Here is a 53,598-nt window from a genome sequence, read left to right on the forward strand (position 1 = left end):
TGCAGCTGTTAAAGTTGTTTTACCATGGTCAACGTGACCGATTGTGCCCACGTTAACGTGTGGCTTATTACGTTCAAACTTAGCCTTAGCCATGAGATCTTCCTTTTTAAACTACTCATGCAGGATCACTGCATGAGCACTTGGTTTTTAACTATGAATTAGTTTGGGCTTATAGTAATCGAAAGATTACTCGTCGTCACCTTTTTTACCGCCAGACTGGAATTTAGAAATGATGCCTTCAGCCACGTTACGTGGAGTTTCAGCATATTTAGCAAATTCCATAGAGTATGTTGCACGGCCTTGAGACATAGAACGCATTTGAGTCGCGTAACCAAACATCTCTGCAAGTGGAACTTCAGCTTTAATTGCTTTAGTACCGCCAGGCAAGTCATCCATACCTTGAACCATACCACGACGACGGTTTAAGTCACCCATGATATCGCCCATGTAGTCTTCTGGAGTTTCTACTTCAACTTTCATGATCGGTTCAAGCAAGATAGGATCTGCTTTCATGAAACCGTCACGGAATGCGTAAGAACCTGCCATCTTGAACGATAATTCGTCCGAATCGACATCGTGGTAAGAACCGTCAAACAATGTAGCTTTAATGCCAACAACTGGGTAACCAGCAAGGACACCATTCTTCATACGCTCTTGGATACCTTTATCCACAGCACCGAAGAATTCTTTAGGAACTACACCACCAACAACTTCTTCAGCGAACTCGTAGTCTTTACCAGCATCAGCATCCATTGGCTCTAAACGTACGTATACGTGACCAAATTTACCTTTACCACCAGTTTGACGAACGAATTTACCTTCTTGTTCAACTGACTTTTTGATCGTTTCACGGTAAGAAACCATTGGTTTACCAATGTTTGCTTCAACACCGAATTCACGCTTCATACGGTCAACAATAATGTCAAGGTGAAGTTCACCCATACCAGCGATGATTGTTTGACCTGACTCTTCATCAGTACGAACGCGGAATGATGGATCTTCCTTAGCCAAACGACCTAAAGCAATTGACATTTTTTCTTGGTCAGCTTTAGTTTTTGGTTCAACAGCCAATGCAATTACTGGCTCTGGGAATTCCATACGCTCAAGTGTGATGACATTTTTCTCATCACAAAGTGTATCACCCGTAGTAACGTCTTTAAGACCTACACACGCAGCGATATCACCCGCACGAATTTCTTCAACGTCTTGACGATCGTTCGCGTGCATTTGCACGATACGGCCGATACGTTCACGTTTAGATTTAACTGGGTTATAAACAGAATCACCTTGTTTAAGTACACCAGAGTAAACACGTACGAAAGTTAAGTTACCTACGAATTTGTCGTTCATGATTTTGAACGCAAGCGCAGAGAACGGAGCTTCGTCAGATGCTTCACGAATCGCTTTAGTTTCAGCTTTGTCGTCAAGAACACCTTCAATCGCTTTAACTTCTGTAGGCGACGGTAAGAATTCAATTACTGCGTCCAACATACGTTGAACACCTTTGTTTTTGAACGCTGTACCACAAAGCATTGGTTGAATTTGACAAGCCAAAGTTTGAACACGTAGACCAGCAACGATATCTTCTTTAGATAGTTCGCCTTCTTCTAGGTATTTGTCCATTAGCTCTTCAGAAGCTTCAGCAGCAGCTTCAACCATGTTTACACGCCATTCTTCAGCAGTAGCTTGAAGTTCAGCCGGGATTTCACCGTATTCGAACTGCATACCTTGTGAAGCTTCATCCCAAATGATCGCTTTCATTTCGATCAAGTCGATTACGCCTTGGAAGTTTTCTTCAGCGCCAACAGGGATTACTACAGGTACAGGAGCTGCACCTAAACGTGTCTTCATTTGTTCAACAACACGGAAGAAGTTTGCACCAGTACGGTCCATCTTGTTCACGAATGCTAAACGAGGCACTTGGTATTTGTTCGCTTGACGCCATACAGTTTCAGACTGAGGTTGTACACCACCTACAGCACAGTAAACCATACACGCACCATCAAGAACACGCATAGAACGTTCAACTTCAATTGTGAAGTCAACGTGTCCCGGTGTATCAATTACGTTGATACGGTGTTCAGGGAACTGTTTAGACATACCTGACCAGAATGTAGTCGTAGCAGCAGAAGTAATGGTAATACCACGTTCTTGCTCTTGCTCCATCCAGTCCATTGTTGCTGCACCGTCGTGTACTTCACCAATTTTGTGAGATACACCTGTGTAGAACAAAATACGTTCTGTAGTTGTGGTTTTACCCGCATCAATGTGCGCAGAAATACCAATGTTACGATAACGAGAAATTGGGGTTTGACGAGCCATGATTTCTTGCATTCCTAAATTTTGTTGTTTAAAACAGGCGCTTTAAGCTGACGAACAGCTTAAAGCGATTCGATGACAGTTTGGCGTAAACCAAGCTGTCACCCTCCTGAATAGGGGCTGTTTTAGTCGCTTAGAAGCGGTAGTGAGAGAATGCTTTGTTGGCTTCAGCCATACGATGCACGTCATCACGTTTTTTAACCGCTGCGCCTTTACCTTCAGCTGCATCAAGCAACTCACCAGCAAGACGTAAAGCCATAGTTTTTTCAGAACGCTTAGCAGCAGCATCTACTAACCAACGCATAGCTAGAGCAGTACGACGGGATGGGCGTACTTCCATAGGTACTTGATAAGTAGCACCACCAACACGGCGTGCTTTTACTTCAACCATAGGACGAACTTTTTCAAGAGTAGTCTCGAAAAATTCAACTGGGTCTACTTTGTTTTTTTCTTGAACGCGGTCTAAAGCACCGTAAACGATACTTTCAGCAATAGATTTTTTACCATCTTGCATTACGTGGTTCATGAATTTAGCGATTGTTTGGCTGCTGAACTTAGGATCCGGAAGGATTTCACGAGCAGCAACTACGCGACGTCTTGGCATTTTAAACTACCTATATATATGACACTTCAGGTTAATCCAGCCGTAGCACAAAGTGTCATGTGCTTTCGCTGGCCTTACTACACGTCGCTTGAATTTCACAAAATTAATGCAGAAATCAGACAAGCGAGACGATAAAGGATTGCAGTTCTAGCGAACTAAGAGGTTAATCTCGAAAGATTATTTCTTAGGACGTTTAGTACCGTATTTAGAACGAGACTGGTTACGATCTTTCACACCAGCACAGTCTAAAGAACCACGAACGGTATGGTAACGTACACCTGGTAAGTCTTTAACACGACCACCACGGATAAGAACAACACTGTGCTCTTGTAGGTTGTGGCCTTCACCACCGATGTAGCTAGAAACTTCAAAGCCAGAAGTTAAACGCACACGGCAAACTTTACGCATTGCTGAGTTAGGTTTTTTAGGTGTAGTTGTGTAAACACGTGTACAAACACCACGACGTTGTGGACAAGCCTTCAACGCAGGAACTTTAGATTTTTCAACTAAAGTCGTACGACCCTTACGGATCAACTGATTTGTTGTTGCCATTTGGCAATTCTCCCGTTAATAAAAAACCCAAAAAAAGACGACTTTTTGAGGGCATGCAATTGTAAGCTAAGACGTAAAAATGGTCAACATTTCAAACTACATGTAATGTTGACCAAATCAGGGCTTTTACAAATTTCTATCTATTTTAAATGGTTTATTTTTTACTTGAAGCATTTCGTCTTTTTGTAACCTTTTTTTCCGTCGGCTCTACCGCAGGTTTTGCTGTGACTTTTGAAGCCGTATTAGGTTCATTTGGTGCTAAAAACTCATTATTGTTCTGTGTGGTCTCTTCAACCTCATCCATTGGATATAAATCTGCAAGATCTTCTTCTATTTGTAGGGCTGGTTGCTGCGGTGCGACAGCATCATGAGGTTCAACCATTTGATCTGCGAGCTGTTCTAACCCTTGTTGAACACGCTCTTCGGTTGCGACAGGCGCTGTGACTTTGTCGGACTTTTTCTGAATTTTAACCTTGGCAATACTTTGATGACCATTTAACTCTACTTCAGCCCCAAGCTTCAAATCTGAGCTATCGGTATCTGATGTACTGCGCTGTGACAACAGTCTTGGCGAGGCTTTCACCAAAAGCTCAAGTGAGCGTTCATATGCAGTTAAAGCACTCAGACTGGTATCTTTTTGTTGAATGATATACTGGCGGGCTTGTGAAAAAACCAGTTGTGCTTTTTGGTGTACATCATCAACAAGGCGCCAACTATAGGCTGCACTCACCCCTGCACTGGCAATGGGTGTGAGTTTTGCTAGCTTATTCAGTAGCGAGAGGTTGGCAATCGACTGTCCCCATTTCAGCTGACCATCGGCATTGGTCAACCATTTCTTTAAGGCTTCAATATCATTGCTTGAACCTAAAAGCTGTTGTAACTGAGAGACATCATGGGTTTGCAAAGTACTTGAAATGGCTTTTATCGCCATCAACAAAGTTTGTTTTTCCGCAATCAGCCCAAGATCAATCTGTTTAAAAATAAACTGGACGATGTCTTGATCGGACTCTTTAGTTAAATCAAAACCATAAGAACGCCCCACTTGGTAGATCATACGTAACGACATCACCAAGGAAGCAGGGACATCTACCGTTGAGCCCACAAAGCCCGTTGCTCCAGTCAGTGCGCCCTGAAGAATAGCAATGATCTTATTTTGTTCGGACAATGCCTGACTAATCCGTTTTGAACGGTCTACATCTTGGGTCAGCATTTCTAAATCACGCACGCCCGCTTCATCTAAAACGGCATCGACCGAGCTCATACTCGAGCTAAATTGATTGAGCTGGCTAAAAAAATAATCTGCGGCTTTATCGGAAAGTTGTGGCGACACAAAATGCGCGACTCGATTTGCGTTGACATAATGACGTCCCAATAAATGACGTGATACTGTCGGCAGATGGTCTCTTAAGACTTGCTGCGGGTGTTCATAACGCTTATTTTTCGATTTTGTTTTTGTACTCGCACTATCACTAGTTGTAGCATTGGTCAGTGCTGAGGCCGTATCTGGGCTCACTTGGTTTAATATGTTTAAACCTGTATGGCTGAGCTTTTTAGCCACTCCGAAGGCATTTGAAAAGAAACCACTGCGCTGTTTATTGTTTGAATCCGCCATTCCGTACCCCGTACTTTATAATCTTACATTTCTAGCTAAATACTAGGTGTAGTACGCATTTATCTCAATAAGAATATGTGTCTTTTAGTAAAGTTGAAATGCCCTGCTCCCGATTTTAAGACAAGTCAAATTGGCATAGGATTTGCCATAAGAATTAAAAATTCTTTCTGCTATTATGATCTGCATTGAAAACATAAGAGTTGCAATTGGCTTAGAAATAAATTGTTGATTCATCTTTAAGCGCAACTCTGCAAAACCACCATATAAGGGATCTTTAAATGAAACGTGTAGTAATCACTGGCATGGGTATCAACTCATGTATCGGTAATACTTTGGAAGAAGTTACTCATGCATTACAAAACGGGATTTCTGGGACACGTTTTAACCCAACCTATGCTGAACTCAATTTTAAAAGCCATATCAGCGCTGCTGCTGAACAAGACTTTGATGGCATCGACCGTAAGCTAAAACGCTTTATGGGTGTTTGTGCCATGTATGCATACAATGCTGCGGTTGCTGCGGTTGAAAATGCAGGCTTAACAGCAGAGCAAATTGGTGGCAACCCACGCTATGGTATCGCGGGCGGTTCAGGTGGTGGTTCAACTGCGTCTGTAGTTGAAATGAAAGAATTGTTAGACACCAAAGGCGCACGTAAAGTTGGTCCGTTCTTCGTACCACGTAATATGTCGAACACAATTACAGCAAACGTTGGCGTTGCTTTTAAAATGCAAGGTGTTGCACACACCATTACCAGCGCATGCGCAACGTCTGCTGATGCAATTGGTTATGCCTATAACCTGATTCAACTCGGCAAACAAGACTTAATGCTTGCAGGTGGCGGTGAAGAAGATCATTGGTCTCAAAGCTTGTTATTTGATGCGATGGGTGCACTGTGCTCAAAATACAATGACACACCAGAAACAGCGTCTCGCCCATATTCAGCAGACCGTGATGGTTTCGTGATTGCTGGCGGTGGCGGTTTTGTAGTACTTGAGTCTTTAGAACATGCGCAAGCACGTGGTGCCAACATTTTGGCTGAAGTTGTAGGCTATGCGGCAAACTCTGACGGTGCAGACATGGTTGCGCCATCGGGTGAAGGTGCGACACGTTGTGTACTGATGGCACTTGAAGAAGCAAAACAACACGGCGTAAACAAAATTGACTATGTGAATACGCATGGTACGTCGACACCTGCTGGTGACATCACTGAATTAAAAGCAATGGAACGTGCATTTGGCGAAGGTCAAGTTCCTCCACTCAGCTCGACCAAGTCAATGACGGGTCATAGCTTAGGTGCTGCTGGCGTACAAGAAGCAATCTACTCTGTTCTAATGATGCAAAATGACTTTATTGCACCAAACATCAACGTGACTGAACTGGATGAAGGTGCAAAACCATTTGATATCGTGCTTGAAAAACGTGACGCAAAATTGAATACTGTGATGAGTAACAGTTTCGGTTTTGGCGGCGTAAATGCATGTCTCATTTTCAAAAAGTGGGAAGGCTAGGCCGCCCATTTTAGGGTGACTTGATGGATGCTCCTTCTGATGCTTTTTTGTGGGTAAAAGCATTACATATTATTGCCGTGGTGTGTTGGTTCGCTGCATTGTTCTACTTACCACGGCTCTATGTTTACCATGCCATGAGTGATGATGCCGTCAGTCATCAACGTTTCGAGGTCATGGAACGCAAGTTGTACCGTGGCATTATGTGGCCGTCGATGATTGCAACACTGATCACGGCACATTTCTTGGTGGATTGGGGTGATGCAACGCGCCACTACCACGAAGCCTTGTGGTTCTATCTCAAAGTCGGCTTGGTTGGACTGTTGGTGATTTACCATTTTGTTTGCGGTTATTACCGTAAGAAATTGATTGGGCATGCGCACTACAAGTCACACAAGTTCTGGCGCTTCTTTAATGAAATGCCGACCCTCATTTTATTTGCTGTGGTGATTTTAGTCGTGGTTAAACCGACATTTTAAAATCCCACACTTAAAAAGCCCCGATTGATTCGGGGCTTTTTAATGTCTGTAAAAAATCAACAGTACAACTCAAGATCCACGCTACGAGCGTATCCAAGATTGACGAATTTTTAAATTGAGCGGGGTCGAATAATATTTCTCAATCGCCCAACTCAAAATAAACACCGCGATAAAATAAACAGGCAACAACATCAACTTTTCAGCGGCTACAGTTTCTTTAGGGAAATACACCACTTTCATTAAGCCGAGAACAATCAAATGAAACAGATACATTTCATAGCTACGCTGTCCAATCCAGACCAAACTGCGGGCCGTGGATGAGGTAGGTTTAACTTTCGGGTCGTGGATAAAGCAAAATATGAGTAACGCCGTAAGTAAAGCAAATACGCTGATGCCCCAAGTACTCACCTCTTTGATGGGTGCATAAAAATATAAAGCGGTCATTAGAAACGATATCACAGCAACAATTACTTTTGGATTGTAAATAGAAGCTTTAAAATGTTGCACATACATTGCGGTGAGACAGCCAATGGCAATTCCATCAAAGCTAGAGAAATAATGATACAGATAAGCGCCGCTTTCCTCGCCAAAATGTAAGGCACGAAAATACGGTGCATACGCGATGACAGCGAGCAGAAAAACAATAAAACCTTTGCCACGACCAAGCCCTAAACACAGGACAGGAAATGCTAAATAGAAAACTTCTTCAACCGATAAAGACCACAATACGCCCAAGGCATAGTTCACCCAGCCGTATTCAATAATCAATAGATTCATCCAGAAGCTCAAAGCTGAAAGAACAGTCACAGCATAGGACACCTCTACGCCATTGGGCGACTGATTGATAAAGGGTTGCAATCCTAAACTTCCGAACACACTGACCATCGCAACCAATAACACCAGACACGGCATGATTCGGGCAATACGACGGATATAAAAATCTTTCAGCTTAATCTGCGCCAAAGATCCACTACGCTGTAAAGTATGCTGGGTAATCAAAAAACCTGAAATGACAAAAAACATGGTCACACCATAATTGCCGTTTCGGGCAATCAAGGTACTTAAGCTCTCACCCCCAATGGGGATACCGAGAAAGGTATCGTGTAATTTATACGGAATATTGAAATGGTGAATCAGCACCAACAGGATGGACATGCCACGCAGGATGTCAATTTTATAATTACGCATAAATCATTATTAAAATTTTAAAGTGCCTCATTAAAAGTGAAATCGCCTAATTTAGACAGCTTTTATATATAAAATCATACAATGATCTAACACTTAGTTAGAATCCATTGATTCAGCTCAAGTAAAAAAGAAAGCCCTACTTATGCAGGGCTTTCTTTCAAATATCAAAAGTACAGAATAAATGTTACTTAGTTATCCAGTTGCTGCCCTAACAGACGCTTTTTCATACGTGGTTTGTACAGCAGTTGATACGTCACGGCTAAAATAATCACCCAGAGTGGACTGATCATGAGTGCACGAAGGGTATCCGCCTCTAAACTCAAAATAATCAACGTAAAGAACAAGAAGATTAAGACCACATAAGACATCCAAACACCGCCCGGCATTTTAAAGGTCGATTTTGCATGGAGCTCAGGACGCAATTTACGGTAGCGGATATAGCACACCATAATAATGCTCCAAATACTGATGAACAGAATCACACACAATGAGCTGGCTAATGTAAAGGCTTCAACCGTGTTCGGTACAAAGTACTGTAGCGCAGCACCTGCCATGATAAAAGCACATGAGAAGAATAAGCCTTTTGCTGGCACCGCACGTTTTGATAGACGCGCTAGGCTCTGTGGAGCTTGCCCTTCTCTTGCCAAACCAAACAGCATACGTGATGTAGAGAACACGCCACTATTCATTGAAGACATCACTGAAGACAGCACCACCAAGTTCATAATGATGGCTGAAGTCGGGATACCTGCATGTAAAAATAGTGAAACGAACGGACTTTGATCCGCAGGAATTTGATTCCACGGCGTCACAGACATCACCACAAATAGCGACAAGACATAGAACAAAATGATACGGGTTGGAATCGCATTCACTGCTTTCGGTAAGTTCTTTTCAGGGTCTTTGGTTTCAGCAGCCATGGTTCCAATCAGCTCTACACCGACAAAGGCAAAGAGTGCAATTTGGAAGCCTGCTAGAAAGCCACTACCACCTTGAGGGAACATACCACCATGCGACCAAACATGACTGAAGCTTGCAACTGAACCGCCCGGTGCTTGGAAATGGCTAAACACCATAAAGCCACCAATCACGATCAGCCCTAAAATGGCTAAAATTTTGATTAAAGCAAACCAAAATTCAATTTCACCAAAGAGTTTCACGGTCAGCAAATTTAACCCAAGGACAAACAGCACACAGCCGACACTGATTAAAGCCTGCCCCATGGGAGTAAAGGCCATGTCTGGCGGGAGCCAAAAGCCGAGATAGTTAATAATGGCTGCCAAGTCCGCAATACCGACTAAGACCCAACCGAGCCAATAGGACCAACCGATATAGTAACCCGCACCCGGCCCAATCAGATCATGAGCCATGTCGATAAACGACTTATAGTGCAAATTTGACAATAAAATTTCGCCCAATGCACGCATTAGGAAGAAGAACATGGTCCCGATAATCATATAAATGATCAGAATCGAAGGACCAGCAAGAGAGATGGTTTTGCCCGAACCCATGAACAGGCCCGTACCAATCGCGCCACCAATGGCAATCAATTGCAGGTGGCGGTTGGATAATTTCCGTTGTAATTCATGCGATGGTGCATTTGCACCGTCAGCTTGTGGGGTAGTCGTCATAATTTAACATCCTGTTAAAGTCCTTTTTTGCGTATAAACCATGTTCATACAGTGCTCGTTATCCTAACGGGCGGCATTTATACGCTCATCAGCACTTCGGTTGAAACCCAAGCGCTGATATACACGGGGAGATTTTAAAAAATTAGTTTTGTGCAGCCGTCACTGCAATTTCGATCAACCAGTTTGGATTAACCAAATCAGCCTGAATCGTGGCACGCGAAGGCGCTACACAACCGTTCATCCAATCAATCCAAATCGCATTGACTGTTGAAAAATCAGAGAGATTTTTGATGTAAAGCTGAGCAGATAACAAACGTGATTTATCTGTATTTGCCAAAGCTAAAAGCTCATCAATTGTTGCTAAAATTTCACGGGTCTGACCTGCGACATCATTGTCGGTATTTTTTGGCACTTGCCCTGACAAATACACCACTTGATTAAACACAGTGACTGCACTCATGACTTCGTTGGTGTTGAATTTTTGAATGTCTGAATGTGACATAGGTCTTTCCTTGTATGAAACTGTATAAAAATAAAATTTAATCTTGGATAAAATTGACACGTGCAGTGACAGCACACATCAGCTCATAGCCAATCGTGCCTGAACCTGCTGCGACTTCATCAATGCTGAGTACAGCACCCTGTTTCGATGTACCCCACAGCACCACTTCGCTGCCAACTTGGGCTTTTGGAAGGTGAGATAAATCGACCGCCAACATATCCATGCTGACACGCCCGACCAAGCTGCTGCGTTGTCCATCGACTAAAATAGGCGTACCTGTTGCGGTAATCCGTTGATAACCATCGGCATAACCACAAGCTACAATCCCCACACGCATGTCGCTTTCAGCAATGAACTTTGAGCCATAACCGACGCTATCGCCTGCTTTTAACTGCTGAATAGCAATCAGCTCACTGCGCAAACTCATGGCTGGTTGCAAGTCCCAGTCTTGAATGGAGTGGCTTGGATAATCTGGAGAACTACCATAGAGCATGATGCCGCTGCGGATCACATCCGACTGCAACTGTTCATGGCGTAAGATGGCTGCACTATTACTGACTGAACGTGCACCCGGTAGATCATGGGTGATGGCATCAAATAACTGACATTGATGCGCAATGCCTTCACGTCCGAAACGCTCACCATCGGCATCCGAAAAATGCATCATATGGGTCAAACGTTGAACTTGAGGCAAGCTGGAAAGCTGCTGCCACACTTGACGGTATTGTTCAGGACGGAAACCTAAACGGTTCATGCCGCTGTTCATTTTTAAATAAACATCGAACTGCGCCTCTAAAGGAAAACGCGCTAACCATTCGAGTTGATATTCACTATGAATACTGAAGCTTAGACCCAACTCATGGCAGTCAAATAGGTCTTGCTCTGAGAAAATACCTTCGAGTAACAGAACTGGACCGGTCCAGCCCAAAGCACGGATACGTTTCGCCTCTGCCAAATCGAGCAACGCAAAACCATCAGCAGATTTGAACGCTTGATAGACACGTTCAATGCCATGACCATAGGCATTGGCTTTGACCACCGCATAGACTTGGCTATTCGGCATTTTAGTGCGAGCAACATTTAAATTATGCTGCAGTGATTGGCTATGAATCACTGCAGTAATTGGACGTGGCATTTTCTTCTTCCTTGAATCAATATGACCTAAAACGAATTAGGCTGCTGAAGGATAACGTTGAATCGATAGACCTTCAGTACTGATGTCTGGTTGATGATTCATCACCAAGTCACTAATGAGTTTGCCTGAACCACATGCCATGGTCCAACCCAAGGTGCCGTGTCCTGTATTCAAGAATAAGTTTTTAAAACGAGTCGCACCAATGATTGGCGTAGAGTCTGGTGTCATTGGACGTAAACCCGTCCAGAAACTTGCTTCAGCTAAGTTTCCACCTGGGAATAAGTCTTGAGTCACCATTTCCAAGGTTGCACGGCGGTCTTGGTTTAAACCGTGGTTGAAACCACTGAGTTCCGCCATTCCACCGACACGAATCCGTTGGTCAAAACGCGTAATCGCAATTTTATAGGTTTCATCTAGCACCGTAGACTGCGGGGCAAATGCAGGATCGACAATTGGAATCGTCAGTGAGTAGCCTTTGACAGGATACACAGGCAAGTTCAGGTTCAATGGTTTTAAGAAATCACGAGAATAGCTACCAAAAGCAAGCACATAGCGGTCTGCCGTCAACACTTGACCATCCACCACTACACCTTTGATCTCATCGCCTTCAACCACGAGTTTTTCAACATTTTGGTTAAATTTAAATTCTACGCCCATGTCTTTCGCAAGATTTGCCAAAGCATTGGTAAATAGGTAACAGTCACCTGTTTCATCATTCGGTAAATGTAAACCACCAACCAGTTTATCTTTGGCATAGGCTAAAGCTGGCTCAACTTTGGCTAAGTCATCTTTTAATAATAATTCGTAGTCGACACCACATTCTTTTAACACTTGAATGTCACGTTGTACTGCATCAAGCTGTGCTTCATTACGGAAAACCTGCAAAGTTCCTTTCGCACGGTTTTCATAGTGAATGCCTGTTTCTTTACGCAGTTCACGTAAGCAGTCACGGCTGTATTCAGCAACACGCGTCATACGCTCTTTGTTAATGGCATAGCTCTGTGGATTGCAGTTTTTCAACATTTGCGCCATCCAGTTCAACTGCCACATGCTACCATCAATGTTAATCGCTAAAGGTGCATGGTGTTGGAACATCCACTTTACGGCTTTAAACGGAATACCGGGTGCAGCCCACGGTGTAGAATAACCTGGAGAGATTTGCCCTGCGTTACCAAAGCTAGTTTCTTCAGCAGGACCAGCTTGACGGTCTAAAACCGTAACGCTTGCGCCTTGTTGTGCAAGGTAATACGCACTTGCAACACCGATGACACCACTACCTAAGACAATTACACGCATGACTGATCCCTTACACACACTAGTTTATTTCACTAGTATATTTTTAGGTTAATAGTTTTTTTCACTGTTTTTAACATTATAATCTAGGTAAATTGCCATTTTTGTCGCGCTAAAATTCTAAACATAGGAAATTTATAATGCGTAAATTAGATCGGATTGATCAGCAGATTTTAGACATTTTGCAGCGTGATGGACGAATTGCGATTAGTGAATTGGCCTCTCGCGTTAACCTTTCGACCACGCCGTGTTCGGAACGCGTCAAACGCTTAGAGCGCGATGGTATTATCATGGGTTACTACGCACGACTCAATCCACAACTGGTCGATCGAAACTTATTAGTGTTTTTAGAGATTAAGCTATCAGCCAAGTCTGGCGATGTGTTTGATCAAGTGGCACGTGACTTGGTCGAAATTCCTGAGGTTTTAGAATGCCATCTGATTTCAGGTGAATTCGATTATTTGGTCAAAGCCCGTTTAAAAGAAATGAGTGCTTACCGACGCTTATTGGGTGATTTACTGAAAAAACTGCCCTCTTCAGCATCATCGCACAGTTATATTGTGATGGAAGAAGTCAAAGAAAGTTTTTATTTGGACATTCGCTAACAGCTTATTAAAAATATGCATCTTAAAAATGCATTCACTTTAAATGTTTAAAACCTATCGATTCCCTATTGGAAGTTCTGCACCATGTTTAACAAACTTATGTCTAGTCTTGGCTTACAAGGCATTCAAGTCGATACTCGTTTACACTCCATCGCGCCACAAGCGGGTCAAACCATTCAGGGTGAGGTTATTTTTAAAGGTGCCGCGTCTAATAAAATTATCAACGGTATTTATTTAAAGCTCATGACCACAGCTGAAGTTGAGTCAGACGATGCTGAATACAATAGTGCGTTAAGTATTGCCGAATGGCACATTAGCGGGGCTTTTGAGTTACAAGCCCATCAGTCACATGCATTTCCTTTTTCGATTCAACTGCCCTTTGAAACACCAGTTACAGATGTGCCTTGCCGCATCAATAAAACCCGAGTGTGGTTACATACGCATTTAGATGTGGACTGGGGGCTCGATGCCACTGACAAAGACTATTTACAGATTTTACCGACACCGGCTATGCAGGCGTTTATTCAAGCCATGCAGCAATGCGGTTTTCAGTTGATGAGCGTCGATGTTGAAAAAGGTCAACTACGAGGCGATGGCTTCCACTCAAGCATTGGTTGTTATCAAGAACTTGAATTTAAACCTACGCAATTGTTCAACAGTATCAATGAAGTTGAAGTGTCCTTTGTGGCAGAGCAACATCAAACCCATGTACTTTTAGAAGTGGATCGTAAATTTCGTGGTGATGGCTTCAACAGCCTTACCATTCCCCATCAACAGGCCAATCCTGCACTGTTAGCGAATGAAATTAGACGCATGTTAGGACTTTAATTTTTAATTACTGCGCACGACTGTTTCAATATAGAAAAGTCGTGCGCAGTCGAAAAAGACGTTCTTTAAATCCTGTCCGAATTAAATACTGTCTGCGTTAAATCAAGTCCAAGATATCGGCAAAGGTTTTAATTCGTGCTTTAGGTGCGGCTTCCGTCAACTCTTGATCAGAACCATAACCGTATTCCACCGCAATGGTTTCAATGCCGTTACGACGTGCACCCAAAATGTCATGCTCACGATCGCCAACCATCAGACATTCTTCTGCTTTTAACTGCTCTTTTTCTAAAATATAAGCAATCAACTCTCCCTTATTGGTGCGCTCACCGTTCAGCTCACTGCCATAAGGATGCACGAAGTATTGCAGTAAATTGAAATGCTCTAAGATTTGACGGGCATAGACTTCTGGTTTTGCTGTCGCCAAATACAAGTGATAGCTCTGCTCGGTCAGTTTTTTTAAGGTCGGTTCAACATCGGCAAATAAATGGTTTTCATATAAACCTTTCACCGCAAAACGCTCACGATAGCCCAATAAAGCTTGCTCTGCCAAAACATCGTCCACTGCAACATTTAAAAGTTTTGCCAAAGATGCTTTTAGTGGTGGCCCAATAATCCAGTCAATGTTTAGATCTTCAGCAATGGGGTGTCCGACTTTGTTTAAGCCATAACGCGCACTGGTGGTAATGCCAACTTTCGGATCTGTTAAGGTTCCATCTAAATCTAGCAAAATATGTTTAATCACAGCTGATCCTTCTTGGGCTTTAAATAAAATACTATCGAGAGTTCTGCTAAAGTTGCCTATACTATCGCAAATTTTCGCAACAAGGATATTTCTGTGCGCGCAACCGTACTGTGCTTTTCTGGTTTAGACCCTTCAGGTGGTGCTGGTTTACAGGCCGATATCGAAGCGATTGGTCAAAGTGGTGCGCATGCAGCCATTGCGTGTACAGCACTCACTGTTCAAAACTCGCAACAAGTGTTTGGCTTTGAAGCGACGTCAAAAGAATTGCTGTTAGCTCAGGCGCACGCTGTTGTCGGTGATTTACCGATTAAAGCCGTAAAATCTGGCATGTTAGGCACCACAGATAATATTGCAGCACTGGCTGAGTTTCTACGTGAACATCCTGAGTACAATTATGTGCTCGACCCTGTTTTGGTGGCCAACAGTGGAGGTTCACTGGGTGATCAAGCCACCTTGGTCAAAGCTTTTGTTGAACTGATCCCATTGGCGGACATTATTACCCCAAATACAGTTGAATTACGGGCGTTAACGGGTCTCGATGACTTAGACGCCGCGACACAAAAACTGTTTGAAATGGGTGCCAAAGCGGTACTGGTCAAAGGTGGTCATGAAGACACACCTGACTATATTCGTAATGCCCTGTTTGTGAATGGCGAGCTCATTTCTGAAACTCGCTGCCCGCGTTTAGCAGGCGAATATCACGGTTCAGGTTGTTCGCTGGCGAGTTTTATTGCAGGTCGTTTGGCGCAAGGTGACAGTGTTAAAGTCGCAGTACATCATGCCGAAACATGGCTCTTTGGTGTATTAAAACAGGCAGAAACACCTGTTGAAGGCGGTCAAAAAATTCCAAAGCGTTTTTAAGTTAGAAAAAACTGCAAAGGTAAAAGCCAGTCCATTTCTTCATGGACTGGCTTTTTTTAAATTCTAGATTTTATTTTCGGCACAAAATGAATGAGTCAGCTTTGAAATGGAGTATTTAACCATCTTGATGGCGTTGTTTTAAATGTGCGACATGCTCACGGTTGGTTTTCCATGACTTTTCTAACACTTCTTTTTCAATCCGAAGCTGAATCCGTTTCAGTTTCATCGCTGGAATCACTTCTGTTTTAAAGGTCTTAATATAATCGACCCATGCTTTACCTCTAAATACCGTACTGGGCATTGCAGTTTTGAACTCGCATTCAGGCATAAACACCACAGCAGAATGGATATAATCTACATCGACAATATCTTGCAACACACTTTGCAGTACTTTGACGTGTTTATAATTTTGATGCAGCGGATTTTGAAATTTAAAGCTCTTTTTATAAATTTTCTGCGTCCACATCTTTTGTCGTTCACCACCAAAAATCCATCCCTTATAGTTTTTGGTTTCAATCACAAAAACACCAAAGGGGCTCAATACAATATGGTCAATTTGAGTCGTTCCGCCCTGCTCATCAGGCAAAGTCACATCGTTAATTAAAGTATAACGCTCATCCAAATATAATTTTACATGCGCTTGAACCGCGAACTCGCCAAACTTTCCTTTCAGATAGGGCTTAAACACTTTTAAAAGACCAATCCCGAACAAGATCAGCAACATCCACCACAGCTCTGAAAACACATTCCCCACAATTTGACTTATCATATTATTCATCGTTATTTGAGTTAAAGACACGATTCTTTAAAAGAATACAGATTAAAAGACAAAGTACTGATTTTTAAATTATTAAACTAGAAATACGAGCTTTAAAAAACCGAAAAAGAGCTTAATTCACAATTTTCTCAAGCTTGAGTAAAATATCTTTATTGTCCAGACCACCTGCAAAGCCGACCAATTTTCCATTCGCACCCACAACCCGATGACACGGCGCAATAATTGAAATCGGATTTTTACCATTGGCTGCGCCCACTGCACGAACAGCTTTGACATTGCCAATCTGTAGCGCAATATCTTTATAGCTTCGGGTTTCACCAAACGGAATTTGTAATAAAGCCTGCCAAACTTGCTTCTGAAAATCTGTCCCCTCAAAATCCAAAGGCAAATCAAAATTTTGACGCTTTGCCGTAAAATATTCGCTCAACTGTCGTTCAGTTTCCAGCAAAATCGGATGCTGATTGTGTTCAACCAACTCAGCTAAACGTACCCGTTTGGGGTTTTCATTTTCCCACAATACAGCAACCAAGGCTTGATCATGTGCCACCAGTCTCAGTACCCCGACAGGAGATGGCATATATTTAAAAAATAAGTGCATGCTTCACCACAAAAATTGTCTATGTATGCAATATTATGACGATGAAAGTTTCATCAGTACAAGTCCAGAAATGATTAAAACTGCTGCGAGCATCCGCATGGCATTGGCGGGTTCGCCCAAAATCAAAATCCCAACCAAAAATGAACCAATCGCGCCAATCCCTGTCCAAACAGTATAGGCCGTGCCCAAAGGTAAGGTCTTCATGGCATAAGACAACAGCGCAAAACTAGCCACCATAAATACAAGGGTTAAAATACTCGGCGTCAGTTTAGTAAAACCATCCGATACTTTCATCGCATAGGCCCAAACCACTTCGAGTAAACCTGCAACTATTAAAATCACCCATGCCATAAGCAATACACCTTTTATTCAGAGCAGAAACAACAAAGCTTCAAACGAAGGATCGCTTGAAGCTCTACATATTTGAATGAATTTAGCTGGATGAGAGTTTCATCAAAATCAGGCCCGATACAATCAGCACCGCAGCAAACATCCGCATAGCAGTTGCAGGCTCACCTAAAATAAAAATCCCCACCAAGAAAGACCCAATCGCACCAATTCCTGTCCAAATGGTATACGCGGTCCCTAGCGGCAATGTTCGCATTGCATAGGCCAGTAAACCAAAACTTAAAATCATGAATACAATGGTGATGATGCTGGGTGTGAGCTTGCTAAACCCTTCGGACAACTTCATTGAATATGCCCAAACGATTTCAAACAGACCCGCAAAGATAAGAAAAACCCAAGCCATGCTACTGACTCCTCTTTACTAGAGTCAGGCCGTCCTGACGAATTTTCTCAATATGAGGGAGGTCGTTCCTCCTAAATATGCCTCAAATTATAGCAAAGAGTGCACCAAAATGAATTATTTTCACAATTAGAAATCATTAAAGTGCAAAAAAGAGTGATCTGAACCAGCAGGTCACTCTTTCAGCACAACCTTAGTGCAATCTTAGATATTCACTTTAAACCTAAACGTCCGACTTAAAACTTAAAGCGAATACCCATTCCATACTGCCAACCTTTCTCTTCGTCACTTTCAGCCTGCCAAGCCGTCGCTTCATTGCCTTTGCTATATTCATAGGCAATGTCCACATAAGGCATGACTTTTTTGCTGATTTCATAACGCGTCTCAAGACCGACAGCTGCATTACTAAGGCCTGATTTTTTGGCATATTTAGAGTCATCACTGAAAATAATATTCATATCTAAATAAGGTTTAAAAATTAGCTTTTGGGTCAGTAACAAGTCCCGCTCGGTTTCTAAACTAAACGCAGTATAGTTGTCTGCACCAGCATATATGTAGGCATCGGTTTCAAAGAAATACGGCGCTAAACCATGTAAGCCAAGCACCCCATCCACTTTTTCTTCCGTATCCCATCCCTGCTGTTCACGCTCCACTTTTTCAGCTCGGTAACGTGCACCCGCCTGTACATCCCAAAAGTCTGAAATCATACGGCTATATAGCACTTTGGTATCATACTCAGCCTTATGCGATTCCTGCTTATCTGCATGTACTTTGATAAACAACTTATTTTCATCTGTCCCGATACGGGTTTCAAACTCAGACTTTAAACCTCCATCGCCATCTTCATTCAGTAACCATTTGTTATCGACAGTAGTGACCGCATAAATTTGCGCACCGTGCTCTTTGCGGTGATCATGCGTATGTGCTGTTGAATCATGATTCATCTGTTGCACATGGTGTGCGCTAGACTGTGGAACAGCTTGAGTTGGAGTAGTCATCGCCTGATGCTGTGTATGTTGTGACATCACGGACTCAGTTGTCATGGACATATTTGCATTTGCTTCAGCAGGCATATGATGCCCTTCATGCGCCATAACCGTAGCACTCATCAACACGAAAGAACTGCTCAATATGCTTTTTGAAAAAAGATTAATGGTGCGCATGATGATCTCCTTTCTGAACCTTCGACTGCTTGCTTGGTTGAGTCTGAGCTTGCTTCTCCGATGAAGGCAGACCAACCGCATTTTTCTGTTTCTGCATCTGAGCATGTTCATCGGCACTATACTGATGATGCTCATGTGCCATTTCTTTGGACTGATCTTGGCTTGTAGATTTGGCTTTTTGTTTTTCATGCTGTGCATGAGATTCGGCAGCCATGGCTAACGAACTCAATAAGACACTAAGAGCTAAAGTAAAACCTGAAAAAAGATTAGTGATGCGCATGTTCATCTCCTTTTGGTTCAGCTTGAGCTGCTGTTTTTTGCTCTTGAATTGGGGTGGTTGACACTTGACTATCACTCACATTGGCCACAATCAGTTTATTCATCATGCCTGAGCTCATGTGGTAAAGCAGATGACAGTGAATGGCCCATTCGCCTAACTCATCTGCGGTCAGTAAAGCGGTCACTGTTTTGCCCGGTGGCACAATCAAAGTGTGCTTATTCGGCATATCAACGGCAGCTTGTCCATTTTCCAGTTGCATAAACATACCGTGCAAATGCATCGGATGCGCCATCATGCTGTCATTGACAAATTTGATCCGAATACGCTCGCCGTACTTCACTTTCAACGGTTCAGCGTCGCTAAATTTTTTCCCATTGATGGTCCACAAATAGCGTTCCATAGTTCCACCCAAACGAATCACTAACTCGCTCGTCGCTTCACGGGTATCTTTTTGAGGCTCTAAAGATTTCAGATCGCTATATTGCAATGCCTTATCACCTTTAGGCGTAGAGGCATTCGCCCACCCATACACTGGTGTAACAGCTTCCTGTACCGAACTTGCTGTCGTATTCTGTTGCGCATGACCCATCTGTGTATGATCCATCTCAGACATGGTCTCATGATTCATCTTTGAATGATCCATACCAGCCATCGCCGCATGATTCATCTTCGAATGATCCATTTCAGGCATCGCTTCATGACTCATCTTTGAGTGATCCATTTCAGGCATTGTTTCATGGTTCATCTGTGAATGATCCACACCTGAATGTTCTGAGCCGTGCCCCATATCTTCCATGGTCAACAATGAGCGTGGACGTGGCTCAGGCATATGTATACTCTGTGCCATTGGAGTCAACTCATTGTGTAAAGTTCCAATGGCGTAGCCTGAACGGTCAATCGACTCTGCTTCAATTTGATAATGCCCTGCTTTCGGTTCCACAATCACATCATAAGTTTCAGCAGTTCCAATCCTGAACTCATCCACAGGAACGGGTTTAACAGGCTGACCATCTGCACTGACTACCGTCATTTTTAAGTGAGGAATACGGATATCAAAAAAAGACATGGCTGAGGCATTGATAAAACGCAACCGAACCTTCTCGTTCGGCTTAAACATACCTATCCAGTTCTGCTCAGGCGTTTTACCATTAATGAGGAAGGTATAACCCGTAACATCCGACAGATCCGTTTTTAGCATGCGCATTTGGTTCCACATGGAACGGTCTTGCCACGCGGCTTTTAAGCCCTCACGCTGTACTTGTTTCCACACGTCAGCAACGGTTTCACGCTGATTTTGATAATATTCGGCAGAAATCTTCAAATTCTTCTGAATTTGTTCACTACTCTGCTCATGGAAGTCCGACAGCATCACCACATAGTCACGCTCTGCTTTTTCATGCTGAGCTAAAGGCTTTTTGTCTTTGGGATAAATAACCAATGCGCCATACAGCCCATCTTGTTCCTGTCCTTTAGAATGCGCATGGTACCAATAGGTGCCACTTTGGCGCACTTTGAACTTATAGACAAATTCGCTCTTCGGCTGAATACCATTAAACCCGTTAAAACCTGGTACACCATCCATCAGCCCAGGTAAAAGCAAACCATGCCAGTGGATCGATGAATCCTGTTTTTTGAGGTTATTTTTAACCCGAATGACCGCATCATCGCCCTCCTCAAATTCAAGCAAGGGAGCTGGAAACTGTCCGTTGACACTAATCCGCTTGAGCGACTTACCGGTTAAATTGACGGGACTTTCATCAATCACCAATTGGTATTCTTTGACTGCGGCAAAGCTCCAAGAAGATGACATCAGACACACCCCAAGGATGAGGCTTTGTTTAAATTGAATAGACATGACTAAATCCTAATAATTTTAAAAATAAAGTTTTAAAAATCAGGATTAGGCTTTGGGAGGACGTAGAATTTCTTGCCAATAGCCCACTAAATGTTGAGCTTGATAGCGAAAATGGGGGGATGATTGTGCTAAAGCAGCTTCAAGCTGAACCACTGCAAGCAGTTCAGCCTCTAAAAGTGTCAGCGTTGTTTGGCAGTGATACTGTGCACACTCCTGACACTGAACTTGCTTATTTTGCAGCATATCCGAAGCATGACAGTTGCTCTTCGCTGTTATGTCGGTCTGAGCCATATGCATTTGATGTCCAGAGACTGGACTCAATGATTTCGTTTGATGACAGTCGGGCATGCTTTGCCTGCCTGTTGCATGCGCTGAACTTTGCTCACTGGTTGCAGTCTGCGTACTTAGTTGCATCATTTGATGCATCGGCGCTGCCGAAGCTTGGGCAATACCACTCCACCCCATTACCAAAGTAATGAGTAAGACAAACCAAGAATGTGTCTTGAGCAATGAACGCACAATCAATCCTATTTAGTCAGTGAAGAATGATATCTCAACGCAACAAAACGCTCTTTGCATGTAAATGCCTGACCTTTTGTTGCTGATCCCAATCAACAGGATAAGCAAAGAATGGCTTATACACAAGTTTATAAATTTAAATTCAATTACTGCGACAGTTTAGCGCCTACGCAGACTTAAACAATAAAGTTATTTTTTAAACAGGGCCATTTTTAAGTAAAGATGAATAAAGCATCAGTAACAATCAGGCTTTCACAGCATAAAAAAGGACTCAAATGAGTCCTTTTTATACATTTAACGTCTAAATACTAAACCATTGCTGTGTAAACGTTTGAATATTAATCAAGTTATCCATATCGTTATCAACATAGATATCCACCAGTTTATCCATAAAGTTATCCACAACCTGTATAGCATTTATACCTATGAGCTTAAACCTTTACCGCACCCACTTTTGCAAGCTCTGCACGCATATCATCAATCACAGCTTTATAATCTGGTTTTCCAAAAATAGCTGAACCAGCAACAAACATATCTGCACCCGCTTCTGCAATCTCGCGAATATTTGCAGGTGACACACCACCATCCACTTCTAAACGAATATCACGCCCTGAAGCATCAATAATTTTGCGTGCTTCACGTAGTTTGTCTAAAGTCATCGGAATAAACTTTTGACCGCCGAAACCAGGGTTCACACTCATCAACAAAATTTGATCGACTTTATCAAGCACATAATCTAAATAATGTAACGGCGTTGCTGGGTTAAAGACCAAACCCGCTTTTGCACCGCCTGATTTAATCAACTGTAAAGAACGGTCGATATGGTCAGAGGCTTCTGGATGAAAAGTAATAATGTCCGCGCCTGCTTCTAAGAAGTCACCAATCATGCGATCGACAGGTTTTACCATCAAATGCACATCAATTGGGGCTTTCATGCCGTAGTTCTTAAGTGCCTTACAAATACCCGCACCAAAAGTCAGGTTTGGCACATAGTGGTTATCCATCACATCAAAGTGAACCACGTCTGCACCTGCTGCAAGTACATGTTCAACGTCTTCACCTAAACGGGCAAAGTCAGCAGAGAGAATAGATGGTGCAATTAAATAAGGCTTGGACATGCGTGTACCTGGCTTATACAAAAGGGAATAAAAGCATTATAGCAAATTCAGCTTTTGAACTGGGACTTGTGAAAAAAGAAAGCGCTAAGCTTTCTAAATTTGCAACGTAGCGTTGCAACATTCAACTTTTCATTTGGCTTGAAACTGTTATGGTAAGTGATCAATCGACGAGGTAAATATGAAAAGTACTGCGGATATTGTCACGACAGATGCGGCTCGAATTGCAAAACGACTGGTAAATCACTGGAAACATAAGTTTGAAATCGAACAAAAACCCAGTAGTTTTACCATTATCATGCCTGAAGCCCGCGTACAGTTAGGCCCTCAAGCCGAACATTTACATGTCAGCATTGAGGCGAGTGAAGAGAAACTGAGTCACTTAGAGCACGTAGTCTTAGACCACCTGATCCGTATGGGACAAACGCCACTCACGGCAACATGGACACAAGTTTAAGTCAGCGGCTGAATGAATTAGTTTGATAACCGTTGCTGTTTGTTAAATTGGCGAATAGCCGCAATACGCTCTTGAGTCGCAGGGTGACTTTGGAAAAATGAACCAATGCCACCATCCTCCTCTTCTTCGGACTTCCCTTGCGGCTGCTTTTCTTCCTCTCCGGCACGTGCATCATCTTCCATACGCGCTAAAAAGTTTGCCAAATGTAAGCTGGAGATATGGTTTTTATCCAGCACTTGCATGGCATACAAGTCTGCATCACTTTCAAAATTGCGTGAATAACTGGCACCAACCAAAGCCACGGGCAAAGTTGTAAATAAGGCCGAACTGTCCCCCGTCACCGCAATCAATAGCACACTAAAACCTAAACTGGATAAGGCTTGCTGTAAGCTATGTCGCTCGACCAAGTGCCCTTGCTCATGTGCTAGAACGCCAATAATTTCATGATCATCTTTGGCTAAATTAACCAGTTCATCGGTCAGAATAATGGTGTTGTTTGGCAGCGCTAAAGCATTCGTTCCAATTTGTCCACCTGCACGAAACAAGACTTTCGCAGGCTGACCATTGGCCACCACATCTTGATAGCTTTGTATAATTTGCTTTTGTCGCGCCAGCGGTAGGGTTGAAGGTTCAGTTAGGTCGAACACTTGTTCTTGCGCTTCATCACCAAGTTTAGAGATGGTATTCGCAGGCAATTGCATCGCAACATAATTCGCTGCACCCGGAATCCCCCATTTCAAAAATGCAAAAATAAAAGCGGCAACAAAGACCAGACTAAATAAAATAAGACTGGGTGAGCGCTCCAACTTCCAGATGGAATGTTGCACACGCTTTTTGTCGAGTTCAAACCACTCAGGCAGCATATGCGGAAATTCAATCCGTGCATCATCTTTCAGCTCAACCACAGGTCGAATCTGCCCCAATGCCCCAATCAGCTGCATATCAGCATAAGCATAACGACGACGCTGCTGGTTATAACAAATCAAAACCGTTTCGTGGTCAATTGGGGCAATCGTCGCGGGATACGGTTTTGAAATGTGCCCATCGTAAAAAGTGATGTCTTGTGCCTGCATTTAAGCCTCGTTACAGTGAAATATCGATGTCAAAAATATCACTCAGCTCTTCCACAATCGCATTCGGATCATCTTGAGCCAAGTTATACATCCGATCTGGATCATTCTTTAAGGTTAAAGTCAGTGACTCAATTTGATACTGATACAAACGTACTGCGGCCCATGCCGACAACAAACCAAGCGAGAGAATTTTTAAAATCCAGTTGGTCATCACGATCCATGCATAATGCAACTGGCCACAATCCGTCTGGAAAGAACTCCGCCCTAAAGTCGCCTTATTCCATGTGGTAATAAAAATACGCGCCATCATCCACGGCCAAATCATAAATGCCGTGATCATATAAATGGCGACAAAGATCACACTAACCTGCGCAGCAGAACTACTTTCAACATTGAAGTTAAAGGCTACAAAGAGCACTAAGGCAAAGAGTACTCCCATAAATAAGAACACTGGGATATACATGGCACGCATATAGTCGGCCCACTCAGCATTGAGCTCAAAACGCAGTTGACCAAGTTGTAAATTATCAAAACTGTATTTTTTGAAATACCAAAGCAAAACTGGAAAAAAGACACCAAAAGTGAAAATAAAAATCAAAATGCCTTTCAAAGCCAAGATATAAGCTTCTTTAGTGCTGCCCGTAAAATGAAAGCGGCTATTGCCAAACTTACTATTCCGCGCTCGGAAGCGAATGGTTGAACGCACCAACCACGGCACAAGTAGAAATATGATGAGAAAACCGATTAACGAAGCTTGCCAAGACACTTGTGCTAAGGCTGAGGCACCAAAATATATCCCCAAGGCAATAATCCGACCGATTAAAATCCGTGTTGGCATCCCTGTAAAATCAAATTTTCGACCATAAAATACGGTGTTAGCATAAAAATAGCGTAAGCGGCGTACCTTCGCCCAAGGGGCATATAAAGTCAGCGTCACAATGGTCAACAGGATATTCACAATCCAAATGCCAAAGTACTCTCGGGCATTACCACGGAACTGGAAACGAAAGGTCTGCCCCAAATAGGCGTTTGGCTCATCCGTGGGAACGGCTGGTGGAGGTGGCCAGCTTGCTTCAAAAGAAGCCTCTACAGGTGGCAAAGATGCCTCTGAATTTTGCATGTATACCCTATCTATTATTTTACTGTTTTATTTTTTAAGAACAAAAAATCAATCACCCAACCATGTTAATGCCAGTGCTGGATGATTTCTACTCAAAAATTAAGAATAAATATGACAAATCAAGATTTAAGATTCGAGCTGTACAGCATGAAACTGTAAATGGTCATCAATAAAACTTTGAATAAAGTAATAACCATGGTCATAGCCTGCATGTTCGCGAAGGGTCAGTGGCTGGCCCGCTGCCTGACAGGCTTGCTGAAATAATGCAGGATTGAGCTGACTATAAAATTGATCACTCAAACCCTGATCAATTAAAATATCGGCAAAATGAGCTGTTTTTGTTTGGACCAAAGCGCTTGCATCATGTTTCAGCCACTCAGCTTGATCTGAACCTAAATAGTTTGAAAACGCTTTTTCACCCCAAGGACACTGGCTTGGTGCACAAATCGGGGCAAAAGCAGACACCGACTTGAATTTTTCAGGATATTTCAAGGCCAAGGTTAAAGCGCCATGACCGCCCATGCTGTGCCCGAAAATACCAATACGCTCTGCTTGTACAGCAAATTGCTGAGTCACCAAATCATACAACTCTTCAGCAACATAACTCTCCATCTGGAAATGCTCAGCCCACGGCGCTTGGGTGGCATTAATATAAAAACCTGCCCCTTGCCCAATATCCCAATGATCACCTTGCGCAACCTGTTCACCACGGGGTGAAGTATCAGGCGTTACCAAAATCAGACCTAGCTGTGCTGCTAAACGCTGTGCGTGCGCTTTAATGGCAAAGGTATCTTCGGTACAGGTTAAACCTGCCAAATAAAATAATGTTGGACACGCTTGCCCTGCTAACGCTTGAGCGGGTAAATAAATACCAAACCTGCTCTCGCCTTGAAGGCTGATGGAATTAAATCGGTATATACGCTGTTCACCATCAAAACTACGGTTAGATTGTACTAATTCCATCAGGGTTCCTTTTTAGATCCAAATTAAGGGGTTGTAGCAGCTTTAGGTGGAAACAAGCGCTGTTCAAGTTGAGGAAGCATCAGCTCCATATTTTTACCCATCGACCACTGTGGTTCAGACGGTTCAAAGCCTTGTGCTGTTTCCCATTGGCTCACAGTCTTTTGTGCTTGGCTAAAAGCAGTTTCTATACTGTTTTGTTCACGCATTGCTTGATCGAAAAACGCCCGACCAAAATAAGTATAATCGGCTTCATTAGTACAACCAAAAGACTGACGGTCTGCCGCTGAAGCAGTAATGATCAAGGTATTGTCATTTTGCAGTGCAGGCACAAAACTCCCAGAGAAACACGATGAAATAACAATCACACGCCAGCGAATGCCCGATGCATCTAAGGTTTCGCGTAACCATTTCGGGTCGACCTGAGTTAAGTCTAAAGGTGCATTTTCCATTTCGAACTGGTTCGGTAAACCATGCGAAGTCATATATAAAAATAACACATCACTTTCACGGTTCATCTGCTGTCCCATACGGCGCAGTGCCATTTCAATACTGTGTTTAGAGGCAATCGGAATTTCTGTTCGTGTAGCAGGGTTATTTACCAACATCATCGAACGGCCCAACGTACCAAAACGCGTATCGAACTGTTCTTTTATTCGCTCGACTTCCGAACGGAATACATCTTGATAACTCGCTCCCGCCACACCAAGGAAATACCAATGTGACTGGGCAAATTCGCCATATTGCACAGACTCAAGTGCTTTATTGAGTAAGCGACTTTGTGCATAGAAAGCATCTTCTGCAAAGGTTGGTGGTGTTTCTTCTACTTTCCAAATCGGCTGACTGGTCACTGACATTTGCCAAACCACAAGGGTAAACAGCGTGGCCAAGACAATCAGGGCACGCTCCCACCAAGGCCATTTCAGCTCACGCGAAAACACCCACACCACAGCCAAACTCTGCCAAACAAACAGCACCATGAACACATTCGGCAGGTAGTCGTAGAAGAAATACGGCAGGACATCAATCATGCCTAAATATTGGATAAAACTTTGTAATAACGCGATATGCGTATCCAACACCAACCAGAGCAGTGCTGGTACCAACATCAAACGCGGATTATTCACCCGTTGAGACAGAAAAATCCCGACAATCAGGGCAATAAAAGGCCAAAGTGCGTAACTAACCAAACCTTGTGGGTTAAAGTCACCAATCTCTCCTGCGCTCAACCAGCTAAATAAAGTATTGGCTGAGCCACCTAAAATCCCCCAAAAAATGAGCTGCATAATCGAAGGATGGACAATTTGCAAAGAACGTCGTGAACCTAGAAACAACCACATCCCCGCAGTTTGGTTGCTTTTAAAATCATGCCAAAAGTTGATGGAGGGTTTGAAGTCGATCATAAGATTCTAATTAAATTGTGACTTGCGTAGGGACACACTAAGTTTATGCTTGATCAGCATTTTATCAATGATGTTTTTAACTATATAACAAATCTTTGCATACTTTTGAAGCAGTCTTCCACTTCAGTCTAAGCGTTCATGCTGAAAATAGGCATCAAAACGGCATGCATCCCCCAGCCACTGATGAGTAGTTTCTTGATTTGCCAAAAATACGGCCAAGCGAGGACGTTTGACCACCACCCGTTTTGCTACTTTTTGCGCTAAGCCAAGCAGATTATCGCCCAAATCCATCTCACCATCTTCAGGCAATAACATATGTAAAAGTTGCATTTGCTTTTTCACTTGTGCCTGTTTTTTCACCGCTTGCTGATTTTGATCCCGTTGCGGAAACATCGGATCTAGATAAACCACATCGACCGTATTGCCCTGCTCTGCTTGTTGCTGCAGATACTGTGCGGAATCTGAAAAAACCAAGTGAATTCGAGTCACCACAGGGTTTAAAAATGCATCTTGCAAAGCCTGTTCCTTACTTGACTCTAACAAGGTGAATAAAATGGGATGGCGTTCTACCAAAGTGACACTGGCGCCCAAATGTGCCATGAGCAGTGAATCATGCCCAAGCCCTGCCGTTGCATCAATAAGCTTAGGTTTTTCAGTCAAGTGGCAAGCACGAGCAATCATTTCAGACTTTAACGACGCACGCTTTAAACGTGGAACTTCAGCTTTCCAATCCGGCTGCATTTTCATGCCATTGGCACAAAGCCAAAGCCCATCGGCATCGGTACACAGACCCAGTTCAGGATGAAAACGGAAGAAACGTGCATTTAACTTTTCGGCGACTTCGATGCTGACCTCGACACCACGAGAAAAAAGCACAGCAACATAGTGCTGTGCTTTTTCTAAATGCTCTTGTTCCACATATAAGCGCATTGGGCCTACCATAACTTCCAACCCGTAAAGGCAAACAGTAGAATCACTAAGCCTGAAGCGATGCGATACCATGCAAAAATCATGAAATCACGCTTCGCCACATAAGCGACTAAAGCACGAATCAACAGTAAAGCCGAGATAAAAGAAACAATAATGCCTGTTGCCAATACGATCCAATCTTGTTGTCCGTCAAACACATGTGCGCTTTGGTATAAATCTAAAAGACCCGCACCAATAATTACTGGAATACCCAAGAAGAATGAAAACTCAGTGGCTGCTTTGCGCGATACACCTAAAAACATCGCACCAATAATGGTTGCCCCTGAACGTGATGTCCCTGGAATTAAAGACAGCACTTGAATCAGACCAATCCAAATCGCATCTTTGATACTCAGGTCTTCAACTTCATGCACGCGCTCTTGTGGTGGATGCTTTTCAATCCAAATAATAATCAAGCCACCCACAATCAAACCAATGGCAATGGCAATATCATTAAATAAAAGCTCTTTCACCGTTTGACCAAATGTCAAACCAATCAGCACAATAGGAATCGATGCTAAAATTAGCCCAATCCCGAGACGGCGACCTTGGGGTTCACCACTAAAAATCCCCGTTGCTGCCCCCCACAAACGTGCCCAATATTCATAAATGACGGCTGCAATTGCCCCCATTTGAATGGCGATCACAAAGACATCACTTTTTTCTTTGGTCCAAAAATTCATAAGTTCTGAAGCTAAAATTAAATGTCCAGTACTCGAAATGGGTAAGAATTCAGTAATACCTTCAACAATACCCATAATTGCCGCTTTGAGCAGCAGTAAAAGATCCATAAAAAAACCCTAATTATGCTTTGCCCTGTTCCGGGATTTTTTTCCAAGCGTTATCACGTAAATAGACTGGAAGTGCAAGTTCAGCACTCACCCAGTGTTGTTGCTGTGCATTCTTGCGCGCAATTGTGGCAATATCTTGCGCAGTTGCACTTAAATCTTTGTATTGTATTTGTGATGGATCAATTAAGGTTGCGCCTGAACCAACTAAAGTAAACGGTGTACATTCAGTAGCCGCGGCATAGCTTAGAAGCTGTTCTTCATCGACGGCTTGCATGATGCCGTCCGTATCTAATTGAAAACTTGCAATATAGACTTCACTCATGCGAGCGTCTAAAACTGCGGTGACTGTGGTTAGACCGTGCACACGATGTGCAGCTTGTGCGAGCGCTTGTAAAGTTGAAACAGGAACCACAGGCAAATCATTCGACCATGCCAAAGCTTGAGTCACGGCGGCATTAATACGAACGCCGCTAAAAGAACCTGGGCCACGGCTAAAAGCGATACAAGACAAATCTTCTGTCTTTATATCCAACTGTAAAAACCCTTGTTCAATCATTGGCAGAATCGTTTGCGTTTGTGCTTTTGCGCGCGTATCCAATTGGAAAAAAAGTTCTTGATTTTCATCTACAATAGAGACGGAACACTGCTCATTTGCAGATTCCAATGCCAGCACTTTCATGCACAACCTTAATGATTTAATCTATAAAAACGTGGCTATGATACTCCACTCAAAAGCACTAGGCGAGATGTTCTCGGAATAGAGCTAAAAAAGCCTAGAAAAATCTAGGCTGAATGGGAAAAAGTAAGCTTATAACTGTGCCGGCTCTAAATCGATAAATTGTTTAAAGTGTTCTGCATAATGCAGTGCACTCATTTTCAAACGAGCTTCAGCCGTTTCATCCAAAGTTTTGACGACTTTACCCGGTGAGCCCATAACCAGAGAATTATCTGGAATGACTTTACCTTCCGGAATCAGTGCATTTGCGCCAATAATACAATTTTTACCAATCATGGCATTGTTTAAAACTACGGCATTAATCCCAATCAGACTGTTATCCCCCACGGTGCAACCATGCAACATAGCTTGATGCCCAATCGTGACATAATTGCCAATATTCATTTCAATCCCAGCATCGGTATGTAAAACCGCATTTTCCTGAATATTGGTAAAGTCACCTAAACGAATTTTGCAATTGTCTGCACGTACGACTGCTCCAAACCAAATACTAACCTGTTGCCCCAATTCGACTTGACCGATAACTGTGGCATTTTCCGCAACCCAGCCATTCCATGGTTGATGCATCGCTTGTGGGGCATGACCTTTAAATTTGTACAGCATATCTCTTCCTTAAAATATTAAACTTACTTGGACAACCGAAATGTCGGTGAATTGACTAAAAATGGCCACTCTTTATGGTAACCCAAACCATATTGAAATAATGTAACAAGCATCCGTGCTGTCAGCCCCCAAACAATTTCATTTTCCACCCGCATACTGGGAAAATAGAGAGATTGATGGGCAAAACGAACTTCATAAGGCACCGCAGGCCCTTCCATCAGCTGTTTAAGTGATGCAAAGAAAATACGATCAATTTCTGTCGGCTGGGCAACTAGTTCAACTTCAGGCGGAATCAGCCCGACCACAGGTTTGACCAGCATACCATTACGGGCCTTTTGCATCGGCAAATCACCGAGTAGCTGCACATCAAAAGGATTCAGCGCGGTCTCTTCATAGGCTTCACGTAAGGCAACCACGATATTACTGGTATCTTGCGGATCTCTTTTTCCGCCAGGAAAAGACACTTCACCAGCATGATTAGATAGGTAAACAGAGCGGCGGGTCAGTAAAACTTTGGGATCGTCTTCATTGGTGATCGCGATTAACACAGCTGCATCTGCCGATTTAATTTTGCTTGAAAACCGTAACTGTTGCTGCAGTATGCGTGTTAATGAATGTTCATCCATTGAACGTCGTCCCCATCATTCTTTTTTTCATCATAGCTGAATTTGATACTGAAAAAAGAGAAATGATGCCAAAATTTAATTTTTAAGTTATGCTGAGTCTGAACTTTATCATTGATGATGAATATGGACTTTTGCAGCAATTGCGGACAAAAAACAACAGAACAAATCCCTCTTGGCGACCATCAATTGCGTCGTGTTTGCACCTCTTGTAGTTCTATTCATTATGTGAACCCTAAAGTGATTTGTGGCGCACTCGCACTTTGGGAAAATAAAGTATTGTTATGCCGCCGCGCTATTGAACCGCGTTATGGGCTATGGACTTTACCAGCAGGTTACATGGAGTTGTTTGAAACCATGGAACAAGGTGCTGCACGAGAAACCCGTGAAGAAGCTGAAGCGGAAGTTGAAATTGAACAGCTATATTGCATGTACAATATTCCGCGTATTGGTCAAATTTATGTGCTCTTTAAAGCGAACTTAGTGGATGGAAAATTCGGTGCTGGCGAAGAAAGCATTGAATGTCGTTTATTTGAAGAAGATGAAATTCCTTGGTCAGAACTGGCTTTCCCTAGTGTCGAACATACCTTACGTCACTATTTTGCCGACCGTAAAAGTAATCAATTTAATCTTCATCTCGAAACCCTAGGTACACGCTTAGACCATACAGGTTAATGTTGCCTAATATCAAAAAAAGCCCATCGATGATGGGCTTTTTTTGTGTTTACAACGATATTATTTTGCTAACACTTTATAGCAATCAGCAATTTCAATTGAAACTTCGCCTTCACGGAAGTCTGCGGCTACTTGATTGGCAATGCCATTTTTTTCATAATAGTTACTCAAATACGCCTTATAGATATTGGTCCACTTTACCCCTGCACCAGAAAAATCACTGAGGGAAATATAAGCACTTTCATTAACATTGGCAGACAATAAATTACCGAGATTAACGCGTGCCCCACCAATCACTGTAGAGGTCTGTTTTCCTTCACTATTCACATCACTCACAATATTGGTATTTGCGCCAATAACTGCACCATCAATTTTATCAAAGATAGGATTTGCCAAGAGGATACGGAAGGTTACCGCTTTATTTGAAGTATCTGTCGCACCCAGTGTCCCAATTCGGTACTGTACTTGATTGTTATCTGTCGTTAAGGTTTCACCCGGTGTTAGTAGCGGTGTACATGCCGTCGTTTTATTATTAGCGGACTGCATATCAGTACGAATATCTCCCGACTCATCAATTGCAATGCCTAAAGCCACGCTATCACTAGAGTTTTTTCCCTTAAAAATTAAGTTGGCATACAGTGGGAAAATATACTTCTGCCCAGACGCTACATTACTCTTAGACTTAAATACATCATTATCTAAATAGCCAATTGGAAAAATTTTAAAGGCATCAAATGAACCTTTGAAGGTATCTGTGCCATAATTTTGCTGCCATAAACCATAGGATGATGGGCTAGCATTTGGATCCTTGGTTAATTGCTTATAAAATTTTTCCGTCCCTGCAATTAGATAGTCATTAAACAGCTTGCCTTGGGTAATGGTGAAATCATCCGAATTTGGATCTGTCAGATTAAACTTAAATGGTTGCTGAATACTTTTAGTTAAGGGGTTAATCCAAGACGTTTGTGCTAAAGCATTCATTTTGGCAGGTTCAATATTTTTCAGTAAATCGACCGTCACACTGGTTGCCAAATCACTGCCTAATTGTTCTTTTAATGGTCCGCGCCACTGTACACCTGAACCAAAGGTATAACCTTGTCGATCCGTTAGAATAATAAAGCTTCCAATTAAATGACGAAGATTAGCAGGACTAGTCTTACAGTCTGTAGCATTACAACCATATAAGCCTTGCGGTAAACCAATCCCTGTCTTGTCCGATAGAGCATTTGCAAAAATCGGGAAGTCCGCTTGATAGGTGGCAGAGTTATTCATGAGCACCAATGTTTGGACCACTTTAAAAGCATCCTCATTGCTGACTTGACTGACATCAATCCATGGCCGGATTTTATCTACATATGCTCCTGAGGTGTAATCTTCAGCACTAATTGATGCCAAGAGGAGTGATAAGTCTGCTTTTTTAGAGGCTAAAATACCAAAGGGTTGTACATCCCCAACCACCCCAGCACCACGCTCTAAACCTAAAGCTTGAAAAATTTTCGCCAAAGCCATCGCAATTTTTACGGTCTTATCGTTTGGACTCAAACTGGTTGCAGCCGTTCCACCATTGAGCGCTTTTGCCATATCTAAAATACTAAGGCGTGGCAGTGAAGCTGAAACCGTACTCACATTGCCAATTTCAGACAAAGGAACTGTACCGAGTTCGACTTGTTTATCCGAACTTCCAGTCAACAAGAAGTGAATTTTGTCCCCTTCAGAGCAGCGGCCTGTTGCCGCATTGGTTTTCGGCTCCATCAGAGTCATATACGTATTATCGGGGTCGCTACTACAGACAAAATTAATCCCATCAACTGGATAATCCAAGGCAAACTCAACACAGTTTTTATCTTTCAGTAAACAGCTTCCGTTGACAGAATTCACTTGATTCGGCTCTGGATTCACATTGGCACTTTCTCCACCACAACCAACTAATGCAACAACCAATGTCGACAAGGTAAATGGCCATAAAATTTGTTTTTTCATTTTCATACTCTATTTATTTTTAGCGAATTGCGATTAATTTTAGCTGACCGTGATTGGTTAGAACTTTATGTTCGACATCTACAGCGGAAGAGAGTGGTGTTAACAATAAATAATGACTTTGCTCAGGTACATGTAAAATACCTGCGATCATTTCATGCGACAGCATAGAGGGTGAGTTTTCATCGTTTTTAAACCCTCCTGCCCCTTCAAGCACACAGGCATTCTGGTCTAAGAACACAGCAAAAGGCCAATAAAATGTGGGATCATTTTGTGTAGAGGCATACGAATTTAATTGAATATTTTGAATATTGCTGTCCACTTTGATGATTTCAAATTCAAAATTTTCTTTGATCGGCTGTTTCGGCCAAACATTAATATCGTGATTGACTTGTAAGCTTTTTGCTTTTTTCAGTTTTTTATCCTTAAAACAGGTTTGTCCTAAGCTAGCGATGGTGTCTTGTTGTGACATTCTGTAATAAGTCGATGCTAAGGCAATCGGTGCTAAATTGTCTTTTTGCTTTGGTTTAAACATAGCGTTAAGGACAGATTTACTCACTCCCTTTTCTCGCTCAATGACCTGAAAGCGAGTCGTTCCAGTTTTATGATCAATCACCCCTTCAGGCATGGTATAAAAACGGCGTTTGCCTTCTAAGTTAAATTCACGGTCTTCTAAATATTCGTTGCGAACGTAATCAGTTCCATCCATTTGATTAAACATGCTTGAGGATGCAGTTGATTTCTCTGCACTTACCGAATCCGTATGCGTTATGCTTTGAGGCGTTGATGCAGGCTTAATGGTTTGAGTACTACTCACTGGGACTTGCGGGATCTGCTGAGTGGTTTCAATCACTTTTTGTTGAACCAGCAACTTGGTTTCAGTTTTGCTTAATGGACGCTCAACCTGAATCACTGTAGAAGAAGTGACTTGCTTCTCAGCAGAAATTTTCTTTTTTGGCGCAGGCTTTGTATCTGGTAAACGAGCCTTCATTTCGGTTACAGACTGTATCGGCTGTGATGCAAATTCCTGAGCGGGCATTAGTACTGCTACTCTGACCTCAGAGACTTCATGCGTTTCCTTTTCTTCCTGCTTACGGCCCTGTTTCACTTGCTTTTCTGGGGACTCACTGGCTTTGCGTTGTACCACCATCGGTCTACCATCTGGACCAATAATCGTAAAAAACTCTCCCGCAAAACTTGCATTCGAAATCCAACCCAATAAGCATAGTGATGAGGGCAATAAAATCCTTTTTATTGTATTCAATGTGCTTACCACCGTGTTCTATAGTTCAACCCTAAAATCGTAATGGTTGTATCAGTTTTTACATTTAAACCTGCATACGGGTTTAATAAAATATTATTTACCCCAGTTTGGTTCGCTAAGCTACTAGAATTTGCTGGAATTTTATCTCGGCTTTGCAAAAAACCAATGGATAGATCTAAATCAGTATCTGCGTCAAAACGATAACCAACACCTAAACCAAACAAGCGTGCATTGTTAATTGGTACCATGGTATTCCGCTTATCATCAGGGATCGCACTGGTGCGTGGCTCATAGCCTGCACGGAGTTTTAAACGATCTGTTGCTGAATATTCAATCCCAATACCGTAGTTCCACGGTGACTCAAATGCCAGAGGCAAAGCCAAACTACTATCGGAGATATTGGCTGAAAGCAATTTTGCAATTTTGAGCGCCGAAACTTGACGGTCAAATTCAAATTTAAATTTGTCCCATGCTTTATAGTCGGTCCATCCCACATCAACATTGACTTGTAAATCGGGTAAAAGTTTATATTTAATCCCCGCTTGGAAATGTGCTGGATATTCTAAATCCATTGATACCAGACCCGACTCACTGGCTGGTACAGAACTTGGAAAACCTAAAACTGCAGCCAGAATCTGCCCTGTTGGGGAGGACATCAACCCCTTAATGAGTTCTTGTGGTGCTTTAGCATTGTCTATGTGATATTTACCTTTCATCCGCATTTTGGCGGCACTTTGGTAGACCACACCAAAACTAAAATCTTCTGTCGGCTCCCACAGCACACCCAAGTTATAGCTTGGGCTCAGAGACTGTTCTGCTGACAGTTCGAGCTGACCAAAACGCCCAAAAGGATTCATCCCCTCTTCTGCATTACACATTCCCAGCAAGAGAATATCGGTAATCACATCTGAGTTTTCTTTGAACGGGGTACAAACGACATCATCAATCATCCGCAGCATCCCAATCAACTCATTGGGAAAACGTAGATCATTTTTTAATGCCAAAGCTTGATAAGACATCCCAATTGAACCACCAATGGAAAGTTGATCATTGATTTGGTAGGCCATAGACGGTGATAAATAGGTGATTCGTTCTAGCGCAACTTGTTGTCCCATAAAGTTACCGGGATTGCCATCTTCCGCACCGAATCCTGCAATTAATGGCGCATACATGGCAGTTGCAAATGTCATTTTAGAGCCTGGCGGGTTATATGCTATACCCGCAGTCGGGGCAGCCACAGGCATACCTTTACCCAAGTCCACCATTTTCTTCAAACCAGGTACATATAAGCTCGGGTATTCAACATCACCGCGGACTGGCCCTTTAAAGTCGGTACAGATATCGGCATCCACTTCAGGCCCATCATTACAAACAATCGGGTCATCTGAATAGCCAAATACGTTATAACCTGCAGGAACAGAAAACTCCCGTTCGATATTAAAATCAGCGAGAATACCTTGCACATCCGTTTGCAAACCTTCAATTTTGGTCAGTGCTGCTGGGTTAAAGTGAATGGCACTGATTCCAGGTGGATCAGCAGTGACTGCATTGCCCATAGCCAAAGAGCGAATATCAACTGATAAGTTTTGCCCTAAAGCAGCAAAGGTAACACTAGAATAGCCCGTTAATAATATGGCAGACACCAAAGGGCTAAGTCGGATATTTTTCATACGACTCCCCTATTATTTAAGCTTTTTTCCAAAACCAAGAATATCTAATGGGAAAGACAACCCTAATGAGACATCAGGTGCATCTTCTGTTAAACCAAGGCCAACCGTCCCATTCACAATTGTTTCAGGTGAAACGCGTACACCTAAGGAAATCGCAAAAGTTGAACTGGTTTGATCTGCTGGAGAGTAGCTTTCCCCCGAGCTATAGGTAAATTCAGCCCCAGTATTGAAACTTTGTTGGTATGACATCGTCATTGAGACATCATAGTTAAAGGAATAGGCAAAGCCGAAGGCAAAACCACCACTAATCCCTGGTTCAAACTCTTCAATCACACGGCTACCGCGGCGCTGATCTAAGCCCGATTCTTTAAACCCATAGTTCGCAGAGACCGATGCAAACAGCACCACGGGATCAATATATTTACGCGTACTTGCCCCAACACCTGCTGAATAATATCCTTTGCCTGTTGCTAAGTCTGAAGTGGCATTAATTTCATAAGGGCTATCGCCAGTTTTGGTGGAAACGTTACCAAATAAAATCAAAGGCAAACGACCAGCTTTGAGTGGAAACGGTTCCCAACGTGCACCAAAGGAAATGTCCCCAAGACCCGCTGTGGAGGTATCTTTTAATAAGTCCGTTTTGGCAACCAAAGGCAATGATGCCGTTAACGTTAAGTTATCTCTTAAACCATATTGTGCCGTAAAAGTATTGGTTAGACTGTGTGTTGCATTTTCTTGTACCCGCAGTTGATAGAGCTGACCTTGTGCCATCTCTAAATCAAGTTGAGTATCTCGGTAATAGGTATAATCGATGTCGTAATAAGATGAAATCTCACCTTGTTTAATTAATGAATACTGACGTTCATTTGAGGTAAAAACTTCTTCTAAGTTGGTCTCTTTAGTTGCATCACCCTCTTGCTGTTGCAACGCAGAAGACGCTGCTTGCTCAACACTTCCAGTGTTTACAGATGCTGGCTTTTCTGGTTGCGCAGGCACAGTAGGTTGATCAGATCCAACTTGTGCTTGTTCTGTCACAGTTTCATCGACTGTTTCATAACCTCCTAAGCTCGGTTCTTCCGCAGCATAGGCCACCCCAAGAATCATCTGCACACTCACTGCGAGCAGTGTTTTATTCATCCATGTCTTCATCATTGTCCCTTACCCACACCATTGTTCTTGTTTTATTTTTTTCACACTTTATTTGTTTTTATAATAAAGCCTGAGAAAATTGTACGTCGGCTGTCCATAGTATTCCGACTCTTTATTTTTATTACGCTCTAGGCGAATTGTAGATGCACGATCGGCTATTTTTTCCATATAGTGTTGCGGATATTGAATATCGACGAGTGCATAGCGATTGACTGTAGCATCATCTACATGTCGCAGATCGGCTTCCTGTAAAGCCAACATATTTTTACGCATTTCAGTCGGAACATTAATTAAAAACAACGTGTTATTTTCCCAAACATCCTTGAAACGTTGTTCATCAAAACTAATATTTCCTAAGGCAGGATCGGCAACATAGACCCGTCCATCTTTATAGCCCTTATACACCACAAAATGTTTAAAACCAGCATAGGAGATTGGAACAATGGCAGGTTGACCTTGCTTGACCAAATCTTCAAATTCCCCCTTGTAGCCTCCACTTTCTAAACCAAGTGCAGTCACAAAGCGTTTCATGTCCAATAAAGAAAAACTACGACGCTCAATAATGCGCTCATATTCGCCATAGCGAAGCAAGCCATCCATGGTTTGTTGTTCTGTAAGTTGAGTACCGACATAGCCATTGATTAAGGTGGTCAGTGCTGCTGAACCGCAACTATAGTCATAAGCTTGACGGACAATGCCTCGAAATTGGTCTTCTACAGCAGGGTTAATTAGGACAGGTTCATGATGCATTCTGGTAAAAGATGCATTTCGAGAGTCTAAAACTTCAGTATAGTAAACCGCTTCCGCTGGTTTTTTCTTAATATCAAAGGCTTCGGTGGCAAAGTAATACATCATTGCTGAGCCCAATGCGATCTCTAACATAGCTTTTTACTTTTTTTAATAATATAGGCATCCCGCCCATTTTTTTGTTTTTAGAGTTAATACTCTATATCCATACATTCAAGAAGATACTGTGTTTTATCTAAAAAAAATAGTCTTTTTTTGCATTTTTTATGAATATATTTTGGAAAAAAAGCGCGTGAATTCACGCGCTTTCTTGAAGTCTAATTTTAATGACCAGAAATGGTAATCACAGCACCTGGCATGTATACACCAGCAGCTGGGCTAAAGTAAGTTTGCATACCTTGAACCTCTACATCACCAATGGATGCAGCATTACGGCTACCCAAATGTACACCTTTAACATAAGTGTCGTGCGCGCCACTTGTGCTAATCATACGAATATAGCCCTTATTCGCACCCTCTTCACCAATCACACTAATTTTTTGATTCAGTGTTAAATCTAGAGAATTTGCATCTGCAACTTTAATGCTTTCAACAAAGATTTCGCCTGCAGCACGCGTTGCTGTTTTAGTTGAGTTATCTAAGATACCGAGATCTTTAATTTCTAAACCACCAACCATAGTCGCGCTTAATTGGATCATTGCGCCTTGCGGTGCAGCACCTAGTTGGATGTTTGCAGACATTGGACCTGTTTTCAGTGATAAACCACTTAAAATCGGATTCACCGTACCTGTACCACCACGACGGATAGATGTTGCACCAGTTGCAGGCATATCAGCTGAAGCCACGACACCAATTTGACCAATATTAATATCTAGACCTGAAACTTGAGCTGCAATGTTAATAAATGCATTACCACCGTTTGCATCTGTGTCAATTTTCAAGTCAGCTAAGTTACGAGAAGGAAGTAAATATGCCCCAGCATTATCATAGTTTGCACCAATGACAATACCGTTAACTTTATTTACATGCGCTGTACCATCAGCATTATCTTTCCCATTACCTTGAATAACGATAGCACCAGCCGTGGCAGTACCGCCATTTGCAACAGCTAAACCATCATTATCATGAACAAAGACTTTACCAATTTCGACTTTAGAAATACCAATACCGATGCTTAAACCATCTTGACCTGTAGCGGCACTGAGCGAAGCATCATCCATTGCTTGCATTGCCATCGCATTTGCACTGATTGCCATTGAAGAAACTAAAGCAAGTTTAGTAATAATTTTCATCGTGTTCCTCTCCTAAGAGCTTTATTTTTGTGATATCGATCACTCGGTGTTAGTTACTGTTTTTTTATTTTGTCGCAGTATTAACACCTATCCTTGAGTGACTTTATTGCCTGAACTACGTTATATCTGAGTGATTTTTTGATCAACTGCTGTTGGTCGCAATCCATACCTTACCGATAAACGGTATTTCCTCTATGCGTACACGCACAATGCGGTAAAATAGCCTGAATTTTTTGATCCTATTTGCGTTAGCATGACTCTAAGCCAATCATTTAAAAAGATAATTTGTGATTCAACCCTCTCTGTATCTCATATACTACAGGCATTGAATGAGCTCACACAGTTAGTCTATTTACAAAATGTCGATGCACCTGTCATTGCTTTTTTACCTGAACGTTACCAAGTTTTTCAAAAAAACCAGCACTTTTTCTTTCAACGCACTCAGGATTTTTGTTACATCCACGATGACAAAGAAATAGACATTCCCAGTAATATTCAGTCAAGCTCAGAACAAAAAGAAGCATCTTTTAGTGGCGGACTCATTGGATTCGTCAGTTATGATTATGCCGCCCAGCAACACGTTCCGGTTCAAATTAAGTCACAGCCAAGCCTATTTTTAGGTTTATACAGTAGTTATCTACAATGGACTGATGCAGGCTGGCTATTTTGCAGTAGCGACTCACAAGCCGAACGCATTTATCGCAAAATTGAATCGTATTTATTACAGCCATCGGCCTTAACCCATCCACTCAAACTTGAGTCGATCTGCCAAGCACGCTGGACTGAAACCGAATACAAACAAGCTTTTCAGCAAGTACAGGAATACATCAAAGCTGGGGATTGCTATCAAATCAATCTGACACAAGAGTTCACTGCCAAGGCACATGGTCAACTCCTAAGTACAGTCGAAGCATTTTGGCAATTGACCGATGCACCTTACTCAGGCTATCTCCGTATCGATGATTTTGAACTCTTAAGTTGTTCACCCGAGTTGTTTATTGATTTTCAAGCTCATCGTAAAATCATCACCAAGCCGATTAAAGGCACCATGCCGCGCTTTGCAGATCCCATCTTAGATGAACAATCTAAACAACGCTTAATGGCTTCGGAAAAAGATCAAGCTGAAAATGTAATGATTGTTGATCTACTGCGTAATGACTTGAGTGTTTATGCAGAAACAGGCTCAGTCAAAACACCTAAACTGTTTAATATTGAAAGCTTTAATCAAGTCCATCATATGGTCAGCGAAGTCGAAGCAACACTGAAAGCAGAAGTTCATCCCTTTCATGTGCTGCTCTCTGCGCTACCTGGCGGGTCTATTACAGGTGCACCTAAAATTCGAGCAATGCAGATTATTGAAGAACTCGAAGGTGCACCACGCGGAGCGTACTGTGGCTCAATGGGTTATTTTAATTTCGATGGTACGGGTTCTTGGAACATTCTGATTCGTTCTATTCAAAAATTCCAAGATGAGGTTTCGCTTTGGGCTGGCGGTGGAATCACTATTGCATCAGAGTATGAGGCTGAATACCAAGAATGCTTTGACAAGGTCTCAGCACTGCTTAATTTACTCAATACCTTTGTACAAACGGACAATGAATAGCCTCCAAAATAAAAAAGTGAACCTTCATATTAATGAACGTTCACTTTTCAAAGATCACAACTGTTGAAAGTTTATTTTAAAATATCATTTTTCAATGTATCGACTAAGCGTTGATTTTGTTCATCAGTTCCAACCGTGATACGTAAAAACTGGTTAATACGCGGTTTATTGAAATAACGCACAATAATGCCTTGTTCACGTAATTCAGCCGCTAATTCACCCGCATCTTTGCTAGGCAATGATGCAAAGATAAAGTTGGCACTTGATGGTAAAACGTTAAAGCCCAGTGCGGTCAATTGTTCAACCAAATGTTCACGGCTTTGAATCACTTTTTGATTTTGTGCTTCGAAATAAGCTTGATCTTCAAATGATGCAACCGCAGCGGCTATCGCAAAACGGTCCATCGGATAAGAGTTAAAACTATTCTTCACCGCTTCAAGTGCCGCAATCAAATGCGGTTGAGCAATCGCAAAACCAACCCGTAAACCCGCCAGTGAGCGAGACTTAGACGTGGTTTGGCACACCACCAAGTTCTCATATTTTTCCACCAAACTGACTGCCGATTCAGCACCAAAGTCTACATAAGCTTCATCAATCACCACCACTGAATTTGGGTTGGCCTGAAGTACTTCCTCAATTGCTGCCAAACCAATATCAATACTGGTTGGTGCATTTGGATTGGTGATAATAATGCCGCCATTGGCTTGTTTATAGTTATCCACCACAATTTCAAAGTCATCATTGAGTGGTAAAATTTTGGTTTTGACCCCAAAGAATTGGCTATAAACAGGATAGAAGCTATAGGTAATATCAGGGTAAAGTAAAGGCAGCTCTTGCACAAAAAAAGCTTTAAAAATATGCGCTAAGACCTCATCTGAACCATTGCCAACAAAGACATTTTCAACCGCAACATTTTGTTGTTTCGCAATCGCTTGCTTTAACGCAGAAGCATCTGGATCTGGATATAAACGCAGTACATCTGCTGAGTTTGCCAAGACTGCTTGAACAGCCTCCACCACTTTTGGTGAGGGTGGATATGGGTTTTCGTTGGTATTGAGCTTCAATAAATTTTGAATTTTCGGTTGTTCGCCTGGCACATACGGTTCTAATTCGCGTACTTCAGGACTCCAAAAACGCATTTGTTCTGTAGTAATGTTAAACATTGTCTATCTCATTTATGCACTCAACTTACTTTTATATAAGCCCTCTCCTGCTAGGAGAGGGTTTGGGAGAGGTTTATGATGTCCCAAACTGAATTAAATATTTTCCCCTCTCCTAACCTCTCCCATAGGGAGAGGAACATTCATTACTGAACAAATGAGGGATCTAAATTTATATTATTGATAACGATAACGTGCCGAACGCGCATGCGCATCTAAGTTTTCTTCTTGCGCTAAGATATCTGCGGTTTTCGCCAAAGTTTTCACACCTTGCTCAGAGCACATAATCAAACTTGAACGCTTTTGGAAATCATATACACCCAGCGGCGAAGAAAAGCGTGCCGTACCTGAAGTTGGCAAAACGTGGTTTGGCCCTGCACAATAGTCGCCAATCGCTTCTGGCGTATAACGCCCCATAAAGATTGCGCCTGCATGGCGAATATCTTCAGCCATTTCCTGTGCTTCATCTAAGCAAAGCTCTAAATGCTCAGGGGCAACTTGATTAATCAGCTCAACTGCTTCAGCGCGGTCTTTCACAAGCACTAATGCGCCACGATTGGCAATCGATGTACGCGCAATCTCCGCTTTAGGTAAAGCTTGTAAATGCGCTTCAATAGCCAGTTCTACTTCATTTAACAGCTGTTCATCCGGTGTGATAAACACTGCTTGCGCCACAGTATCGTGTTCAGCTTGGGACAATAAATCCATTGCCAACCATTGTGCATTATTTACGCCTTCGGCATAAACTAAAATTTCAGATGGCCCTGCAATCATGTCGATACCGACCTGTCCGAATACCGCACGTTTCGCAGCCGCGACAAAACGGTTACCTGGTCCTGTAATCTTATCTACTGCTGGAATCGTTTCTGTACCATAGGCTAAAGCTGCAACTGCTTGCGCTCCACCAATGGTAAAGACACGGCTGACGCCAGCCAAATAAGCAGCTGCTAATACCAATGGATTCAACTCACCATTCGGTGCAGGTACGACCATAATAATTTCAGGTACACCCGCCACATGCGCAGGCACAGCATTCATCAGTACAGAAGACGGATAAGATGCCAAACCACCAGGTACATAAATACCAACGCGATCTAAAGGCGTTACTTTTTGCCCAAGTGTGTTCCCTAAGGCATCCACATAGGTCCAGCCTTCTTGTTTTTGCGCTTGGTGAAACTCACGAATACGGTTTGCAGCAAGCTCTAACGCCTCACGGACTTCAGTACTCAAACCCTCAAAAGCAGTTTTTAATTGTTCTTGAGTCAGTTCTAAATCTGAGAATTGATGCGCGGGATGTCGATCGAACTGTTGAGTGAGTTTAAGAACATGAGCATTACCATGCTGACGAACATCAGCGATGATTTGATCTACGGTTTTTAAAAGTTCTGGGTCACTCACGGTTTCAAAAGCCAACAAATCAGCAAAGACTTGTTTAAAGTTCTGATCTTGAGTCGATAAACGTCGCATCAATTTATCCACAATGAAAATAAAGGGAAGCTTTAGTTTACCTTGTTTCCTGTATTTTGTGGGCAACAATCCTCCAGCTAAACGCGGAGTGTAATGAAAAATTACTTTTAACTTCATCGGTAAATGAATGTGATCATGATTTTTAAACTAGAATTATTAAACATGACTAAAAAACAGGCAAAAGAGATGACCCTCACGGACATAGCCACATATTTTTCAACGGGACAATTTAGCTCAATCCAACAGCATTTTTCAGAAACCATTACATGGGAAATTGTGGGTGAACAACAGCTTTCAGGTTTTGATCAAGTGCTCAAGCATTGCCAGTCTATCGAGCATTATTTTACGACGGTCGCGCATGAGTTCCATATTCAAGCAATTCATCAAACGGGTCATCATGTGATTGTTCAAGGTGAAGCGCAATTTCATAACACCCAGCAGACATCCCGAATTTCTGCTTGTGATGTCTATACTTTTAACAATTTGAATCAACTGGCTCAAATTCAATCCTATTGTATTTCAATCCAATAAAAATATTAAAAAATGAGTAGGTACAAAAAAACCGCCATCATCGATAGCGGTTTCTTTAAATGAAAAAGATCAACTTATTTGTTTTTTAACGCTTCACGTTCAGCAACTGCTGTTTCTAACTGTGCAAGAATTGGGTTTAACAATACTTGCTTACGTTTGAAACTTGCCTTGTTCACGATCAAACGTGAAGACACTTTACAAATCTCTTCCAAAGGTTCTAAACCATTGGCACGTAAAGTATTCCCAGTATCGACCACGTCAACAATGTAATCGCCCAAACCTACCAACGGTGCAAGTTCCATTGAACCGTACAACTTAATCACATCGACTTGCTCACCTAAGCTTGCATAGTACTGACGGGTTAAGTTTACGTATTTGGTGGCAATTTTTAAACGCCCTTTGGGACGCTCCATGCCAACTTTGCCTGCAGTCATCAGTTTACATACTGCGATTTTTAGATCGAGTGGTTCATAAACGTTTTGTGCGCCATGTTCCATAAGCACGTCTTTACCCGCAACACCAATATCCGCCGCACCATTTTCCACATAGGTGGGTACGTCAGAAGCACGTAAAATTAAAATACGGACTTGTTTATGGGTGGTTGGAAAAATTAACTTACGTGACTTATCAGGATCTTCCAGTAAGTTAATTCCAGCCGTTTCAAGTAAAGGTAGGGTTTCTTTTAAAATACGACCTTTACTCAATGCCAATGTTAAACCATGATCAAAATTGCCCATTACGTCAAAATTTGGATCATCGTTTCTCATATCGCTCATGAACTTACTCGCTTAATTTGGGCGCCTATACCTTGTAATTTCGCTTCGACATCTTCATAACCGCGGTCAATATGATAGATACGATCAATCAGCGTCTCACCATTCGCAGCAAGTGCAGCTAACACCAGCGAGAAAGAAGCGCGTAAATCTGTTGCCATCACAGGTGCGGCAGAAAGTTTCTCTACACCCGTCACGACAGCATCATTACCTTCGACCTGAATATTGGCACCCATACGTGACAATTCAGGTACGTGCATAAAACGGTTTTCAAAAATCGTTTCAGAAATAGTAGCAAAACCACGACCAATCGCATTAACTGCCATAATCTGTGCTTGCATATCAGTTGGGAAGTCAGGATGTGGTAGCGTTTGGAAGCTGACTGCTTTCGGGCGTTTACCCATCATATCCAGTTCGATCCAATCATCACCACGGGTCACTTCCGCGCCCATTTCTTCAAACTTTTCTAAAACTGATTCCATCAATGTTGGATCAGTATGTGTGGTTTTTACACGACCACCGGTAATGGCCGCAGCAGCCAAATACGAACCCGTTTCAATACGGTCAGCAACTACAGCGTATTCACAGCCATGTAGTTTTTCAACACCTGTTACCACTAAGGTATCAGTATCTAAACCTTCAATTTTTGCACCCATCGCGATCAACATTTTCGCAAGGTCCGTAATTTCAGGTTCACGTGCCGCATTACGAATCGTAGTCACGCCTTCTGCCAATGCCGCAGCCATTAAGATATTTTCGGTACCACCCACGGTCACCATATCAAAAACGACTTCACCACCTTTCAGACGGCCATCAACTTTAGCGTGTACATAACCGGCTTCAACTTCAATCTCTGCGCCTAAAGCTTCTAAAGCTTTTAAATGTTGATCGACTGGACGCGAGCCAATCGCACATCCACCCGGCAAAGACACTTTTGCACTACCATAGCGCGCCACCAATGGGCCCAGCACTAAAATAGATGCACGCATGGTTTTCACCAATTCATACGGTGCAAACTGATTGTCCAGTGTCGAGGTATCCGCAGTAACCGTGTCACCTTCGTAGGTCATGGTAATCCCTAGACCACCAATCAACTGCACCAAGGTATTTACATCTTTTAAATGCGGCACATTGGTGAGCTTGGTTGGGGTTTCAGGTAAAATCATTGCTGCAAGCAACGGCAAAGCAGCATTTTTAGCACCCGAAATACGAACTTCGCCTTCGAGCTTAGTGCCACCTTGAATTAAAAATTTATCCATCTAATTTTAAGCTCCGAATAAGCTTGCTTTACGCCATTCTTCTTTAGTCATTGCACGAATAGTCACCGCATGCACTTCGCCACTTGCGATATAAGAATTTAATGGTGCATAAACAGCTTGCTGACGTGCAACAGGACGTTTGCCTTCGAATTGGTCGTCGACAATACGTAAGTCAAACTTTCCGCCTTGCCCACTAACTGCAACTTCAGCTTCAGGAAAAGCAGCTTTTAAAATTTCAGTGAGCTGTTCACTATTCATCACAAAGACCTCTTATAGGACCAACGGTGTAAAAACCTGCCATTTTACTATAAATCTGAAAAATAAATCATAAACCCGCACACTTTATATATAAAAAAAGAGGTTTTAAAAAACCTCTTTTTGCATAAAAATCAAACTAAATAGCGATCGGTTGGTAAACTTGCTGCATTTTACGGTGCTTATCGAGCTGTCTTTTTAGTTTTTCTGATAATTTTTTAATCGACGTATACATATCATCTGCTGAAGCCTGAGCAAAAAATTCAATGCCCGGCAAACGGATAATTGCTTCTGCAATATGATTGCTACTGCCTTTTTTAGTATGTTTATCGACCTGATGATCCTTGGTTAATTTCACCTGCATACTGTTCACCTGATCAATATGCTTGGTCATTTCTGCAAATTTGCAGCGAATGGTATCTTCAATAGCTGGGGTAATGCTCAAATGATGTCCACGAATTGTTATTTGCATATATCTATCCCTCACCTTCATTAGGATTAATGAGGAAAAGCCAAGACGATTTAATGACTGCAAAATAACCAGCACGCATAGAAACATCAAATCATTTTAGCCATTCCTTAAAGAAAAAAGAGGTTCATTATGTTGTCATAATGAACCTCTAGAATAGTCAGATTTTAAATTTTAGATCAAGACTTTTCGTTCAGAAGATGACGGAATATGTAACGATTCGCGATACTTTGCCACTGTCCGACGCGCTACATCAATTCCATCGTCCTTTAACAGATTGGCAATTGCGTTATCAGACAAAGGCTTACGTGCATTCTCTTCAGCAATCAATTTTTTAATCTTGGCGCGAATTGCAGTTGAAGATGCCTCACCGCCTGACGTTGTACCCACATGGCTTGAAAAGAAATATTTCAATTCGAACAAGCCGCGTGGCGTCAGCATATATTTGTTGGTGGTCACCCGAGAAACGGTTGACTCATGCAATTCAACTTCTTCTGCAATATCCCGAAGTACCAAAGGCTTCATCCCTTCAGCACCAATTTCTAAAAAGGCACGCTGATGTTCAATGATACACGTCGCCACTTTCAGTAAAGTTTTATGGCGTTCATCGACACTTTTAATAAAGTTTTTCGCATCCAACATTTGATTACGTAAGTATTGATTATCTTCACTTTGATCAGCACGCTTAATCATATTGGCATAAAACGAGTTCACACGAAGTTTTGGCATCACATCAGGATTTAAAGCCACTTGCCATTGTTCGTTTTTCTTCATTACCACGACATCAGGAATTTGATAATCTGAGTCTTTATCTTCAAACTCAAGCCCTGGATGCGCTTTTAGGGTTTTCAATAAATCAACCGCACACTTGAGCTGCTCTTGATTTAAACCCGTTTGTTTGATCAGTTTCGCCAGTTCATTGCTGATCAATAGTTCATAGTTTTTCAGCAGATTCATAGCATCATTTCGACAAGCAGTCTGCATTGGTAAGGCTTCCAACTGCACCATTAAACACTCTGCAAGATTCCGCGCCCCAACTCCGAGTGGGTCTAAACGCTGAATATGCTTGAGCACTACAACCACTTCGTCATCTTCGACTTCGTCGTCATAGTCCATGCTTGTTAAAAGATGTTGAACTGAAGTCGTTATTTCTGAAATATCACTGTCTAAAAAACCTTTATCGTCCAACGAGTCAATAATGCAATAAGCAATCAACATATCTACTTGCGAAAAATGCAACAGATTGATTTGCTCGAGCATATGCTCTTTTAAGCCCAAATGACCTTGGCGATTATCTTCTCGTTCTTCAAACTCTGCTGCGCCCAAACTGGTCGGTTGATGGGTATAGACATCATCCCAGTCGGTATCGACTGGTAAATCATCGGGTAAATGGTCGGCGTTGAGTTCGTTGGTTAAATCCTTCTTATCCTGTTCTTGCTCTTGCACACTGGATAAGCTTTCGATAGATGACTGTTCTTCTACTTTTTCTAAGAGTGGATTGCTGTCGAGTTGAATCTGAATTTCTTGTTCAAGTTCAAGGCTCGACAATTGAAGCAATCGAATAGCTTGTTGTAATTGGGGGGTTAGCGACAAAGAGTTCGAAACTTTCAATCCAACCGATAACTTCATAAAACCCTACTCATCAATACAACTATTTTTAAAGCACGCTTTATAAGCAATTTTTGTGCCGTTTTATTTTTTATAGCATAGAAAATTCAAAAAACCTACATTTTTTGAGCAGATTGTTTTTCATTTTCTGTCTAGTTTCGAACTTTATGGATGTCTTAATGCATATCAATTATTGAAAAGGCTCATTAAAACCTTCACACAGTCTAAAGTTACACGGAACACTGCATCGACTACTTTCACTTACTTACAAGAGTCCGTTAAATCAAAACATCGGTATCATTCTGCTTTGTTAGGCTAAAGCATAGACATTTTTTAGGTGATTTACATGACTCAAAAAGCATTGTTCATAACCTCAAATATAGGCGTAGAACATGATGAGCTAATTCAGCCTCTCCATTTTCTACAGTCCAAAGGCATAGAATGCATTCATGCTGCGACTGAAGCTCGTGATGTTCGAACTCTCAAAATGGACTCAGACTCGGCAGCAAGCTATCCTCCAGCCGTCGATTTGGATCATGTTCATTATGACGACTACGACTTGCTTATTATCCCCGGCGGTGCAGTTAATGCCGATCTATTACGCCACCATCCCAAAGCGCTCGAAATTATCCAAAGTTTTAGCAACCAAGCCAAACCAATAGCTGTGATTAGTCATGCGCCTTGGGTTTTGATTAATGCTGAGCGGATTCAAGCTAAACATCTGACTTCGCATCAAAGTATACGACTCGATCTGAAAAATGCAGGTGCTATATGGGTCGATGAAGCCGTTCACAAATGTAAAGTAGGTGGCGGGACGCTCATCAGCTTACGTAGTCCAGAAGATCTTCCCGCTTTTAATCAAGCGATATTAAAAGAACTTGAATCCAATTCGTCCATTTAAGATGCAAAAAAAGAGCCTGATATTGAGCAGGCTCTTTTATTCATTTTTAAAAGTTACAGACTTTTTAAGTATTCAATAATTTCTACTTGTTCTGCCATTTCAGCCAGTTGAAGCGCAGTATATTCACCTTTGTAATGGACATTCGCGCCTTTTTTAACCAGTAGTTTTACTACATCTAGATAGCCATTTTCAGCCGCCGCTTGGAGAGCACTATAGCCTTCATCATCGGTGGAGTTCACATCTACACCATTGGCGAGACTTTTTTCCACTTCAGTAAGTTCACCTAAAGATGCCCAATACACCAGTTCAGGTAAATGCAGTTCATCATCGTTTTCAGGAATTGGGGAGAATGAGTTGAGTTTCATATATTTTATTCCAAAGCTTTGGATTTATTAAATGCATAAAATACTCTGTGGTCAACAAATATTAAAGCTCTCCATTTTTTTCAATATTATTTTTCACAATATTAAATGCATCTTTAAAGTTCTTATCATACTTACCATGATGCCGATAACCATATCTTTGGTTATAAATATCAGTAAAATCATCATGCCAATGTTCAAATTTACCCTTACGTGCCATTAACGCAACTTTCGGATGAATTTCCCCTTTATACAACTTTTTAAAGTTTTGATCTGAAACAATCACACCTTTAGTTATATATTTACGTACTAAAATTAACTCCATCACTAATTTCCTAAATGCTACCAGCTCACAACCTCCACCAAATCCAACCTGTTCACTAAAATGGATATAGCTATTCAGAACAATAAAATGATGCTCTCTAACTTCTAATAGAATACAAGTTTCACCACGCAAAATTTGGGATCTTACAAAATAAATAATAAATGGTTTTATTTGATCAATACGTTCTAAGCAATCGTAAATACTTATATAAATTTGTTGATCGCACTTAAAAGGATGTCCTTTTCCTTCTGTTAACCACTCATAATTAATTGCAAATGTTTGGGAAAAAATTTCTAAAAATTCTAACTCTAGTTCTTCAATATTTATAAAGTACTTCTCTAAATCACCTACTTTTTTTAATTCTAAAATTTTACTAAACTGAGCTACAGTAAATTTTTCATCTCGTCCTTCATTCATTAATGACAAAACTAAATTTAAGCGATCAGCGATTTCATCTACATCAGTCTTATTCATCTTAAACTTGAGTTTTTTCTTTAAAAGGTCACTTAGAAAATTTGTTAAAAGTCCCAACCCAATCGTTTCAAAAAAAACTCATTTTTTTAAATTTATTAAGATTAAAACAATATAACAAAAAGCCCCCAAAATTTGGAGGCTTTCAATTAAATGACTCTTAAGCTTTCGAAATCGCAGGCTGACTTGCACCAATCTTTTCAGATTCATCCTCATGCATAATCAGTGCAACCGCAATAGCAGTAATCAACACAGGTAAACCCACTGCAATAAAGTTAAAGTGTGCAGGCAAATTCATTCCCAACAAACTACCAATTAAAATTGGTCCAATGATTGCACCCATACGGCCAATCGCAGACGACCAACCAATCCCCGTTGAACGAACAGCAAGTGGATAATACTGGGCGACATAGCTATAAAGCAGCATTTGCGAACCAATGGATGCAGCACCCGCCAAGAATACTAAAATATATAAAAGGAATTGATTCGATTGAAAGCCCATCAAGCTCATCACAACAGCACCCATCATCCCTAAGCACATCAGCACAGGCTTCAAATGAAAGCGATCGGCCAAGATTCCTCCACCCACAATACCAATCACAGCACCAATGTTCATCACCATCATAAACATCAAGCTATTGTCCATTGAGTAACCTGCTGCCATCATTAACTTCGGCAACCAACTGCTTAAAGCATACATAGTCAGTAAACAGGTGAAGAACGCCACCCAAAATAACAAGGTATTTACTGCGCGCCCACGTTTAAATAAGCTCACAACATTTGCAGACTCTGGCACATCAACCTGATGCAACTCAAAAGTTGTATCTTCTTTTACTATCACTGTTGGTGCTAAACGACGAACAATTTTACGTGCTTCCGCCTGACGGTTTTGTTGCACAATAAAAGTCAAAGACTCGGGCAAAAACTTCCAAATAACAGGTAATAACAACAATGGAATACCGGCAATAAAAAACATAATTTGCCAACCAAAACTTGGAGTAAACCACGCACCTAACAATGCAGCCATTACACCACCCACAGCATAACCACTAAACATCGTAGTCACCAAAGTACTACGCATTTTTTGTGGTGCATACTCAGATGTCAGCGCAACAAGGTTTGGCATTACCCCACCAATTCCAAGTCCCGCAAGGAAACGTAAAACCGCAAATTCTGTTGGGTTTGATGCAAAACCACCTGCACAGGTAAGCCCGCTAAAAAGCACAATACAGATCATAATGACTTTTTTACGGCCAATTTTATCCGCCAAAGAGCCAAATATCATTGCACCAAACATCATGCCGGCTAGGGCAGTACTGGCTAGCATTCCCGCCTGTACAGCACTTAAGCCCCAGTCTTCCATTAATAATGGCAATACCACACCATTAATTGCCAAATCATAACCATCAAATAAAATAATTAGCAAACACCAAGCAACAACTTGAAAATGGAAACCCGAAAATTTTGCACGATCAATAATATCATTCACATTCACTGCTTTAACTGACATTATTCACCTCCTATGAGCTATTGTTTCACTGCACTTTAACTAGCGCCCTTCAGTTTTTATAATGTGCTAATTCAGCCCAAACAGAAGTCATTCACTAAAGTAATTTGGTGTTATATTCACACAATTTATAGTGATATAAAAATTCAACATTAGTCTAAATAAATGATTTAATTGGTATTAAAAATAAATAAAACCAACTATTAATACTTGGATTTTCTAATATTAAATAAAATTTAACAATAAAGACGCAATTTAAATTACATATAAATATAGTATTCAGCTGAGAGTAAAAATTAATTCAAAATAGGAATAAAAAATATAAAGTTTAATTTAAATAATAATTATGACTATTTAGGGCATTTTATTTAATTATGATAAATCTCAATTAAACGATTGATTCGTATATTATTTAATATTTTCAGCATAAAAAAATCCCCCTCAGCGATTAGCGGAGGGGGATTTGAATTAATGAGCTGGCGATGA

General features: G+C 41.8%; 55 protein-coding genes. 10 read left to right on the plus strand and 45 right to left on the minus strand.

Translation table 11 applies throughout. From position 1 onward, the window contains the following. The 5 genes from AXW61_RS17225 to AXW61_RS09770 all read right to left on the minus strand — a co-directional run. Positions 1–93: GTP-binding protein (locus tag AXW61_RS17225; protein WP_017397055.1), on the minus strand; the 93-nt coding region annotated here is incomplete at its 3' end. A gap of 93 nt (positions 94–186) precedes the next feature. Further along, positions 187–2,322, minus strand: a complete 2,136-nt coding sequence (fusA, locus tag AXW61_RS09755; protein ID WP_062034166.1) for an elongation factor G — start codon at positions 2,320–2,322, stop codon at positions 187–189. Between the two features lie 130 nt (positions 2,323–2,452). Further along, on the minus strand, positions 2,453–2,923 hold the full coding sequence (gene rpsG / locus AXW61_RS09760) for a 30S ribosomal protein S7 (protein ID WP_004694929.1): 471 nt from the start codon (positions 2,921–2,923) through the stop codon (positions 2,453–2,455). Positions 2,924–3,100: 177 nt separating this feature from the next. Continuing rightward, entirely contained in the window at positions 3,101–3,475 is a 375-nt protein-coding gene (gene rpsL / locus AXW61_RS09765) for a 30S ribosomal protein S12 (RefSeq protein ID WP_002050319.1), read from the minus strand. A gap of 154 nt (positions 3,476–3,629) precedes the next feature. Continuing rightward, a complete protein-coding gene (locus AXW61_RS09770; RefSeq protein WP_062034167.1) occupies positions 3,630–5,087 on the minus strand; it encodes an EcsC family protein in 1,458 nt (485 codons plus the stop codon). A gap of 278 nt (positions 5,088–5,365) precedes the next feature. Here AXW61_RS09770 and AXW61_RS09775 point away from each other — a divergent pair, with 278 nt between their 5' ends. Next, complete coding sequence (locus tag AXW61_RS09775) at positions 5,366–6,595, plus strand: beta-ketoacyl synthase N-terminal-like domain-containing protein (RefSeq protein WP_005400178.1); 1,230 nt, start codon at positions 5,366–5,368, stop codon at positions 6,593–6,595. A gap of 23 nt (positions 6,596–6,618) precedes the next feature. Next, positions 6,619–7,071, plus strand: coding sequence for a CopD family protein (locus AXW61_RS09780; protein ID WP_005011820.1), 453 nt, complete (start codon positions 6,619–6,621; stop codon positions 7,069–7,071). A gap of 81 nt (positions 7,072–7,152) precedes the next feature. On the opposite strand, the gene AXW61_RS09785 is transcribed toward AXW61_RS09780, so the two are convergent. The 5 genes from AXW61_RS09785 to AXW61_RS09805 form a co-directional block, all read right to left on the minus strand. Further along, on the minus strand, positions 7,153–8,259 hold the full coding sequence (locus AXW61_RS09785) for an acyltransferase (protein WP_062034168.1): 1,107 nt from the start codon (positions 8,257–8,259) through the stop codon (positions 7,153–7,155). A 188-nt stretch (positions 8,260–8,447) separates the two neighbouring features. Continuing rightward, positions 8,448–9,890, minus strand: a complete 1,443-nt coding sequence (locus AXW61_RS09790; RefSeq protein ID WP_062034169.1) for an amino acid permease — start codon at positions 9,888–9,890, stop codon at positions 8,448–8,450. 142 nt (positions 9,891–10,032) lie between these two features. Then, positions 10,033–10,392: a RidA family protein gene (locus tag AXW61_RS09795; protein ID WP_004694941.1), complete on the minus strand. Its 360-nt coding sequence runs from the start codon at positions 10,390–10,392 to the stop codon at positions 10,033–10,035. Between the two features lie 37 nt (positions 10,393–10,429). After that, positions 10,430–11,527 (minus strand): alanine racemase, encoded by a 1,098-nt coding sequence (gene alr / locus AXW61_RS09800; protein WP_062034170.1) that lies wholly within the window; start codon positions 11,525–11,527, stop codon positions 10,430–10,432. 36 nt (positions 11,528–11,563) lie between these two features. Next, a complete protein-coding gene (locus AXW61_RS09805) occupies positions 11,564–12,823 on the minus strand; it encodes a D-amino acid dehydrogenase (RefSeq protein ID WP_004694945.1) in 1,260 nt (419 codons plus the stop codon). A 137-nt stretch (positions 12,824–12,960) separates the two neighbouring features. Here AXW61_RS09805 and AXW61_RS09810 point away from each other — a divergent pair, with 137 nt between their 5' ends. Together AXW61_RS09810 and AXW61_RS09815 are read left to right on the plus strand one after the other, a co-directional pair. Beyond that, on the plus strand, positions 12,961–13,425 hold the full coding sequence (locus AXW61_RS09810) for an Lrp/AsnC ligand binding domain-containing protein (RefSeq protein WP_004694947.1): 465 nt from the start codon (positions 12,961–12,963) through the stop codon (positions 13,423–13,425). Positions 13,426–13,509: 84 nt separating this feature from the next. Then, on the plus strand, positions 13,510–14,253 hold the full coding sequence (locus AXW61_RS09815) for a sporulation protein (RefSeq protein WP_062034171.1): 744 nt from the start codon (positions 13,510–13,512) through the stop codon (positions 14,251–14,253). 97 nt (positions 14,254–14,350) lie between these two features. On the opposite strand, the gene AXW61_RS09820 is transcribed toward AXW61_RS09815, so the two are convergent. Further along, entirely contained in the window at positions 14,351–14,995 is a 645-nt protein-coding gene (locus AXW61_RS09820; protein WP_062034172.1) for an HAD-IA family hydrolase, read from the minus strand. A gap of 93 nt (positions 14,996–15,088) precedes the next feature. Between AXW61_RS09820 and AXW61_RS09825 the strand changes: the two genes are divergently transcribed. Continuing rightward, positions 15,089–15,856, plus strand: a complete 768-nt coding sequence (locus tag AXW61_RS09825; RefSeq protein ID WP_062034173.1) for a hydroxymethylpyrimidine/phosphomethylpyrimidine kinase — start codon at positions 15,089–15,091, stop codon at positions 15,854–15,856. Positions 15,857–15,971: 115 nt separating this feature from the next. On the opposite strand, the gene AXW61_RS09830 is transcribed toward AXW61_RS09825, so the two are convergent. The 9 genes from AXW61_RS09830 to rpe all read right to left on the minus strand — a co-directional run bounded on the left by AXW61_RS09830 (position 15,972) and on the right by rpe (position 22,915). Next, a complete protein-coding gene (locus AXW61_RS09830; RefSeq protein ID WP_062034174.1) occupies positions 15,972–16,634 on the minus strand; it encodes a nuclease-related domain-containing protein in 663 nt (220 codons plus the stop codon). 112 nt (positions 16,635–16,746) lie between these two features. After that, positions 16,747–17,232, minus strand: a complete 486-nt coding sequence (locus AXW61_RS09835; RefSeq protein WP_062034175.1) for a methylated-DNA--[protein]-cysteine S-methyltransferase — start codon at positions 17,230–17,232, stop codon at positions 16,747–16,749. A 33-nt stretch (positions 17,233–17,265) separates the two neighbouring features. After that, a complete protein-coding gene (gene sugE, locus AXW61_RS09840) occupies positions 17,266–17,583 on the minus strand; it encodes a quaternary ammonium compound efflux SMR transporter SugE (RefSeq protein WP_010325989.1) in 318 nt (105 codons plus the stop codon). Positions 17,584–17,665: 82 nt separating this feature from the next. Then, complete coding sequence (sugE, locus tag AXW61_RS09845) at positions 17,666–17,983, minus strand: quaternary ammonium compound efflux SMR transporter SugE (RefSeq protein ID WP_005400191.1); 318 nt, start codon at positions 17,981–17,983, stop codon at positions 17,666–17,668. Between the two features lie 233 nt (positions 17,984–18,216). Beyond that, on the minus strand, positions 18,217–19,143 hold the full coding sequence (locus AXW61_RS09850; RefSeq protein WP_062034176.1) for a copper resistance protein B: 927 nt from the start codon (positions 19,141–19,143) through the stop codon (positions 18,217–18,219). Next, a complete protein-coding gene (locus AXW61_RS09855; RefSeq protein WP_062034177.1) occupies positions 19,130–19,423 on the minus strand; it encodes a hypothetical protein in 294 nt (97 codons plus the stop codon). Before AXW61_RS09855 ends, AXW61_RS09850 begins: the two co-directional genes overlap by 14 nt. Continuing rightward, a complete protein-coding gene (locus AXW61_RS09860; protein WP_062034178.1) occupies positions 19,410–21,278 on the minus strand; it encodes a copper resistance system multicopper oxidase in 1,869 nt (622 codons plus the stop codon). Before AXW61_RS09860 ends, AXW61_RS09855 begins: the two co-directional genes overlap by 14 nt. Before the next feature lie 45 nt (positions 21,279–21,323). Then, positions 21,324–21,797 carry a hypothetical protein gene (locus AXW61_RS09865; RefSeq protein WP_062034179.1) on the minus strand — a complete coding sequence of 158 codons (474 nt, stop codon included), beginning with the start codon at positions 21,795–21,797 and terminating at the stop codon, positions 21,324–21,326. A 431-nt stretch (positions 21,798–22,228) separates the two neighbouring features. Next, positions 22,229–22,915, minus strand: a complete 687-nt coding sequence (rpe, locus tag AXW61_RS09870) for a ribulose-phosphate 3-epimerase (RefSeq protein WP_062034180.1) — start codon at positions 22,913–22,915, stop codon at positions 22,229–22,231. Between the two features lie 178 nt (positions 22,916–23,093). On the opposite strand from rpe, the gene AXW61_RS09875 reads away from it, so the two are divergent. Then, the gene (locus tag AXW61_RS09875) at positions 23,094–23,369 is read left to right on the plus strand and encodes a DUF2218 domain-containing protein (RefSeq protein WP_062034181.1); all 276 of its coding nucleotides are present in this window, start codon (positions 23,094–23,096) and stop codon (positions 23,367–23,369) included. A gap of 17 nt (positions 23,370–23,386) precedes the next feature. Here AXW61_RS09875 and AXW61_RS09880 read toward each other — a convergent pair whose 3' ends face one another. From AXW61_RS09880 to AXW61_RS09920, 9 genes are all read right to left on the minus strand, one after another. Continuing rightward, the gene (locus tag AXW61_RS09880; protein WP_062034182.1) at positions 23,387–24,442 is read right to left on the minus strand and encodes a M48 family metallopeptidase; all 1,056 of its coding nucleotides are present in this window, start codon (positions 24,440–24,442) and stop codon (positions 23,387–23,389) included. Positions 24,443–24,452: 10 nt separating this feature from the next. After that, a complete protein-coding gene (locus AXW61_RS09885; RefSeq protein WP_062034183.1) occupies positions 24,453–25,562 on the minus strand; it encodes a YjgN family protein in 1,110 nt (369 codons plus the stop codon). Positions 25,563–25,688: 126 nt separating this feature from the next. Then, entirely contained in the window at positions 25,689–26,525 is an 837-nt protein-coding gene (fghA, locus tag AXW61_RS09890) for an S-formylglutathione hydrolase (RefSeq protein ID WP_062034184.1), read from the minus strand. 23 nt (positions 26,526–26,548) lie between these two features. After that, complete coding sequence (locus AXW61_RS09895) at positions 26,549–27,925, minus strand: C13 family peptidase (RefSeq protein WP_062034185.1); 1,377 nt, start codon at positions 27,923–27,925, stop codon at positions 26,549–26,551. A 123-nt stretch (positions 27,926–28,048) separates the two neighbouring features. Beyond that, positions 28,049–28,855 (minus strand): class I SAM-dependent methyltransferase, encoded by an 807-nt coding sequence (locus AXW61_RS09900; RefSeq protein ID WP_171254068.1) that lies wholly within the window; start codon positions 28,853–28,855, stop codon positions 28,049–28,051. 5 nt (positions 28,856–28,860) lie between these two features. After that, positions 28,861–29,685, minus strand: coding sequence for an undecaprenyl-diphosphate phosphatase (locus AXW61_RS09905; protein WP_005400203.1), 825 nt, complete (start codon positions 29,683–29,685; stop codon positions 28,861–28,863). Positions 29,686–29,698: 13 nt separating this feature from the next. Beyond that, on the minus strand, positions 29,699–30,364 hold the full coding sequence (gene tsaB / locus AXW61_RS09910; RefSeq protein ID WP_010325977.1) for a tRNA (adenosine(37)-N6)-threonylcarbamoyltransferase complex dimerization subunit type 1 TsaB: 666 nt from the start codon (positions 30,362–30,364) through the stop codon (positions 29,699–29,701). 129 nt (positions 30,365–30,493) lie between these two features. Continuing rightward, the gene (locus tag AXW61_RS09915) at positions 30,494–31,024 is read right to left on the minus strand and encodes a gamma carbonic anhydrase family protein (RefSeq protein ID WP_010325976.1); all 531 of its coding nucleotides are present in this window, start codon (positions 31,022–31,024) and stop codon (positions 30,494–30,496) included. Positions 31,025–31,047: 23 nt separating this feature from the next. After that, entirely contained in the window at positions 31,048–31,650 is a 603-nt protein-coding gene (locus tag AXW61_RS09920) for a CoA pyrophosphatase (protein ID WP_058868998.1), read from the minus strand. 123 nt (positions 31,651–31,773) lie between these two features. Between AXW61_RS09920 and AXW61_RS09925 the strand changes: the two genes are divergently transcribed. After that, positions 31,774–32,322, plus strand: a complete 549-nt coding sequence (locus tag AXW61_RS09925; RefSeq protein WP_010325974.1) for an NUDIX hydrolase — start codon at positions 31,774–31,776, stop codon at positions 32,320–32,322. A gap of 60 nt (positions 32,323–32,382) precedes the next feature. Here the strand turns inward: AXW61_RS09925 and AXW61_RS09930 are convergent, their stop codons facing one another. From AXW61_RS09930 to AXW61_RS09955, 6 genes are all read right to left on the minus strand, one after another. Beyond that, on the minus strand, positions 32,383–34,302 hold the full coding sequence (locus AXW61_RS09930; protein WP_062034187.1) for a hypothetical protein: 1,920 nt from the start codon (positions 34,300–34,302) through the stop codon (positions 32,383–32,385). Between the two features lie 19 nt (positions 34,303–34,321). After that, positions 34,322–35,539: a putative pilus assembly protein FilE gene (filE, locus tag AXW61_RS09935; protein WP_062034188.1), complete on the minus strand. Its 1,218-nt coding sequence runs from the start codon at positions 35,537–35,539 to the stop codon at positions 34,322–34,324. 29 nt (positions 35,540–35,568) lie between these two features. Then, positions 35,569–37,233 carry an outer membrane protein transport protein gene (locus AXW61_RS09940; RefSeq protein WP_004984191.1) on the minus strand — a complete coding sequence of 555 codons (1,665 nt, stop codon included), beginning with the start codon at positions 37,231–37,233 and terminating at the stop codon, positions 35,569–35,571. Between the two features lie 12 nt (positions 37,234–37,245). Further along, the gene (locus AXW61_RS09945; RefSeq protein WP_171254069.1) at positions 37,246–38,385 is read right to left on the minus strand and encodes a hypothetical protein; all 1,140 of its coding nucleotides are present in this window, start codon (positions 38,383–38,385) and stop codon (positions 37,246–37,248) included. A 45-nt stretch (positions 38,386–38,430) separates the two neighbouring features. After that, the gene (locus AXW61_RS09950; RefSeq protein WP_062034190.1) at positions 38,431–39,264 is read right to left on the minus strand and encodes a C39 family peptidase; all 834 of its coding nucleotides are present in this window, start codon (positions 39,262–39,264) and stop codon (positions 38,431–38,433) included. 188 nt (positions 39,265–39,452) lie between these two features. Next, on the minus strand, positions 39,453–40,421 hold the full coding sequence (locus AXW61_RS09955) for a DUF6160 family protein (RefSeq protein ID WP_062034191.1): 969 nt from the start codon (positions 40,419–40,421) through the stop codon (positions 39,453–39,455). Between the two features lie 253 nt (positions 40,422–40,674). On the opposite strand from AXW61_RS09955, the gene AXW61_RS09960 reads away from it, so the two are divergent. After that, a complete protein-coding gene (locus AXW61_RS09960) occupies positions 40,675–42,024 on the plus strand; it encodes an anthranilate synthase component I family protein (RefSeq protein WP_062034192.1) in 1,350 nt (449 codons plus the stop codon). 71 nt (positions 42,025–42,095) lie between these two features. Here AXW61_RS09960 and hisC read toward each other — a convergent pair whose 3' ends face one another. Further along, on the minus strand, positions 42,096–43,187 hold the full coding sequence (gene hisC, locus AXW61_RS09965; RefSeq protein ID WP_062034193.1) for a histidinol-phosphate transaminase: 1,092 nt from the start codon (positions 43,185–43,187) through the stop codon (positions 42,096–42,098). A 174-nt stretch (positions 43,188–43,361) separates the two neighbouring features. After that, entirely contained in the window at positions 43,362–44,663 is a 1,302-nt protein-coding gene (hisD, locus tag AXW61_RS09970) for a histidinol dehydrogenase (protein WP_171254070.1), read from the minus strand. Between the two features lie 150 nt (positions 44,664–44,813). On the opposite strand from hisD, the gene AXW61_RS09975 reads away from it, so the two are divergent. After that, entirely contained in the window at positions 44,814–45,182 is a 369-nt protein-coding gene (locus tag AXW61_RS09975; protein ID WP_240487454.1) for a nuclear transport factor 2 family protein, read from the plus strand. A gap of 74 nt (positions 45,183–45,256) precedes the next feature. Here AXW61_RS09975 and hisG read toward each other — a convergent pair whose 3' ends face one another. From hisG to AXW61_RS10000, 5 genes are all read right to left on the minus strand, one after another. Further along, positions 45,257–45,958, minus strand: a complete 702-nt coding sequence (hisG, locus tag AXW61_RS09980) for an ATP phosphoribosyltransferase (RefSeq protein WP_062034195.1) — start codon at positions 45,956–45,958, stop codon at positions 45,257–45,259. Next, positions 45,955–47,214 (minus strand): UDP-N-acetylglucosamine 1-carboxyvinyltransferase, encoded by a 1,260-nt coding sequence (gene murA / locus AXW61_RS09985; protein WP_062034196.1) that lies wholly within the window; start codon positions 47,212–47,214, stop codon positions 45,955–45,957. Before murA ends, hisG begins: the two co-directional genes overlap by 4 nt. A 6-nt stretch (positions 47,215–47,220) precedes the next feature. Then, complete coding sequence (gene ibaG, locus AXW61_RS09990; protein WP_004695019.1) at positions 47,221–47,472, minus strand: BolA family iron metabolism protein IbaG; 252 nt, start codon at positions 47,470–47,472, stop codon at positions 47,221–47,223. Positions 47,473–47,608: 136 nt separating this feature from the next. Continuing rightward, positions 47,609–47,941 (minus strand): ribosome-associated translation inhibitor RaiA, encoded by a 333-nt coding sequence (gene raiA / locus AXW61_RS09995; RefSeq protein WP_004695021.1) that lies wholly within the window; start codon positions 47,939–47,941, stop codon positions 47,609–47,611. Positions 47,942–48,112: 171 nt separating this feature from the next. After that, positions 48,113–49,567, minus strand: coding sequence for an RNA polymerase factor sigma-54 (locus AXW61_RS10000; protein WP_005400217.1), 1,455 nt, complete (start codon positions 49,565–49,567; stop codon positions 48,113–48,115). Between the two features lie 325 nt (positions 49,568–49,892). Between AXW61_RS10000 and AXW61_RS10005 the strand changes: the two genes are divergently transcribed. Next, entirely contained in the window at positions 49,893–50,447 is a 555-nt protein-coding gene (locus tag AXW61_RS10005) for a DJ-1/PfpI family protein (RefSeq protein ID WP_062034197.1), read from the plus strand. Between the two features lie 53 nt (positions 50,448–50,500). Here AXW61_RS10005 and AXW61_RS10010 read toward each other — a convergent pair whose 3' ends face one another. The 3 genes from AXW61_RS10010 to AXW61_RS10020 form a co-directional block, all read right to left on the minus strand. Continuing rightward, positions 50,501–50,812 (minus strand): ankyrin repeat domain-containing protein, encoded by a 312-nt coding sequence (locus AXW61_RS10010; protein ID WP_062034198.1) that lies wholly within the window; start codon positions 50,810–50,812, stop codon positions 50,501–50,503. A gap of 61 nt (positions 50,813–50,873) precedes the next feature. Continuing rightward, complete coding sequence (locus AXW61_RS10015) at positions 50,874–51,608, minus strand: hypothetical protein (RefSeq protein WP_155858668.1); 735 nt, start codon at positions 51,606–51,608, stop codon at positions 50,874–50,876. A gap of 157 nt (positions 51,609–51,765) precedes the next feature. Next, the gene (locus AXW61_RS10020; RefSeq protein ID WP_062034200.1) at positions 51,766–53,115 is read right to left on the minus strand and encodes an aromatic acid/H+ symport family MFS transporter; all 1,350 of its coding nucleotides are present in this window, start codon (positions 53,113–53,115) and stop codon (positions 51,766–51,768) included. Positions 53,116–53,598 lie beyond the last annotated feature (483 nt).

The organism is Acinetobacter sp. BMW17 (assembly GCF_001592855.1).
In the GTDB taxonomy this organism is placed as follows: Bacteria; Pseudomonadota; Gammaproteobacteria; order Pseudomonadales; family Moraxellaceae; genus Acinetobacter; species Acinetobacter johnsonii.

Bases quoted from the DNA above. Each gene is read 5' to 3' on its own strand.
- AXW61_RS09885 (WP_062034183.1), bottom strand. From the start codon at position 25,562: ATGCAAAATTCAGAGGCATCTTTGCCACCTGTAGAGGCTTCTTTTGAA.
- sugE (WP_005400191.1), bottom strand. From the start codon at position 17,983: ATGGCTTGGGTTTTTCTTATCTTTGCGGGTCTGTTTGAAATCGTTTGG.
- AXW61_RS09955 (WP_062034191.1), bottom strand. From the start codon at position 40,421: ATGAAAATTATTACTAAACTTGCTTTAGTTTCTTCAATGGCAATCAGT.
- AXW61_RS09795 (WP_004694941.1), bottom strand. From the start codon at position 10,392: ATGTCACATTCAGACATTCAAAAATTCAACACCAACGAAGTCATGAGT.
- AXW61_RS09775 (WP_005400178.1), top strand. From the start codon at position 5,366: ATGAAACGTGTAGTAATCACTGGCATGGGTATCAACTCATGTATCGGT.
- AXW61_RS09830 (WP_062034174.1), bottom strand. From the start codon at position 16,634: ATGAATAATATGATAAGTCAAATTGTGGGGAATGTGTTTTCAGAGCTG.
- rpe (WP_062034180.1), bottom strand. From the start codon at position 22,915: ATGTCCAAGCCTTATTTAATTGCACCATCTATTCTCTCTGCTGACTTT.
- AXW61_RS09815 (WP_062034171.1), top strand. From the start codon at position 13,510: ATGTTTAACAAACTTATGTCTAGTCTTGGCTTACAAGGCATTCAAGTC.
- sugE (WP_010325989.1), bottom strand. From the start codon at position 17,583: ATGGCATGGGTGATTTTAATAGTTGCAGGTTTACTCGAAGTGGTTTGG.
- AXW61_RS10005 (WP_062034197.1), top strand. From the start codon at position 49,893: ATGACTCAAAAAGCATTGTTCATAACCTCAAATATAGGCGTAGAACAT.
- rpsG (WP_004694929.1), bottom strand. From the start codon at position 2,923: ATGCCAAGACGTCGCGTAGTTGCTGCTCGTGAAATCCTTCCGGATCCT.
- AXW61_RS10010 (WP_062034198.1), bottom strand. From the start codon at position 50,812: ATGAAACTCAACTCATTCTCCCCAATTCCTGAAAACGATGATGAACTG.
- AXW61_RS09780 (WP_005011820.1), top strand. From the start codon at position 6,619: ATGGATGCTCCTTCTGATGCTTTTTTGTGGGTAAAAGCATTACATATT.
- fusA (WP_062034166.1), bottom strand. From the start codon at position 2,322: ATGGCTCGTCAAACCCCAATTTCTCGTTATCGTAACATTGGTATTTCT.
- AXW61_RS09895 (WP_062034185.1), bottom strand. From the start codon at position 27,925: ATGATCGACTTCAAACCCTCCATCAACTTTTGGCATGATTTTAAAAGC.
- AXW61_RS09925 (WP_010325974.1), top strand. From the start codon at position 31,774: ATGGACTTTTGCAGCAATTGCGGACAAAAAACAACAGAACAAATCCCT.
- AXW61_RS10000 (WP_005400217.1), bottom strand. From the start codon at position 49,567: ATGAAGTTATCGGTTGGATTGAAAGTTTCGAACTCTTTGTCGCTAACC.
- AXW61_RS09880 (WP_062034182.1), bottom strand. From the start codon at position 24,442: ATGCAGGCACAAGACATCACTTTTTACGATGGGCACATTTCAAAACCG.
- AXW61_RS09915 (WP_010325976.1), bottom strand. From the start codon at position 31,024: ATGCTGTACAAATTTAAAGGTCATGCCCCACAAGCGATGCATCAACCA.
- AXW61_RS09790 (WP_062034169.1), bottom strand. From the start codon at position 9,890: ATGACGACTACCCCACAAGCTGACGGTGCAAATGCACCATCGCATGAA.
- AXW61_RS09930 (WP_062034187.1), bottom strand. From the start codon at position 34,302: ATGAAAAAACAAATTTTATGGCCATTTACCTTGTCGACATTGGTTGTT.
- AXW61_RS10015 (WP_155858668.1), bottom strand. From the start codon at position 51,608: ATGAATAAGACTGATGTAGATGAAATCGCTGATCGCTTAAATTTAGTT.
- AXW61_RS09905 (WP_005400203.1), bottom strand. From the start codon at position 29,685: ATGGATCTTTTACTGCTGCTCAAAGCGGCAATTATGGGTATTGTTGAA.
- hisC (WP_062034193.1), bottom strand. From the start codon at position 43,187: ATGTTTAACATTACTACAGAACAAATGCGTTTTTGGAGTCCTGAAGTA.
- hisG (WP_062034195.1), bottom strand. From the start codon at position 45,958: ATGAGCGATATGAGAAACGATGATCCAAATTTTGACGTAATGGGCAAT.
- AXW61_RS09805 (WP_004694945.1), bottom strand. From the start codon at position 12,823: ATGCGTGTAATTGTCTTAGGTAGTGGTGTCATCGGTGTTGCAAGTGCG.
- AXW61_RS09945 (WP_171254069.1), bottom strand. From the start codon at position 38,385: ATGATGAAGACATGGATGAATAAAACACTGCTCGCAGTGAGTGTGCAG.
- AXW61_RS09850 (WP_062034176.1), bottom strand. From the start codon at position 19,143: ATGCGCACCATTAATCTTTTTTCAAAAAGCATATTGAGCAGTTCTTTC.
- fghA (WP_062034184.1), bottom strand. From the start codon at position 26,525: ATGGAATTAGTACAATCTAACCGTAGTTTTGATGGTGAACAGCGTATA.
- AXW61_RS09975 (WP_240487454.1), top strand. From the start codon at position 44,814: ATGACTAAAAAACAGGCAAAAGAGATGACCCTCACGGACATAGCCACA.
- AXW61_RS09920 (WP_058868998.1), bottom strand. From the start codon at position 31,650: ATGGATGAACATTCATTAACACGCATACTGCAGCAACAGTTACGGTTT.
- AXW61_RS09785 (WP_062034168.1), bottom strand. From the start codon at position 8,259: ATGCGTAATTATAAAATTGACATCCTGCGTGGCATGTCCATCCTGTTG.
- AXW61_RS09810 (WP_004694947.1), top strand. From the start codon at position 12,961: ATGCGTAAATTAGATCGGATTGATCAGCAGATTTTAGACATTTTGCAG.
- murA (WP_062034196.1), bottom strand. From the start codon at position 47,214: ATGGATAAATTTTTAATTCAAGGTGGCACTAAGCTCGAAGGCGAAGTT.
- AXW61_RS09940 (WP_004984191.1), bottom strand. From the start codon at position 37,233: ATGAAAAATATCCGACTTAGCCCTTTGGTGTCTGCCATATTATTAACG.
- AXW61_RS09875 (WP_062034181.1), top strand. From the start codon at position 23,094: ATGAAAAGTACTGCGGATATTGTCACGACAGATGCGGCTCGAATTGCA.
- AXW61_RS09860 (WP_062034178.1), bottom strand. From the start codon at position 21,278: ATGTCTATTCAATTTAAACAAAGCCTCATCCTTGGGGTGTGTCTGATG.
- AXW61_RS09900 (WP_171254068.1), bottom strand. From the start codon at position 28,855: ATGCGCTTATATGTGGAACAAGAGCATTTAGAAAAAGCACAGCACTAT.
- AXW61_RS09950 (WP_062034190.1), bottom strand. From the start codon at position 39,264: ATGTTAGAGATCGCATTGGGCTCAGCAATGATGTATTACTTTGCCACC.
- AXW61_RS10020 (WP_062034200.1), bottom strand. From the start codon at position 53,115: ATGTCAGTTAAAGCAGTGAATGTGAATGATATTATTGATCGTGCAAAA.
- AXW61_RS09855 (WP_062034177.1), bottom strand. From the start codon at position 19,423: ATGCGCATCACTAATCTTTTTTCAGGTTTTACTTTAGCTCTTAGTGTC.
- rpsL (WP_002050319.1), bottom strand. From the start codon at position 3,475: ATGGCAACAACAAATCAGTTGATCCGTAAGGGTCGTACGACTTTAGTT.
- raiA (WP_004695021.1), bottom strand. From the start codon at position 47,941: ATGCAAATAACAATTCGTGGACATCATTTGAGCATTACCCCAGCTATT.
- alr (WP_062034170.1), bottom strand. From the start codon at position 11,527: ATGCCACGTCCAATTACTGCAGTGATTCATAGCCAATCACTGCAGCAT.
- AXW61_RS09960 (WP_062034192.1), top strand. From the start codon at position 40,675: ATGACTCTAAGCCAATCATTTAAAAAGATAATTTGTGATTCAACCCTC.
- tsaB (WP_010325977.1), bottom strand. From the start codon at position 30,364: ATGAAAGTGCTGGCATTGGAATCTGCAAATGAGCAGTGTTCCGTCTCT.
- AXW61_RS09770 (WP_062034167.1), bottom strand. From the start codon at position 5,087: ATGGCGGATTCAAACAATAAACAGCGCAGTGGTTTCTTTTCAAATGCC.
- AXW61_RS09835 (WP_062034175.1), bottom strand. From the start codon at position 17,232: ATGCACTTATTTTTTAAATATATGCCATCTCCTGTCGGGGTACTGAGA.
- ibaG (WP_004695019.1), bottom strand. From the start codon at position 47,472: ATGAATAGTGAACAGCTCACTGAAATTTTAAAAGCTGCTTTTCCTGAA.